We start from the raw sequence: 57,671 nt of genomic DNA on the forward strand, positions 1-57,671 counted from the left end.
CTGCGCGGACGACTGTGCCAGTCCGGCCGTCAGCGAGCCGATGCCGAACACGGCGAGTCCGGCGATCAGCATCTTCTTGCGGCCGTAGCGGTCGGCGGAGCTGCCGGCCGTGAGCAGCAGACCCGACTGGACGAGCGAGTAGGCGGTGATCATCCACTGCACTTCGGCGGTGGACGCGTCCAGCTCCCGGGTGAGGGAGGGGATCGCGACATTGAGCACGGTGTTGTCGAGCAGCACCGTGAGCTGGGCGAGGCAGATGACGCCGAGGATCAGCCAGCGCTGCGGATGACTGGGCGGCGAGAGGTGGTTCTGCTCGGCGGCGGTCGCCGTCATGCGGACTCCAGATGCCTTATACGGTGTACGAGAGGGGGCGACATACACCGTATGGCCGTCCTCGTACGGCGTACAAGTGATTTGCCTGGCGCCGAAGCGGACAGCACGGCAGCCGCGGAGATCAGAGGTCGGCCGGGATCGGGAAATGCCGTCGACGGGCCGCTCACCGATCCGGCAGCCTCCCTGGCATGACGACACCGCCCTTCGTCCCCGGTCTGGAGCTGTCCCGCCGCTTCCACCTCGAAGCCGTACGCCCCCTGCTGGAGGAGGCCGTTCCCGGCATCGCGTACTCGGCCGCCCTTCTCGGCAGCGGCTCGGAGGTCCTGGGATTCGACACCGCCCGCTCCCTCGACCACGAATGGGGACCGCGCCTGCAGATCTTCCTGCGCCCCCGGGACGTCGCCCGCCACGGCGCGGTGCTCGCGAAGCGGCTCTCCGAACGTCTGCCGAAGCGTTTCCACGGCTACCCGACCCACTTCGCCGCCACCCCCGAGGCGGGAATCCGGGTGATGCGGGCGACCGACGGGCCGGTTCAGCACGGGGTCGAGATCACGGACCCGGGCACCTGGTTCACCGAGCGGCTGGGCTTCGACCCCCGCCGAGAGGTCACCCTGACGGACTGGCTGGCCACCCCCACCCAGCGGCTCGCCGAGGTCACTTCCGGGGCCGTCTTCCACGACGGCCTCGGTGAGCTCGCTCCCGCGCGGACGAAGCTCGACTGGTACGACCACGACCTCTGGCTCCACCTGCTCGCCTGTCAGTGGCGGCGCGTCTCCCAGGAGGAAGCCTTCGTCGGCCGTTGCGGCGAGGTGGGCGACGAACTCGGCTCCGCCGTCGTGTGCGCACGCCTGGTACGCGATCTGATGCGGCTGTGCCTGCTGATGGACCGCCGGTACCCGCCCTACGCCAAGTGGCTCGGCAGCGCCTTCGCCCGCACGCCCGAGGCCCCCGCCCTCACACCCGTGCTCACTGCGGCCCTCGCCGCCACCGACCGGGACACCCGCGAACACCACCTGGCCCGCGCCTACGAGACCGTCGCGACCGCCCACAACCGGCTCGGGCTCACCGAACCGGTCGATCCCGCGACACGCCCGTACCACAGCAGACCGTTCCGGGTGCTGCACGCCGAACGCTTCGCCGCCGCGCTGCTCGACCGCATCACCGATCCGGTGGTGCGCGGGCTGCCACCGATCGGCGCCGTGGACCAGTTCGTCGACAGCACCGACGTCCTCGGCCACCCCGAATCGGCACGGGAGGCGACGCGGGCGACGACCGCGCTCCGCCGCGCCTCCGACCGGCCGGGCGGCGGCCCTTCGGCCCCTACTCCCCCGGTTTGATGAGGTATCCCGCCCCGCGCCGGGTGTGGATCATCGGTGTGCGGCCGACGTCGATCTTCTTGCGCAGGTACGAGATGTACAGCTCGACGACGTTCGCCTGCCCGCCGAAGTCGTAGTTCCACACCCGGTCGAGGATCTGAGCCTTGCTCAGCACCCGTCGCGGGTTGCGCATCAGGAAGCGCAGCAGCTCGAACTCGGTGGCCGTGAGATGGATGGACGTGCCGCCCCGGCTCACCTCGCGGCTGTCCTCGTCGAGGACCAAGTCGCCGACGACGAGCGACGAGTCGGCGCGTACGGCCGCCGCCGCACCGGAACGCCGGATCAGCCCGCGCAACCGGGCCACGACCTCCTCCAGGCCGAACGGCTTGATGACGAAGTCGTCGCCACCGGCGGTGAGCCCGGCGATCCGGTCCTCCACCGCGTCGCGCGCGGTCAGGAACAGCACGGGCACCCCGGACAGCTCCCGCCGCAGCCCGCCGAGCACGGCGGATCCGTCCGTGCCCGGCAGCGTCACGTCGAGGATCACCGCATCGGGCCGGAAGTCCCGCGCCATCCGTACGGCCCCGGCCGCGTCACCGGCGCTGCGCACCTCCCAGCCCTCGTAGCGCAGCGCCATGGAGAGCAGCTCGGTGAGAGCGGCCTCGTCGTCCACGACGAGCACGCGGACGGGGGTGCGGCGGTCGGGCCTCAGCGGTTCGTCGCGTTCCCGGGACAGTTCGGTATGACTCAGGGGCGAGGTCGTCGTCGTCATGCCTCAACCCTGTGAGGCTCCTCTGAGAGGCTTCTTTCCCGAATCTGTGAATTCCCTGAGAAACGGGCCTCTTCCCCCTCCTGTCCACACCCCCACTTCCCCGCCCGCGCGTGCGCGATCCTCCCGGCTTACGCGATCCTCCCGGCGTGCACGTCCGTCCCGGCGTACGCGATCCTCCCGGCGTCTCACGCCACGCCGAACAGCGCCCTCGCGTTCTCGTGACAGACCGCCCGCAGCCAGTCGTCGCCCAGCTCCAGCCGTTCCAGCGCATGCAGTTGATGCGCGTACGGATACGGGATGTTGGGGAAGTCCGTACCCAGCAGGATCCGGTCCCCGAACGCGGCGAGCCGCCCCCGTTCGGCCACCGGGAACGGGCTCAGGTCCCGTACGAAGTCCGTGAACACCATCGTCGTGTCCAGCCGCACCTCCGGGTACGTCTCGGCCAGCGCCAGGAACTCCGCGTACTCCGGCATCCCCATGTGCGCCACGACCAGCCGCAGCCGCGGGTGCCGGGCGAGCAGCCCGGCGATCGGCGCGGGCCCGGTGTGCCGGCCGGGCGCCGGTCCGGAGCCGCAGTGCGTCACCACCGGGATGCCCGCATCGGCGAGCAGCCCCCACACCGGGTCCAGCAAGGGGTCGCCGGGGTCGTACGCGCCGACCTGGACATGCGCCTTGAAGACCCTGGCCCCCGCCTCCACCGCCTCGCGCACGTACCGTTCCACGCCCTCCTCCGGAAAGAAGGTCGCGGTGTGCAGACAGTCCGGCACCCGGCTCGCGAAACCGGCCGCCCACTCGTTCAGCCAGGCGGCCATCCCGGCCTTGTGCGGGTAGAGCATCGAGGTGAACCGCCGCACTCCGAACGAGCGCAGCAGCGCGAGTCGTTCGTCCTCCTCGTGGCGGTAGGCGATCGGCCACTCCATGCCGGTCAGCGGACCGGCCGAGTCGAAGTACGCCCAGACCTTGCGCAGCACCCGCTCCGGCATGAAGTGCGTGTGCACATCAATGATCCCGGGCAGCCCCAGTCGTTCCCAGAACCGAACGACATCGTCGGCTTCACCGTTCACAGCGCTCCCCTTCCCTCCGTGCACGGACCACTCGGCCGCGCGGGAACCCGTGGGACCCATGCGGCCCGTGTGGACTCGTACGACCCATGTGGACTCGTATGTGGCCCTGTGCGGACCCACGCGGCTTCCGTCCGGGCAGGCCCGACCCACGTCGGTCCTGCCTGGACCTGCCGGACCTGCTGGCACTGCCGGACCTGCTGGCACTGCCGGACCTGCCTGGCACTGCCGGACCTGCCTGGAGCCGACGATCTCAGAACAGCCCGTCCTGCACTCCACCGCCCCCGATGCCGGCCACCGGCACGCCCACCCCCGCCCGCGCGTCGGCGTCCGTCAGCTCCCACCCGGTCATCAACCGGGTGTCCAGCACCACGACCCCGTCCGCCACCGTCTCCAGGTGCAGGTCCGGACCGGCCGCCGCCACCAGCCGCCCCGCGACCGCGCCCCCGTCCACCAGCTCGGTGACCGCGCACGTCACTTCGACCACGCCGCCCAGCCCGAACAGCCCGGCGTGGTCGACCGCCTCGAACGGCAGCCGCTCCAGCGTCTCCGGCCACCCCGCCCCCTCCAGCGCCACGGCCCGCCCGTACAGCTCCGCCACCTCGGACCGCCGCTCCCCCTCCCCCGGCAGCATCGCGCGCACGGCGCGTTTCGCGGCGTACGGGATCCGGTCCGGCACTCCGAGCGCCGACCGCAGCAGTTCCTCGGTCCGTCGCGCCGCCATCAACGGCCCGCGTCCCAGCCAGCTGAACACCACGGCCCCCTGCTCCCGCAGCCGCGCCGCCCCGCGCTCCTCGGCCGTGATCCCGGCCTTCACCATCCCCGGCCCGAACCAGGCGAGGTACACGCGGTACGTCCGGGGGTCGTCGGCGATCGTGTCGGCGGCCACCGAGTGCGCCCGGTCCAGCCGCGCGCACTCCGGGCACCGTGCCCCCGTGCTCCGCCCCGGCACCACGGCCCCCACCGGGCACGCGTGCCCGCGCGCCCCGGTGCATCGCCGCGGCCCCACGGCCCGGAACCCGAGTTCCGTCCCGTACGCGAGCGCGCTCGCCCGCACCGTCGCGGCCCGCCGCCAGCCGAGCGAGGGCCCGCCGTCGCCCGTCGGCCATCGCAGCCCCGTGCACTGCCAGCCCATGGGTGAACTCCGGACGTTCGCGGACGATGAGAGATCCCGCGATGCTACCGGGCGACGGACGACGAGAGCCGGGTGAAGAAAGCCAGGGAAGGGCCGGGGAAGCCGGGAAAGGCCGGGATCACCATCATGGGGACATGGCCAACCCGCACCTGACCACCAGCAGTATCTGGCGGCTCCACCGCGGCGACCGGGAGATTGCCCGCCTGACCGTGACCGGTACCGACATGCCCTGGATCCACGCCGAAGTCGAGACACTTCCTGACTTCGAAGAGTTCCGTCCCCTCTTCGCCGAGCAGGAGCGGGCTGTCGACGAGGAGGACTGGGAGCAGGCCGACGCCTGCTACGCCCGGATCCGTCGTGCGCTCACCATGACGTTCCCCGACGGCAGCCCGGTCGCCGAGTTCATGCTGCACATCCACGACGACGGCACCGCCGGCTGGCGCTGGCACGACAAGCCCTTCGACGCAGTGGACCAGTGACGCGCCGACTTCGCTGTTTCCGGGATGAGGAAGCCGTCCGGTTCTCCTTTTCTCCTTCGAGCCGGACACCGATGGGTACGTGATCCGGCCAGTCGAACTGCGGGAGCCCTACTCCGTCCTGTCCGTCCCGGCGGCCCTGTCCGTCCCGTCCATCTCTTCCATCCCTGTGGCCCCGCCGAGCTCGCTGGGCGCCGCACCCCTGGCAGTCCTGGCAGACCCGGCGGTTCTGGCAGACCCGGCGGACAGGGGCCTGCGGGCCTCGGCGAGCACAGCAGCCCCGGCTTCAGCCGTCCGCGCCCGGACGCGCTGCCGCCGCAGCAACACGACCGCGAGAGCCGCGGTGGCGAGGCCCACCGACGCCGCGACCGCGGCGACCTCGCCGAGCGTCCGTGTGTACGCGGCCCGGCCCGGGTCCGCGAGCCCGACGAACAGCCCCCCGCACACCGCGACCCCCACCGCCAGGCCCACCTGCCGGGCGGTGTTGGCCACGGCGGACGCCACTCCCGCCCGGGACGGGTCGACGTCCCGCATGGCGGCCGACGCCAGCACCGGGGAGACCATGCCCGCGCCCACCCCGGTCAGCACCAGCGACGGCACCAGTGCCGCCGGCCCGTACACGAGACCGAGCAGCAGGAAACTCAGGCAGCCGACGGCGCAGAGCACGGTACCGACGCCGAGCGGCAACCACAGCGGAGCACGCTGGAGCGCGGCTCCGCACAGCGCCGAGACGGCGAAGAAGACGACGGGCTGCACGGACAGCAGCAGGGCCGTCCGTACCGCGTCGAGCCCGGCGGCGTCCTGGAACCAGGACGACAGCACGGTCAGCGGTCCGAACGCGGCGAAGTAGTAGCCGAACGCCACCGCGACCACGGCGAGGAACCGGGGGTGGCGGAACAGCGCCAGGTCGACCAGCGGGTCGGGGGTGCGGCGTTCGCACACCACGAAGGCGACACCGCACGCGCAGGCGACCAGCGCCGCCACCGACGGTCCCGGGCCCGCCCCGTGCTCGCCGAACAGCAGCGCGGCGACCACCAGGGCCGCGAGCCCGACCCCGAGCAGTACGGCGCCCGCGATGTCCACGCGGCGGGCGTCGCGTTCCGGGTCGCGGGCGAGGAAGCGCACGGCCAGGCCCACGCCGAGCGCGCCCGGCACGACGGCCAGGAGAAAGATCGACCGCCACCCCAGCGCCTCGGCCAGCAGCCCGCCCGACACATTGCCGACGGCCGCCGCCAGCCCGGCCACCGCGCCCCAGACCGCGAAGGCCCGTTGCTGCTCCCGCCCGCTGTAGGAGGCCCGGATGAGCGGGAGCGTGGTCGCGAACATCGCCGCCCCGCCCACGCCCTGCGCACCGCGGAAGACGATCAGAGCGACGACGTCCGGAGCGAGTCCGCAGGCCAGCGAGGAAAGGGTGAAGAGGACGAACCCGCCGACGAAGACCCGGCGCCGCCCCATGACGTCCCCGACCGCGCCGGCCACGACGAGGAGCGCGGCGAGCGCCAGGGTGTACACGTCGACGACCCATTGCAGGGCGGCGAAGTCGGTGTGCAGCCCCTCGGCGACGGCGGGGATGGCCACCGTCACGATCGTGGTGTAGGCGAGCAGCAGGAAGGTGGCGAGACAGGAGATGACGAGAGGCATCTGGTGACGCGGCTTCATGTGTGCTCCTTGCGCGGAATGTCCATGCACGGCGCGTCCTCGGGCAGGAACTCGTCGGACAGGAACCCCTCGGTCGGGGGCTCCTCGATCGAGGACTCCTCGGTCGGGGGCTTCTCGGTCGGGGGCTTCTCGATCAGAGGCCCCTCGATCGGAGGCCCCTCAAGGTCGGGACGGCGTTCGAGGATCGACTCCTTGGAGGGCAGCTGATCGGAGATCTTCGGCAGCTTCTCGATCCGGCCCGCGTAGGCCGAGTAGGAGTTGTCGAGATAGCCGACGCCCACGATCCGGTCCTCCAGACCGAACTCGATCATCAGCTCGGCGAGCGCCTGCCCGATGACCACCCCCCGCCCCGGGCGTTTCTCGACGGTCTGGGTGAGTTTCCCGCCCGCGTCGTCGACGACGTCGAGGGTGACGGTGTAGTGCCCGGATGGCGCCGCCGCGCCGGTGCGCCCGGCGGCGGGTTCCGCCGGTGCCGCACAACCGCTGAGCAACAGGGCCGCACCGACGGCGAGCGCGGTGCGGGCGCGTATCGGGGAGACGTTCACGATGTCCTTTCGAGCCGGGCGTGGCGTCGGCCACGGCCCATGCTGAAACGGACGAAAGCGAAATCCGTACGGAGCGCGGTCCCCCGAAATGTGGAGCGAACACCTGCGACGCCCCTTACACCCACGGCGCCCGCGGCGGGCCCGGGTCGCCCGCGGGCGCGCTACGCCGCGTCCGCTCCCCGGGCACCCGTTCGGCCCCGCCCCACGCGGTACTGCCGCGGGGTCCGCCCGAACCGCTTCTTGAAGGCGTAGCAGAAGTTGCTGGGGCTGGAGTAGCCGACCCGGAGCGCGATCGCGGCCACGCTCAGATCGGTCTCCACGAGCAGCAGCGAGGCCCGGCGCAGGCACTCGTTGCGGTGATGGCTGAAGATCGTGTCGCCGTAGAGCTGCTTGAACCCGTGGCTGAGCCGCTTGGGGTTCATCCGCAGGGCACGGGCGAGGGATTCACCGGTGTGCCGCTCGTGCAGGTTCTCCATCAACAGCGCCGGCACCGTCCGGATGCGCTCGATCTCGTACTCCGCGAGCGGCAGTTGGGCCGGTCCGCGCGGAACGTCGTCACGGGAGACGATCCGGGCGAGGATCTCCATGACCTTCGCCTCGAAGTAGAGCGCCCGGAAACGGACGGGCAGGGTGCACAGGAACAGGTCCCCGAAGGCGGCGGCCAGTTCGGGCGGGGCCTGACGGCCGAGGTAGTGCGCGTCCCGCTCGGCGACCGGCATCCCCTCGACGCTCTCCTGCCAGGCCCCGGCCCCGACGCTCCCGAAGAACGCGGTGGTCGCCGATCGCTCGGCCGTGACCGACACCCCCCGGTAGCGCTGCCCGGCCGGCCGCGTCAGCCGCCCGGCCGAGGCCCGGGAGCGCGAGATGGACAGCTGCCCCGCCCCGAAGACCGACGCCCCCGTACCCGCCTCCTCGATCAGCATCAGACCGTCGACGCAGTACTCCAGCTCGAAGTACTCACCGCCGAGGTCGAAGTCGAGGACAAGTTCGTCGTGGAACATCACGTCGTACAGGGTGAGCGTGACGCCTTCGAGCAACTCGTACACCGTGATGCGCCCCTCCCCCGCCTCGGGCCGCACCTCGTGCACCACCGCCCCGCCCCCGAGCTCCCGCCGCACCGCGATGGCCGCGTAGAACTCGCGGTACTGCCGCTCCAGATCCGCGAACCCCCGCGCGGAAGTAACCGAAAACCGGCCCGCCATGTCTCACCCCGGGTTCACGAGGAAACGATCACTCCTACCCGAGTAAGGGTACCCTTACCAACCAAGGTGGCGCCCACGCAAGAGGCCCCGGATTTCTCCGGGGCCTCTCACCTATGTGCACTCGGCAGGATTCGAACCTGCAACCTTCTGATCCGTAGGATCGGGCAGGCTGTTGGAAGAGGCCTCCGCATTCCTCCCGGCTGATCGCTGATTGTCGTGATCAACAGTCTCTGTGTGCCTTCGTTGCCGTCAGGGTTGCCGTCAGCGCACCGACTGCCGGCCTCTAGCGGCGATGTGGCTGACGCAAGGCTCAATCCTGACCTGCTCACACGAAGAGTCCACCGCCCCTCCCCGCGACAGCCTGATCGATGCAAGGAATGCCGGGCTGGCAGAAGTGGCCGGGGGTCCGCAAGTGCGCAGGACTCCGGCCCACCCGGACGTGGGGCACCTTCTCCACTCGCGCACAGGGCCCCTCTGCCTCTCCTCCTCAACTTGGGAGCAGTACTGGAGTCAGGCCACGCCCGCCAGGTAAACTGCGCTCAGTTTTTCCACTTACTGAGCAGCGGGGACCAGTGGCAAAAGAAGCGTATCTGCGACGCGCAGCCCGCCGCCTCTTTTTTGTCGAAGTACGCAGAGAACTTCCAGACATCATCAACTTCAGCGACATAAGAAAACAGTGGGACCTTTACCAAGGTCGAATGATTCAATACGTTTCGAATCCGAATGTCGCACCCGCCAGAGTGGAAATTGTCGAACACCCGAAGGATCCCATATCGGTACGCCCTTTGGCTCGCTTCGACATCAAAGACCGTTTGGCTTATGAAACGCTCTCCCTTGAGGTGTCCCACACGGTAGACAAACTCATTCCAGCTAATGTGTACAGCTACCGACTTAAAAGAAACCAGATTCACTCGGTGGGTGACTGGCTAGCCATGAGGAAACGCGCTCGCGAATTGCTCACATCTGACGCAACCCTCATGATGGCCCGAACCGACATTTCCGCCTTCTATGAGAATATAGACATAGGAATCCTGAAAGCGGATCTCCTTCAAGCGGGAGTCGAAAATTCGCTCGTCGAACAAGTTAACTCTTTCCTTGAGGGGTTCCAGCATCAATCGGAGGCCTGGGGGTTGCCGCAAGGCTCAAGCGCTTCTGGCGTTTTAGCCAATATTTACCTGCTTCCGTTTGATGAGTACGTGCGCCAATCAGGCATACGACATGTTCGCTATTCTGATGACACTTATCTCTTTGGTAGCAATTGGGAGAGCTTAAGGTCATCCTTGGCTGGAGCGAACCAGGCCCTGCGCGCTCGGCGGCTCACTCCAGCCGCAAGGAAAACCGAGATCCTTAGCCGAGCTAAGGCAATGGACTACCTAGATGACGCCGAACGCGACTTGATCGCATACCTCCATTCGCTAGGCAACCCTCAAGCGAAACAATTGTTGAACAAGCTGTTTCGCAACGCAACTTCCAAAAAGCCTCCGGAAGAAAGGGATGTGAAGTTCTCCCTGACACGCTTTAGATACAGACAGGATGCGACCGCCGTTGAGTGGGCTCTAAATAACGTCAAGGAGCTGCACCACATATCGGATCAAATACTTCGCTACGTCGAATCTTTGCCGGGCTACCGCACACGGCTAGTCAACACCCTAGAAGCTGTGATGTCAGACTATGCTTTGCTCCACTATCCTTTCCTAGAGCGCAACATATTGCACTGCGCCCTACGGCAAGACATCAATTCCAAGGTTCTAAAAGATAGCGCTTGGGCCATTCTGCGCGACAGGAACCGGCCCAACTATCCACGCGAATTCGCTGCACGCTACATAGGGCGCAATTCGGAGGTGGTCGATGGGCCCATGTTGAAAATGCAGTATGAGTCCGAGCATAGTGAAGCGATTCAGCGAGCCCTACTCATCGCCATGCACGAGTGTAGGTACGTGCCCGACGCCCTTCTGCGGGACATCGAGAAGAGAGACTCAGAACTAAGCTGGACAGCACGATATCTACGCAATGTATCCGAAATGCCTTTGCCCGCTTGAGATAATTGGAGTCGCATTGCTGAGAGCCGCGCTTTACCTAACCATCTCTGTCACCCTCCTCGCGTTGGGTTTCAGCTTTCAAAATACGACCCTTGGGGATCTTTCAGTCGGGGCTTTCTTGGCTCTGACAGTACCTACTGCATTGGCAATCAACGCCAGTCGGGTGCACCTTCGGCTCTACTGGTACTCCTTGCGCTACAGGCATCGCACCATTCGAATATCAGCCGCCTACCTGTTCCGCATCAAGTTGGACGACAAGTATCTCCTTGTTAAAGGAACGCGCTTTCCGCATTATCAACCAGCGGGAGGTGTATTCAAGTTCTCGCCCCAAGGGCAAGCCTTCCTGATGTCAATCGATGCCCAGGATGATGAGCTGGTAGCCATTGACGACAGGAGCAGGTCTGATCTTCGAATCCGCATTCCCGCCAGGAACCTGCTGAAATTCTATTCCTGGTTCGACGGCCGCCAAGGACGCGAGGACTCACCCTGGCGAGAATTTCATGAGGAGCTCATCGTGACTTCTGTGCTTCCGGGTGACACTTTCCCTTATATTTTCCACGACTATCACGGAAGGATCGTGGATCCTATCCGATTTAGCCCTCAAGCGGGTTCCCTCGAAATCCTAATGGCAGACATTTATGAGCTTCTTCCTACCAGTGAGCAGGAAGATGCCCTGAGGAGAACGTTCTCGTCGGATAGACAAGACTTCGGTTGGTTTAATCGTCACGCGATCGAACGCCGGGGCGTCATGCCCGGCGTTACCTCAAACACTCCGATCGCCGATCACGCGCAGAAAATCCTTTGACCTCGCTGCCGACGTCAAGCAGTCACGCAGGACCCGAAGAACAGCATGAGTCGGCAGAACGCTCGACCTATGCGGAAATACTCAACTGAAGTCTGCAGCCGGTGGCTCTCAACCCAGTAATTCCAGATCGAGTCGCGAGTACTGATAGTCGTTGTCAGTGACCTCTTTGTTCCATCAGTACTGAGTACCCGCCATCGCGATCCACGAGGTCAGCCGAGATAGGGCCGCTCACGGTCCCCTAGGAAATGATCGATTCGGAGCCGCTGCGTGTGGTGCATCGGCAGTTGATCGATCTCCTCCGGCCTGACGAACCGCAGTTCCGTGGACTCATCCGAGATCGCGAGCTGGCCCCCGACCACACGGGCAGTGAAACAGACGTTGAACTGTCTGCGCACCTCCCCATCCGAGTAGGCGATGATGTGGCGAGGGTCGGTGTACGTGCCCACGAGCCCGGTGATCTCTACGTCTAGACCGGTTTCTTCTTTCACCTCGCGGACGGCCGTTCCTGGTAGGGAATCGGTCATCTCCATGCCGCCGCCAGGTAGCGCCCAAAGATCATTATCCCGCCGGCGCTGGAGAAGCACACGCCCTTCGTCGTCGGTAACCACGGCGGACGCGGCGACCACCAAGCTGTTCGGCTCAGGTGCCGCCGGGTCGTCGTAATACTCGGTCCGTGCCATGATCACCCTTCGCTTACCGGCGTCGCGGTCTCCCAGACCGCATCGAAGCTGCTGGCGTAGGTGTCGAACATGCCGCCCTCTCCACTGCGCCGCAGATGCCACACGGGAGCGCCGTAGGCGTTCACGCCCCAGACATGGGCATTGACCATCGCCTGGTCATCCGCACGGTAGATCGAGTTGTAGAGCGTGGTGGCATGGGTCCGCACCTCGATGCCAGGTACCCCAGCAAGGGGGCGATAGTGCATGAGGGCGAGTCGGCAACGGGACTCGATCCCGTGGCCGAACCTCTCTTCCTTGCCGCGCTGTTGGACATTCGCGCTGTCCGGGTCGCCGATCGCGATACGGACCGCACACCCGTCGGAAGCTCGCTCTCGCAGCAAGTCGTTGAGCCGCGGGTACGCCTCGTGCAGGAAGACGGCCGCGTACACCAACACGTCGATGCGCTCGCGGGCTTGGGTCAGCATGTCTACAAAGGTGGACACGGGGACGTCCGCCCGCTGGTCGTAGAGAGCCACAAGTTCCGGACTGACAGCGCGGGCAGGGCGTGCCTGCCGGAGCGCGGGCCATAGAGCGTGCACGTCTTCTCCTAGTGTTTCCGCTGCCAGCATGGCCGTGGCACGGCGCGGCGTACGCCCCAGGTTGACCCATCTTTCAACGGACTTGGGATCGACTTCGACCTTGTCCGCAAGGGCGGCATACGTCCAGCCGGCGGCCGCCATGGCAGCACGTAATCTCTCGTTCGGCATCTCAATCTCTCCTAACACCCGGGGACGGCACTAGGGACGTTCTACCCGACGCGGGACGTCCCGAAGTGGGGTTTGTCGGAGGTTCCGACGTCCTGATGAGCGGCAGGATCCTCGTCCGCATGGCGAGCAACCAGCAGACCAGACCAGGCATCGGTGAATTGGCGAAGGACACCGCCAGGGGACGTATCGGCGTCGTCATGGGCGAGGTCGGCGGTCGTGTGCAGATACGGCCGATCCGCGGCGGCACGGAATGGGATGCCGTGCCGGACCACGTCGTGGCGCCGAGTGCGCGGGAGGAACTGAGCGCACGTCTGGCCATCCGGAACGCCAACACTCGGGACGGGCTGTGATGCGCGCCATCGGCCGGTATGCGGGAGTCCTGTTCATCGTCATGATCAGCGGGTCGTGCGGCCTGGTGATCGGCATGGCTCTCGCCGTCGGCCAGTAGACCGGCCGCCCCGAACGGGTGCCAGTTCCCCGGCTCCCCGTCCCCGTTCGGGGCCGGCCTTCCAAGCCCGCCTTCTGGTCGCCCTTGAGCCGTGGCTCATCGACCGATGCGGGAGGTAAGTGCCACGCACCGCCACACACAAGGAGTAGTCGCATGACGGCAACGGCGAACGATCAGAGGACCGGTCGCGCGGTGGCTGGTGAGGAGTTGTTCGAAAGCCTCGCCCACTTCGTGGTCGTCCACAACGGGCAGTCGCCCGAGCGTGCCCAGCGGATCGCGGACCAGGCCGTGGCCTTCTTGGTCACCGCTGCCACCGCCACCATTCCCATGGTCCCGTCGGACGACGCGGACCTCGGGCTGCACGCGCTCATCCTGCACACGAAGGAGTACGCGGCCCTGTGCGAGCGGTACGCGGGCCGCTTCCTGCACCACAACCCGGCGCCGGGCGGCGGGGCCCGTGACCCGGAGAAGGTCGCTGCCTCCGCGCGCGCCATGAAGGCGGCCGGGTTCATGGTCTTCGACGACCTGTGGACCGTGGACGGCACCAACCTCGCACAGTGCGACTCGGACTGCGGCCGACCGTACGGTCAGGCGTAGCACACGACAGCAGCGACGCGGCCGACCACGAGTCGTGGCCGGCCGCGTTCGCCGGAAGGAGAAGAGACGTTGTCCGGGTCATCCCCTGAACTGCCGATCGTGGTGCTCGACGCCCTCATGCCTACGGCTCAGCGCCTGGTGGTGGACCGCCGGGGCTCCACGGTCTGGGACGTGGAGAGTCATCGGGGTCACTACGCCGTGAAGCTCGGTCATCCGATCGAGGCCACGGCCGACTGGCCCGCCCAGCCCTGGACCGCGCTCGCCCCCGCACGCGAGGGGGCCGTACTGCATCGCCTCGGCTTGGACGACTTGGCGTACGGCGAGTGGGAGCGCGGAACGTGGAACCTCCAGCCGTGGCACGAGGGGCCGGACCTCTACCAACTGTGGGAACCCAGCCGCGCGAAGGACTCGCCCGTCGAACCGCACACCGGCGTCGCACTGGGCTGTGTCGAGGCGCTGGCCGAACTCCACGCCAAGGGCTGGGCACACGGTGATGTACAGCCCGCCCACTTCATCATCGGGCCGGAGCGGACGCACCTCATCGACCTCGCCCTTGCCCGGGGCGGGCACGTACCCGAGGGGTACGACTTCCCGTTCCGCGGCTGCCTCGTCCACTACGAGGCTCCGGAGATCGCGCGCAGCGTGCTCGCGACCGGAGAGGCCGAACCCACACAGGAAGCCGACATCTACGGGCTCGGCGCGTCTCTCCTCATCTCCGCCACTGGGTGGCGAGCCGTGGAGTATCCGGACGACGCTCCGCGCCCCGTCCAGAGAGAGGCAGTGGCGAACGGCAAGCGCCGGCCCGTGAAGGCTCCCGGTCCGCTGGGCGAGCTGATCGACGCGATGCTCAGCCATGCCCCGGAGGATCGGCCAACCATCTACGAGGTGGGCAAAGCCCTGAGCTGACTCCCAACAGCCAAAGACCGGACCACCCCTCAGCCTGGACAGCATTCCGGGTGGTCCGGTCGCGGAATTCCAGTCAGGAACCCGGTGCCGATGGTACCGGGGTAGTTGGCGTGCTCGAACACGGGTGCTACTGCAACCCCGGCTCTATGTTGCCCAGTTGGAGAGGGGTCCTGACCTGAGCCACCGAAAGTCAGCCACGACGGCGGGTGCGTCGAACGAGCACCCGTCACGTGTGCTTCCAGCAACCACCCGCCGGTCTCAGCCACGCTTCTTCCATTCGTCACGGCCTCGTCCTCGTCCCGGCCTGGGCGATGGAGAGGGAGCGGCCGGACGGCTGAGCTCTGTTTGCGCCTATGCGGTCTGTTCGGCTGCGGAGCGGGGCTGGTCGGGCGGTGGCGTCTCGCTTGGTCGGTGTCGGCCTGGCCCTGGTGATCGGAGTGGTCGCGTTGCTTCCTGGTCCGGCTGTCCGCCTCGGCGTTGCTGCGCGCTGAGCGGGTGGGGGCCGGCGCAGCGGTGGCGGAGACAAGGAGCGGCGGCGGCCCTTGGCCGCCAGCGCGCGCGGACCGCCGTAGGCGGGCCGCCTTGGCAAGTGCTGCAAGAAGTTGCCCTCCGACCGGACCGTGCGCTTCCTGCTGGTGATCCTCCGGGCCGCCCTCCAGCACGCCGTGCGTGAGGACGAGCTGCCCCGCAACGTGGCCCGGAACGTGGAGCTGAGCATGGGAACGAAGCGCGAGATCGAACCGCTCACGGCCAAGGAGGGGCGTCAGCTCCTGGCGGCGGCCCGCGACAACCGGCTGTGGGCTGCTTACGAACTGGCGGTCCGCATCGGCCTCCGGCGCGGTGAGCTGCTGGGCCTGCGCTGGTCGGACGTAGACCTTCACGAAGGAGTCCTCACCGTCCGGCAGGCCCTACAGCGGGTCGGCGGCGAACTGCTGATCGTCGCGCCGAAGACTCAGCGCTCGGCCCGCCGCGTGGCTCTGCCGGCCGAATGCGTCACCGCGCTCCGCGCCCAGCGCGCCCAGCAGATCGCCGACCGGAAGGCCGCCGGCGCGAACTGGAAGGGGACGGGGCACGGCCTCGTCTTCACCACGAAGAACGGCACCCCCATCGAGCCGCGCAACCTGAACCGCTCCTTCGAGGCGCTGAGCGTCCGTGCCGGCGTCCGTAAGGTCCGCTTCCATGACCTGCGCCACACCTGCGCCTCTCTCCTCCACGAACAGGGCGCCGACGCCCGCATGATCATGGAAGTCCTCGGTCACAGCTCGATCCGCGTGACCATGGACATCTACACCTTCGTACGCCTCGACTCGCAGCGCTCCGCCTTCGACCGCGTCGGGGACGCCCTGAGGGGTGACGGCAACGGGCCGGACGAAGACGACGGCACGGCCGGTGTCGCGATAGCCGTCTGATCGGCTCCCCGCCCGCCCTCCAGAGCGGTTGCCGTCAAACACTGCCGTCAAGGCAAAAGCCAGAGGCCCTGTGGATCACTCCACAGGGCCTCTGATCTGCTGTGCACTCGGCAGGATTCGAACCTGCAACCTTCTGATCCGTAGTCAGATGCTCTATCCGTTAAGCTACGAGTGCTTGTGCTTCCCGGTTTTTTTTCTTCCCGGTCGGCGTTGCGGGAACAACATTACATGACCTGCGCCGTAGCGCGAAATCCATTAGCCGCACCGCCTCTGACCTGCGGAAACGCCCTGTTCTGTGGCGTCCGGCGCACACACCGCCCCCGTGCGCGATCACGGCGGATCGTGGATTCACCCGCTCCCGGACGGCTCACCGAACCACTCGCCGGGCCGCACGAGAACGACCGATGCTGTACGAGAACGACCGAGGATGTCCGAGGGCGACCAAGAGCGACCGAAGGCGACTGAGGGCCGAGGGCGGCCGGGAACATCCGAGAACAGCCGGAACGGCCGAGGGGCGATCGAGGCGGCCGTCGAGAGCGTTCGGGGCCCGGAGACCGCCGAGATCCCGGAATACCACCGAAGCCCCGTGCCGGTGGCACGGGGCTTCGGTGAAAGCGGAGGCGGAGGGATTTGAACCCTCGATGGGGTTTAAGCCCCAAACCGCATTAGCAGTGCGGCGCCATAGACCGGACTAGGCGACGCCTCCAGCACACCCCGCGCGAGCGCGAGTGGTGTGTGCAGATGATGACACAGCCAAGCGTCGTGTCACCAATCGCTGCCTACGGTACTAGGCAGTCGGGTGCGAGAGCAAAGCGCCTCGGGTGCGCAACGTCGTGGCGCGAGGAGCGTTAGTCGGGAGGGAGGCACCGGCCTCCTGTTCCCCGTTCTTCCGTTCGTCAGGCCGCCCTTCGGAAAATCGCGAGAAAGTGCGCGTCCCCGGAGGGCCCGAGCACAGGAGCCCGTCATGCTGCGCCGCCTCGCTCTCACCGCCGTCGTGTCCCTCGCCGTGCTGTCCGCCGCCGCGCCGGGTGCCGCGGCGGCGTCCGGCCCCCTTCCGCTTCCGTCGCCCCTGCCGCTGCCGCTGCCTCTGCCGCAGGGCGAGGACGACGCCCGCGCCCGGCTGACGGTAACGGTCTCGGAGGCGGGGGATCCCTCGGCCGAGGGAGTCTTCGAGCTGGAATGCGCTCCCGTGGGCGGCGACCACCCGGCGGCGGAACCGGCCTGCGACCGGCTGGCGGAACTGGCGGACGAGGGCACGGACCCGTTCGCACCGGTGCCCCGGGGCGCGATGTGCACCCAGCAGTTCGGCGGTCCGGCCACCGCCTGGATCACCGGGACCTGGCAGGGGCGGCACATCGACGCCGGGTTCAGCCGGGCCGACGGCTGCGAGATCTCGCGCTGGAACAACCTGCGGCCGGTGCTTCCCGGGGTCCGGTGAAACGACGCCCGGTGAACGGCGTCCGATCCGGTCCGCCACCCGGCCGGCGACGCCCGATCCGGCGGGCGGCCCGCCCGGCCGGCCGACGTCCGCGAAGCGGTGGCGATCGTCCAGGGTGGCGTCCGGTGCGGGGCGGCCGGACCGTTCCCTGCCGGGCGCCCCGCACCGTGTCGACGGGTCGGCGCGGCACACCGTGTCCACCGAACCTTGGTGAGAGCTCCTCCTCATCCGCCGCCCCGCGCTCCTCCCCTGCCCTTAGACTCCTTCCGTGACAGCACGCGGCCCGAGGGGCAAGATGGGGCCCGCTGTCGGCAAGGTGCGGTAACCAGGGAGGAAGCGTCTCGTGAGCAGCAGGCCGTCCCGAGGCACTGCTCGCCTCGCAGCCATACTCGATGCCCTCCCCGACGGGCTGCTGCTCGTCAACTGCAACGGCACGGTCGTCAACGCGAACACGATCGCCCTGGAGATGTTCGAGACCCCGGGCACCGCGCTCGTCGGGCGCGGACTCCTCGACCTGCTGCCGGAGTTCGACTCCCGCCTCATCCCCGGTTCGATGCGTCGGCCCGAGTCCGTCGCCGACGACCGCGGCCGTACGAAGCCGACGCGGATGACCGCGCGCCGGACGGACGGCGCCGAGTATCCCGTCGAGGTCACCAGCGCCGGGCTGGAGGACGGGAACGCCGCGTACAACGACCTGCAGGGCGGTTACGGCGGCGGCTACACCGGTGCCGAGCTGCTGATGATCGTCGTGCGGGACCTGTCCGGGACCGTCGACACCGAGGCCGAACTGGCCCGTTCGCAGCGGCAGACGGAGATGATCCTGCGGGCGGCGGCCGAGGGCGTCGTCGGCACGGACACGGACGGCCGGGTCGTCCTGGTCAACCCCGCCGCCGCGCAGATCCTGGGCTTCCGCGCCAGCGACCTGGGCGGCCGGGAGCTGCACACGCTGGTGCTGCACTCGCGGGCGGACGGGGAGCCGTTCCCGTACGACGAGTCGCCGCTCGCCGACACCCTCCGCTCCGGGCGCAAGCACCGGGTGCGCGGGCAGGTCCTGTGGTCCAAGAGCGGGGCGCGGGTCCCGGTCGACCTGACCACCGCACCGGTCCGGGACGGGGATCAGCTGGTCGGCGCGGTCATGACGTTCACCGACCGCAGGCCCTTCGACGAGCTCACCGAACGGCACAAGGCCGAGGTCGCCGAGCTGACCTCGCACCACACCACCGAGGTCACCGGGCTCACCGAGAACCACACCGCCGAGGTCGCCGAACTGACGGAACGGCACGAAGCGGAACTGGCCGACCGGGCCGAGCGGTACACGACCGAACTGGAACAGCAGGCCGAACGCCTGGCGGCGCTGACCGCCCGGCACTCCCAGCTCACCGCCGTGCTCGGCGGGGCGCTGCGCGGACCGCTGGAGGAACTGCGCGGCGAGCTCTCCACGCTCGCCGCCGACCCGGCGGGCCAGCTGTGGCCGGAGGCCAACCAGATCCTCCATCACCTGGCCGCGGGCTACGCCCGTATGACCACGCTCGTCGACAACGTGCTCGGCTACCAGCGTCTGGACGCCGGTGAGGAGCAGTTGTCCAAGGCGAACGTGCTGCTCGACTCGGTCGTGACCGCCGGTATCGACGCGGCCGTCGAGCTGATCGGCCCCGGGCGCGCCCAGTTCGCGGTGCACGCGCCGCCGATCGAGGCGGAGGTGGACGCGGCCCGGCTGGTGACCGCGCTCGCCCACCTGGTCGCGGACGTCGCCGGGGTCGACTCGACGGGCAAGGCCCGCCTGGTGCAGGGCAGCGGCTACGTCGACTCGACGGTCGTCGTCGCCGCGGCACAGCGCGGTGAGGTCGTACGGATCGAGGTGCGCGGCCCGTACGCCGGAGGCGACCCGGTGCACGAGCCGATCGTGCGCGGGATCGTGGAGGCGCACGGCGGCGTGCTGCAGACGCACGAGGTGCCGGGGATGAGCGGCAGCGCGTACGTGCTCGAAGTGCCGCTGGGCACCGGCTCGGGATCGGTGGTGCAGCGGTCGCCCGAGGCGGAGCCCGCGGCCGGGCCGCCGCCCGCGCCGACGGCGGGGACGGAGCCGGAGTCCGGAACGGACCCGGTACCGGGGGCCGCAGAGGCGGGCCCGGGGACGGGAACCGGTCAGGGAGTGCCTGGCAGCGGGCGGCGTCGGGCGCGCCGGGCGTCCACGGACGCGTTCCTGGAGAGCCCTGTGGGCGGTTCGGGGCCGGACGCCGACACGGGCGCCGGTTCCGTTGCCGCTCCCGGTTCCGCCGACGCGCCGGGGGAAACCGCGGCGCCCGCACCGACCGGGCGGCGCCGGGCGCGCCGTGAGCCGGCGGCCGAGGGCGCGCAGGAGGCGCACGACGGTCAGGGTGGTCACGCCGGTCCGCACGACATGATTCCCGCCCAGCAGGCCGAGGGGTCCGGGCGCAGGCGCGGGCGGCCGAGCCCGGCAGAGTCCGGCCAGTACCCGCTGCCCGCGCAGACGCCCCCCATGCCGCCGCTGCCTCCGCTGCCCCCTCTCCCCCAGCAGGTCCCGGGGGACCGGGGCCCCGAGCAGGGGCCGGAGCAGGGGATCCGGGAGCCCGTCGGCGGTCCGCAGGGGCCGGGACAGGCGTTGGCACTGCCCGCGGCGTCGGCTCCGGCCGAGGGCGCGGAGGCGGCGGGCCGGGGCGCGCATGGCAGTGGCGACCGTCCGCAGCTCGGCCGGACCGTGCCGCCCCAGGGTGTTCCGCCGGAGACCCCGGTGCCGGTGCCCCCCGCAGGTGCGCACCGGACTCGCCCGGGCGGCGAGAACCAGCTGGCCCTGGCCTCGTCGGCGTCCCCGTCCTCCTCCGAGGCCGCTACCGCTCAGGCCGTTGCCGTCCCCGCCCCCGCCGCCGGTGAGGCACCGGGCGCGGACTCACCGGCCGTCGGCGAAGGTGCCGTGCCCGTTCCGAAGCCGACCGGACGGCGGGCCCGGCGGGCCCTGGCCGCCGCGCAGGAGCGGGCCGCGCAGGCCGAGCCGACGGGCCCCCGTACCGCGTTCGCCCTCCCCCCGGCCGACGCGGACCGGAACGCGCCCCAGGCCGCCGGGGCGGACGCTTCGCTGCCCGGACGCCACGACGCCGCGCCCCTCGCACCGGACGACGACCACACACCGCCCCAGGCGCATCCCCTGCCCACCGGCCGCCGCCGGGCGCGCCACGCCGACATCCACCAGCAGCCCGGCCAGGAGGCCGCCCACGGCGTTCCGGACACCGGTGAGGTGCCCGTACGGCAGCCGGCTCAGCCCGGGGACCTGCCGGGGAGCGACGTCCCGGTTCGGAACCCGGCCGGGCCGGTGGCCCCCGGCGAGCCGTCCGCCGGTCAGCCCGGCCTCCGGCCCGGCGAAGCCCCGGACCTGCCCTCGGCCGGTCACACCACGCACGCCACCGGCTCCACGGCCGTGGCCGGCTCCCCCGATGCCACCGGAGCGGTGCCGGTCCGGCCGCACGACAACGCGCCCGGACCGGACGGGCGGAGGCAGCCGCTGCCCGATGAGGCGCAGACGGCCGACGGCGCGCCGGACACGTACGCCTCGGACACGTACGCCTCGGACACGTACGCCTCGGACACGCATGCATCGGACACTCAAGGGCGTGCCTTCAGCGTGCGGACGCTCGGTCAGGGGGTGCCGTTCGCCCAGCACATCGCCCACCAGTCGCATCCGGCGCCCGGTGGCGCCGGACGGCGCCGTAAGCTCGCCGCCCCTCCGGAGGAGGAGCGCACCCCGCCGCCGTCGGCGCCGCAGCCCGCGTCACCCCGGTCCGCGTCCGGCCGGCCCGGCGCCGCGCAGGGCCCGGTCGCCGCGCCGCCCCAGGGTCGGCCTTCCCCGGGGCAGCCGCCGCAGGGCCACGGCGCCCACGGGGGGCACGGTCAGCTGCTCGCGGCCCCCGAGGCCGAGGGGCGCGCGTACGCCATAGGGGCGCCCGACGAGGGCGCCGAAGGACCGGAGCCGCTGGACGGACCCGGTGGCGCGGTGGAGGTCTCCAACCGTCCGGCGCCGCCGCCGGTCGACGACGAGCTGCCCCCGGAGCCGCTGGACAACCCGCGCCGCCTGCTCGTCTGGCCCGCCCCCGACGTCGCCACCCAGCAGGCCCTGAGCGACCGCGGCTACCGGCCGGTGATCGTGCACTCGCGCGAGGAGGTCGACGCCCAGATCGCCGCGTTCCCGGCCGCGCTGTTCGTCGACCCGCTCACCGGGCCGATCACCCGCAAGGCGCTCCAGTCGCTGCGCCAGGCCGCGGTGGCGGCCGAGGTCCCGGTGCTGGTGACGGCGGGCCTGGGCCAGGCGTCGCGGGAAGCGGCGTACGGTGCCGACCCGGCCGTGCTCCTCAAGGCGCTCGCCCCGCGCGACAGCGAGCAGCATCCGCCGCGGGTGCTGTTGATCGAGGAGCACGAGGAGATCGCGCTGGCGTTGACGGAGACGCTGGAGCGGCGCGGCATGCAGGTGGGACGGGCCGCCACGGACAACGAGGCGGTGACGCTCGCCACCCGGATGCGACCCAACCTGGTGGTGATGGACCTGATGCAGGTGCGCCGCCGCCGGGCCGGGATCATCGACTGGCTGCGCGCCAACGGCCAGTTGAACCGCACCCCGTTGGTCGTCTACACCTCCGCCGACATGGCGGGTCCGGACCTGCCGAAGCTCAGCACGGGCGAGACCGTCCTCTTCCTGGCCGAGCGCTCCACGAGCGACGAGGTGCAGGCGCGGATCGTCGACCTGCTCGCCAAGATCGGTACCAACTGACCGACGTCCGGCGTCACTTCGTCACCGACCGACCGGCATCACCACGGTGACGGCCCGCAGCACGAACGGGCGGTACGGAAACTTCCGTACCGCCCCTTCCGCCTCACTCCCCGCCGACCGCCGACCGCCGACCACCGACCAGTCGGCCGCCGAACAGTCGGATCAGAGGTGGGTGATGTCCAGCTCGCCCTCCGCGTACCGCCTGCGGATCACCTTCTTGTCGAACTTCCCGACGCTGGTCTTCGGCACCGCCGGAATGACCGTCCAGCGCTCCGGCAGCTGCCACTTGGCGATGCCCGACTCGGTGAGGAAGGCCCGCAACGCCTCGTAGTCGGCGTCGGCGCCGTCCTTGAGCACGACCGTCGCGAGCGGGCGCTCACCCCACTTGTCGTCCGGGACCGCGACGACCGCCGCCTCGGCCACGTCCGGGTGCGCCATGAGGACGTTCTCCAGCGAGACGCTCGAAATCCACTCGCCGCCGGACTTGATGACGTCCTTGGCCCGGTCGGTGAGGGTGAGGAAGCCGTCCGGGCTGATCACGCCGACGTCGCCGGTCTTCAGCCAGCCGTCCTCGCTGAACTTGTCCTCGGGGCGCAGGTCCTCGCCGTCCGCGCCCCCGTAGTACGCACGGGCGATCCAGGGGCCGCGCACCTCCAGCTCGCCGGCCGACGTGTTGTCCCACGGCAGGTGCTCGCCGTCGGGGCCGACCAGGCGCGCCTCGACACCGGCCGGGAAGCGGCCCTGGGTGACGCGGTAGGGCCACTCCTGCTCCTCGGCCAGGCCGGCGGGCGGGTTGGCCATGGTGCCGAGCGGCGAGGTCTCCGTCATGCCCCAGGCGTGGCAGAGCCGGACGCCGATCTTGTCGTACGCCTCCATGAGGGACGGCGGACAGGCGGCACCGCCGATGGTGACGCTGGCCATGGAGGTGAGGTCGCGGGGGTTGGCGGTGACCTCGGCGAGCAGCCCCTGCCAGATCGTGGGGACGGCGGCGGCGTGCGTCGGCCGCTCGCGCTCGATCATGTCGGCGAGCGGAGCGGGCTGCAGGAACCGGTCCGGCATGAGCATGTTGATGCCGGACATGAACGTCGCGTGCGGCAGCCCCCAGGCCAGTACGTGGAACTGCGGGACCACGACCAGCGTGGTGTCCTTGTCGGTCAGCCCCATCGACTCGGCCATGTTGACCTGCATGGAGTGCAGGTAGATGGAGCGGTGGGAGTAGACGACGCCCTTGGGGTCACCGGTGGTGCCGGAGGTGTAGCACATGGCCGCGGCCTGGCGTTCGTCGATCTCGGGCCAGTCGTAGGTGGTCGGACGGCCGGCGATCAGCTCCTCGTACTCGTGAACCCGGGGCCGCGCGCCGTCGAGGACGGAACGGTCGCCCGGCCCGGAGACGATCACGTGCTCGACCGACGCCAGGCGCGGGAGCACCGGAGCGAGCAGCGGCAGCAGGGAGCCGTTGACGATGACGACCTTGTCGTCGGCGTGCTCGACGATCCAGACGAGCTGCTCGGCGGGGAGCCGGAGGTTGAGCGTGTGGAGGACCGCGCCCATCGAGGGGACCGCGAGATACGCCTCGACATGCTCCGCGTTGTTCCACATGAGGCTTGCTATGCGCTGGTCACCCTCGACACCGAGTTCGTCGCGCAGGGCGTTCGCGAGCTGTGCGGCCCGTCGGCCGATCTCGGCGAAACTGCGCCGCTGCGGCTCGGACTCCCCGGTCCAGGTCGTGATCTGGGACTTCCCATGAATGGTCATCCCGTGTTCGAGGATGCGGGTCACAGTCAGCGGTACGTCCTGCATGGTGCTCAGCACGGCGTCCTCCCGGTGGGCGCTACGCGGCAGTAGGGTTCCGCTGATTCTGCGCGCATACCGGCCGGTATGTCACTAGTCCCGAGGTCACGAGTTTTACGGCCGGAGCTTGGGGGTTCTACGACTGGAGCTTTCGGACTCGCCGCACCGGGGCGGTGGGCCTGCGCCACCACACCGACCGGGGTCGGCGGACGGACCGGACTCATCGGACCGGGGTCGGCGGACCTCAGTCGCCGGACCGGGGCCGGCGGACCGGACTCACCGGACCGGTGTCAGCTCCGGGTCCTCCCTGAGCTTGCCGAGCGCCCGTGACACCGCGCTCTTCACCGTGCCGACGGACACGCCGAGCACCTCGGCCGTCTGGGCCTCGCTCAGGTCCTCGTAGTACCGCAGGACGACCATGGCCCGCTGCCGGTCCGGGAGCTTCAGCACGGCGCGCCACATCGCGTCGTGCAGCGTCTGATGCTCCGCCGGGTCGGGGGCGCCCGGGGCCTCCTGCTCGGGCAGCTCGTCGCAGGCGAACTCCTCGACCTTGCGCTTGCGCCACTGCGAAGTACGAGTGTTGAGAAGGGCCCGACGGACGTAGCCGTCGAGCGCCCGGTGGTCCTCGATCCGCTCCCACGCGACATAGGTCTTGGTGAGCGCGGTCTGCAACAGATCCTCGGCGTCGCTCGGGTTCGCGGTGAGCGAGCGGGCGGCGCGCAGCAGTACGGGCCCCCGCGCCCGTACGAACGAGGAGAACGACGGATACGGCGCGTACTGGGCCCGCGAGGCGTGTGGTGCGTGCGCGGCGCGCGACGTGTACGCCGCGCATGAGCCGTGCGGGACGTGTCCCGTGGCGGCGGTACCCCCGGAGGTGCCCGTGCGGACTGACGTGGTCATGGCTCCACGCTAGAAGCGGGCGCCGTTCCGGGGATCGGCCCCAGGTCCCGAAAGGGCGTCCCCCTCAGGGTGTAGGGGTGGGGTCTGCTCCACCTCCTGTAGGTGGAGCGGAAGTCACGGGGGCTCAGGGTCGCCGACGGCCTCGACAGGGTGCGAATGATCAACCGGACGCATGAGGTCATACGGGCACGAGTCGCCGACCGGGCGTACGCGTTCGTACGGGCACGAGTCGCCGGACGCCCATGCACGGTCGTACGGACACGAGTCGCCGACCGGCCATGCACGGTCGTACGGACACGAGTCGCCGACCGGCCATGCACGGTCGTACGGACACGAGTCGCCGGACGGGCGAACGCGGTCCTGCCGAGCCCGCCCAGTGGTCCGTCTTGTGGTCCGTCGCGTGGGCCGCTCGAAGGTCTGCTCGAAGGTTCGGCCGGTGACCCGCCCGGCGGTCGTGGCTCCTCGGGGCTCATCCGTCGGCGCTCAGGACGAGTCCCGAGGTGGGTACACCGGTGCCTGCCGTGACCAGGGCGGTGGCCGCGCCGGGGACCTGGTTCACCGACGAGCCGCGGACCTGGCGGACCGCCTCGGCGATGCCGTTCATCCCGTGCAGATACGCCTCCCCGAGCTGCCCGCCGTGCGTGTTCAGCGGCAGTGAGTCGGCGGCGACGAAGTCGGCGGCCTCGCCCGGTCCGCAGAACCCGAACTCCTCCAGCTGCATCAGCACGAGCGGCGTGAAGTGGTCGTAGAGGATGCCCACGTCGATGTCGGCCGGGGAGAGCCCGGAGTTCCGCCAGAGCTGCCGGGCGACCACCGCCGTCTCGGGCAGCCCGGTCAGGTCGTCGCGGTAGAAGCTGGTCATCTGCTCCTGTGCCCGGCCCGCCCCCTGGGCCGCGGCGGCGATCAGGGCAGGGGGCCGGGGCAGGTCCCGGGCGCGCTCCGCGCTGGTGACCACGATCGCCTGCCCGCCGTCGGTCTCCTGACAGCAGTCGAGCAGCCGCAGGGGTTCGACGATCCAGCGCGACGCGGCGTGGTCGGCCAGGGTGATCGGCTTTCCGTAGAAGTACGCGGCCGGGTTGCGGGCGGCATGGCGCCGGTCGGTGACCGCGACATGGCCGAAGACGTCCGGCGTCAGCCCGTAGGCGTGCAGATAGCGCTGGGCGGCCATGGCGACCCAGGAGGCGGGCGTGAGCAACCCGAACGGGAGGTTCCAGCCGAGCGCGGCGCCCTCCGCGGTGGGCTCGCGGTGCTGCACCCCGGAACCGAACCTGCGCCCCGAGCGCTCGTTGAACGCCCGGTAGCAGACCACGACCTCGGCCACCCCGCTCGCCACGGCCATCGCCGCCTGCTGGACGGTGGCACAGGCGGCCCCGCCCCCGTAGTGCACGCGGGAGAAGAAGGACAGCTCACCGATCCCGGCCGCCTGGGCGACGGTGATCTCCGGGCTGGTGTCCATGGTGAAGGTGACCAGGCCGTCCACATCGGCGGGCGTCAGTCCGGCGTCGTCGAGCGCGGACCGCACCGCCTCGACGGCCAGCTTGAGTTCGCTGCGCCCGGAGTTCTTGGAGAACTCGGTCGCCCCGATGCCCACGATCGCCGCCCTGCCCCCGAGCGAGTCGGCCCTCCGCAGACTCATGCCGCCCCCTCCGGTGCCGGAGGGAGACCCCCTGTGGCCGGGGTCCGCGCCCCGCCGACGGTCACGGCCACGGTTCCGGTGACGTGTCTGCCGAGGGCGTTGGTCCCGACGATCGACACCTCGGCCGTCCCGTCGTCACCGACCGCGGTGACCGTGCCACCGAGCACCATGGTGTCCCCGGGGTAGTTGGGCGCGCCCAGCCTGATGGCGACCTTGCGCAGCACGGTGGACGGGCCGAGGCGATCGGTGACGTACCTGCCGACCAGGCCGTTGGTCGTCAAGATGTTCATGAAGATGTCCGGGGCCCCCTTCTCCCGGGCGAGCTCCGCGTCGTGGTGCACGTCCTGGTAGTCGCGAGAAGCGATGGCACCCGCCACGATCAGGGTGCGGGTCACCTCGATCTCCAGCGGCTCCAGTACGTCACCGGCCTTCATCCCTCCCCCGGCCTTCACCGCTTCACCGTCCTTGGTCCCTCCGCCCGTCTTCATCCCTTCGCTCGCCTCCGTCTCTCCACCGGCCCTCGGCTCTCCACCGGCCTTCGTCCCCTCACCGGCCTTCGTCCCCTCACCGGCTTTCATCCGTTCGCCGCCTCTCACTCCGCCCCCTCCTCCGTCGCCGCCGCGCGTACCGGTTCCTCCGCCGACGCCAGCAGTTCACCGAGTTCCTGAAGCACCTCGCTGCCGCAGCCCAGATGGGCGTCGAGCTGCCGGCCCCAGAGGAAGTGCCGGTGCACGGGATGGTCGAGATCGGCCCCCGTCCCGCCGTGCAGATGCTGTCCGGCGTGCACCACCCGTTTGCCCGCCTCCGACGCCCACCACGCTGCGGTGAGCGCCTGACGCCGGTACGGCAGGCCCGTATCACGGCGCCACGCGGCCTCGTACGCCGTGACCCGTATCGCCTCGGTGTCCATATGGGCGTCGGCGGCACGCATCAGCACCGCCTGCTTGGTGGAGAGCGGGCGCCCGAACTGCTCGCGGGTGTTCGTGTGGGCGACGGCCAGGGCCAGCGAACCGGCGCACACGCCGGCCTGCAGCCCGGCGAACGCGATCCGGCTCACGGCCAGGACCTTCTCGTACGCCCACGCATCCGCACGCGCCCTCATGTCCTCACGCGCCCGCGCATCCTCACGCGCCCGCGCATCCTCACGCGCCCGCGCACCCTCGTACGGCCGCCGCCCTTCCTCGTACGCCGGGGTCGCTTCCGCCCGTCCTTCCTCGTGCGCCCCCGCGCCACCAAGTCGCTCCCCGGGCGCCCCGTCCAGGACGAGTCGAGCCGGCGACCACGGCGCCGTGGTCTCCACGGGCTCCGTCGCCACACCCGGCCCGTCGGTCCTTACGATCCACAGCCGGCGCTCCGCGTCCGCGACCAGGACCAGGGACGCGTCCCGCAGCCACGGCACGTACGGCACCGAGCCGCTCAGCCGGCCCTCGCCGTCCGCCCGGATCCCGCCGCGCGCGGGGAACGCCCCGGCCGCGACCTCCGTACCGTCCCGCAGTGCGGGCAACAGCCGCTCCCGCTGTTCGTCCGTGCCGCGCTCGGCGACGGCGAGCAGCCCGTACACACAGCTCGACGCGAACGGCACCTGAGCCGTCACCCGGCCCTGTTCCTCCAGCAGGAGCACCAGGCCCAGCAGCCCGATCTCCTCCACCGCCGCGGTCAGTCCGGCCGCGCACAGTTCCTTCCACAGCTCGGTGTCGGTGCCCGTACCGGCCGCGACCAGGCGTTCGTGCGTCGACAGGTCCCGGAAGATCCGCGCCGCCAGCCCCTGCGCCGCCGTCTGCTCCTCCGTGGGGGTGAAGTCCATGTCAGCCCTCACCCCCGCGAAAGACCGGGAGCACCAACTCGGGGTCCGTACGGAGGAATTCGAGCCGAACCGGCATTCCGATCCGTAGCTTGTCGTACGGCACGCCGACCACGTTGCCGACCATCCGCACCCCCTCCGCGAGTTCGATCAGCGCCACCGCGTACGGCCCGCCCTCCCCGGAGGCACTGAAGGCGGGGAAGGGCGGGTGGTGCATCACCACATGGCTGAAGACGGTGCCCTCGCCGGTCGCCTCGATCGTGTCCCATTCCTGGCAGCCGCAGGCGTTGCAGCCGGGCAGCCAGGGGAAGCGCGGCTTCCGGCACCCGGCGCACCGCTGGATCAGCAGCTTGTGCTCGGCGACGCCCTGCCAGAACCCGGCGTTGTCACGGTTGATCACCGGCCTCGGACGCGGACGCCGGCCACCGAGGTCCGCCCCCGCCCCGCCCACTCGCTCCGGCCCCTGATCCCGTGCCTGCTCCCGTTCCTGAACCTGCTCCTGCTCCTGCTCCTGCTCCTGCTTTCGCGGCAGCTCCCGTTCCGCCCGCTTCCGTTCCTTACGCCCCCGCTCCTTACGCCCCCGTTCCCCGGGGTCCCGTTCACCCGTCCGCTGCTCCGCCGTGGGCCGCCCCACCGCCGCCGGTGCGTACTTCAGGATCCGGAACCGGTGCGTCCCGGCCAGCTCCCCCCGTACGCGTACGTCCATCCGCGTCGTCACGAAGTGGCCCGTCCCCAATCGGGTCGTCTTCCGTTCCGAGACCGACTCGATCAGCGCGTCGAAGGTGATCCGCTCGCCGGGCCGGAGCGGTCGCAGATACTCCTGCTCGCAATCGGTCGCGACCACAGAGGTGTACCCCGCGCCGTCGAGCAGGCCGAGCAGTTCCTCGTACGCCGTGGAACGGCTGGTGTGCCCCGACAGGCCGCCCATCGTCCACGCCTGGAGCATGGTCGGCGGGGCGATCGCCTCCGGGCCGGTGTAGGCGGGGTTGGTGTCGCCCATCGCCTCGCACCAGTGCCTGATCATCGGTTCGTTGACCGGATCCTTGCCGATGCCCGCGGTCGCGGCGGGTCGCCCCTCGTACTCCTTGAGCCGCGTGTACAGCGCGTCCTCTTTCTCCGGCCGCTGCTTCTCCTGCCGCGTACGGGTCACCGCTTGCCCCTCTTCATGCCGAGCCGCATGGTCGCGACGATCTCCCGCTGAACCTCGCTCACCCCGCCCCCGAAGGTGTTGATCTGCGCGGCCCTGTTCATCCGCTCCAGTTCCCCGTCCCCGAGGCAGCCGGGCGACCCGCCCCGCAGGGTGCCGGCCTCCCCGACGACCTCCTGGCAGATCCGGTACACCTCGACGGCGCTCTCGGTGCCCGCGAACTTCACGCCGCTCGCCTCACCGGGCGCCAGCGAACCCGCGCCGACATCCCCCACCAGCCGCCAGTTGAGCAGCCGGGTCGCCGCCAGCCGCGCGTACGCCTCGGCCAGGCGGGCCCGCACCCACGGCTCGTCGGCCGGGCGCCGGCCCGTGACCGGATCGGGGGTGCGGGCGAGGGCGAGGGCCGCGTCGTAGAAGTCCTCGGCCTGCATCCCGATCGCGGCGAGGGCCACCCGTTCGTGGTTCAGCTGGTTGGTGATCAGTCCCCAGCCGCCGTTCTCCGCACCGACCAGATGCCCCGCGGGCACCCGTATCCCGTCGTAGTAGGTGGCCGTCGTGGTCAGCCCGCCCACGGTCTCGATCGGCGTCCAGGAGAAGCCCGGGGCGTCCGTCGGCACCAGTATGATCGAGATGCCCCGGTGCTTCGGCGCCTCCGGATCGGTACGGCAGGCCAGCCAGATCCAGTCCGCGTTCTGCGCGTTGCTGGTGAAGATCTTCTGCCCGTCGATCACCCAGGAGTCGCCGTCCCGTACGGCCCTGGTACGCAGGGCCGCGAGATCCGTACCGGCCTCCGGCTCGCTGTAGCCGATGGCGAAGACGAGCTCGCCGCTGAGGATCCGGGGCAGGAAGTACGCCTTCTGCTCCTCGGTGCCGTACTTCATCAGCGTCGGGCCGACGGTGTTGAGGGTGACCATCGAGACGGGCGCCGCCGCCCGGTAGGCCTCGTCGAAGAAGACGAACTGCTCGTCGGGGCCGCGCCCCTGGCCGCCGTACTCGACGGGCCAGCCCAGCCCGAGCATGCCGTCCGCGCCGATCCGCCGCAACAACCGCCGCTGTTCGCCGGGGTCGTCGACGCCGGGCCCCGTCGAGGCGCCCTCGCGCGGCATCAACGTGGCGAAATAGGCACGGAGTTCGGCGCGCAACTGCCGCTGCCGCTCCGTCGGGGCGAGGTGCACGACGGCTGCCTCCCTGGCACGGGCGTACGGATCGGGTTCGGGTACGGGTGCACAGACTCGGGTCCGAGGTCCGAGGTCCGAGGTCCGAGGTCCGAGGTCCGAGGTCCGGGGTCCGCGTTCGGGTTCGGGTTCAGATCCGGGGTCTGGGGTCCGAGTCCACGTCTGTGTTCGCGAGCTCGGTTTCTGACTGTCCGTCAGATGCGTGAGGGCTGTCAAGGCGGACGACGCCCGGATCGCACCCCCCACCGCCGCCGCCTCGGCAGCACGCGCACCGAGATTGGCTGTTTTTGGTCTCTCGCCGCACACGCAAAGCGCGTACCTATGAGTTCCCGCGCGGGCGCGGAGCCGCGTACGAGGACGCGCCCGCCGCGCGCGTACGGGCGCGGTGAGCAACACACCAGAAGCCCCACACGCACAAGAAACTCAGCCACACACGCACTCAGGCACCCACGCACCCACGGAAACCCGGCCCACTCGGAAGACCAGCAGACTCGGGGAGCTCATGGACAACACAGGGACTTCGGGAACCCCACCGCCCACGCCGCCACCACCACCCATGCCACCGGCCCCACCCCCGCCCGCGAGCGGCGTCGACCTGAGGGTGGGCAAACGGCTCCTGTGGGTGGGAGAGGCGGCCTATCCGGTACACAACATCACCCGGGTCCACACCTTCGAACTCCGGCCCAAGCGCATGGAAGCGTTCCTGAGCTTCCTGAAATGGCTCGCGGCCACGTTCGTGGCCTTCGTCCTGCTCCAACTGGCCAACGAGAACGGGTCGTCCGGCTACGAGGAAACGAACGAATCGGCCGACGTGCTGTGGGTCCTCGCCATAGGGATCGCGATCGGCCTGGTCGTGCGCCTGGTGAAGGATCTGGCGGCGCAGTCCGAGTACGTGCTGGCCATCGAGACCGCCAGTGGCTCCAACGCGCTGGTCACCCTCCCCGACCCGAACCGGCTCCGCAGACTGGTCCACCACCTCGTCGACGCCATAGAGAATCCGGAGGCCGAGTTCCAAGTGCGTGTGGAGCGGGTGCTGGTCAATCCGAAGAACTACCACTTCGGTGACAACGTGAACATGTACGGAGGATTGTTCAACACGGGGGTGAGCAAGTGAGCAACGGGAGTTCCTACCACTACGGCGACAACATCCACCACGGCAACAACATCAACGGCGACAACGTCAACATGTACGGCGGTACGGGCAACACGGGCATCGTCAAGCAGCAGGCCCCGGCCCTGCCGGAGGCGATCGGCGAACTGGTTCGGCTCCTGCGGGAGTTGCGCGGTGAGTTGGCGCCCGCGAGCGCGCGGGTCATCGACGACTCGCTGCCCGCGATCACCTCCGCCACGAGCGCCCCGCAGGAACGGCACCGTGCCCTGATCGCCGTGGCCACCATCGCCTCGACCGTCGGAGCGCTCGGCCAGCCGGTCGCCGACGCGGTCGACAAGATCCTGGGGCTGCTGGGAATCCGGTAGGGCGTCGCCACGAGCCGCCCTACCGGCCCTCCGGTCCTCCGACCCCCTCTGACATGACGAAATCCCGTAACCCGGCACCTCTCCATGGTTGCTCTGCGATGCTGGGTGCCGATCGAGAGGGGCCGCAGCGATGCAGTGGAAGATCCACGGGGAACGTCCGATCTACGAGAACGAGTGGGTGAACCTGTGGCTCACCGACATCGAGACACCGGACGGAAGCCGCTGGGAACACCACGTCGTCAAGCTGCGCCACCTGGCCGTCGCCGCGGTGGTCAACGAACGGCGCGAGGTCCTGATGATGTGGCGGCACCGCTTCATCACGGACACCTGGGCGTGGGAACTGCCCATGGGCCTGGTCGAGGAGGACGAGACCCCGGCCGACGCGGCGGCCCGCGAGGTCCTGGAGGAGACCGGCTACCGCCCCGGCCCCGTGAAACCGCTGATCTACGCCGAACCGGCCAACGGCATCACCGACTCCCAGCACCACCTCTTCCGGGCCGACGGAGCGACGTACGTGGGCCCGCCGACCGAGAAGAACGAATCCGACCGGATCGAGTGGATCCCGCTCGCCGACATCCGCAGCATGATCGACCGCCGCGAGATCGTCAGCAGCGGCTCCCTCGTCGGCCTGCTCTACCTGCTCATGGACGAGTCGATCCGCTGACCACCGGCATCCGACGCCGACGCCACGACCATGGGCCGCCGCGCCCCGGGCCGGGCCGGGCCGGAGTCACCTGGCCCGGGACCGCCGCACCGGCGGTGCCCGCGGCCACAGCAGAAAGACGGACCACACGACGAAGGGGCGCCCCGGACCGGGGCACCCCTTCCGATCAGCGGCTACGCCGACCTGCGTGCGGTGGGTGTGGGATTTGAACCCACGGTGACTCGCGCCACGACGGTTTTCAAGACCGTTCCCTTAGGCCGCTCGGGCAACCCACCCCGCGCCACCGGTTCACGGACCGGCGTTGACGCGAGGACAGCCTAGCCGGTCAGCTGTCGCCCTTGCGCTCCCCCAGGGTGACTTCGGTCGTGGCCGTCCTACCGTCGCGCTGATAGGTCAGCGTCACGCGGTCGCCGGGCTCGTGCGTCCAGATCTCGCCGATCAGGCTCGGGCCGCTGTCGATCGCGGTGTCGCCGAACTTCGTGATCACATCGCCCGCCCGGAGACCGGCCTTGTCCGCGGGTCCGCCCTGCACCACGGCGTCCGCGTCGGCGCCCGCGCCCCGGTCGGAGATGACCGCGCCGCCGGACCTCTCGTCCATCCTGACCGTGGCGCCGATCACCGGGTAGACGGGCCGACCCGTCTTGATCAGCTGCTGGGCGACGTTCGTCGCCTGGTTGATCGGGATCGCGAAGCCGAGACCGATGGAACCGGCCTGGGTCTGGCCGAGGCCGCTGCCGGTCGACTGGATGGCCGAGTTGATGCCGATGACCGCGCCGCGCGCGTCGAGCAGCGGGCCGCCGGAGTTGCCCGGGTTGATCGACGCGTCGGTCTGCAGGGCGCTCATGTACGAGTTGTTGCCGCCGGCCCCGTCCCCGGAGGCGACCGGGCGGTTCTTGGCGCTGATGATCCCCGTGGTCACCGTGTTGGACAGCCCGAACGGGGCACCGATCGCGATCGTCGAATCGCCGACCGCGACATGGTCCGAGTTGCCGAGGGGCAGCGGGGCGAGCCCCGACGGCGGGTTCTTCAGCTTCAGCACCGCGACGTCGTAGCCCTGCGCCCGGCCGACCACCTCGGCGTCGTACTTCTTGCCATTGGAGAACGTGGCGGTGAGCTGGCCACTGTCCGCCGCGGAGGCCACCACGTGGTTGTTGGTGAGGATGTGGCCCTGCTTGTCGTACACGAAGCCGGTGCCCGTACCGCCCTCGCCGTCACCGCCCTGCGCGTCGATGGTGACCACGCTGGGCAGTGCTCTGGCGGCCACGCCCGCGACCGTGCCGGGGTCGCGCTTGAAGCCCTGCGCGTCGGCCGAGACCGTGGTCGAACCGCTGGACGCGCTGTTCCGGTCGGCCGCCCAGTAGCCGAAGGCGCCGCCGATGCCGCCCGCGATCAGCGCTGCCGCCGCCACCGCGGCCACCAACCCGCCCATTCCCCGCTTCCGCGGGCCTTTCTGGTCGGGGAACTGGTCCGGGGCGCCCCAGACCGGCGCCCCGCCGTCGGCACCGTGGTGCGCGTACGTGGGCGCGGCGGGAGGGGGCGGCGGGGGCCAGTTCGCCTCGGCGGCCGACTGGAAGCCGGGAGGAGTCGAGGCCGGAACGGGGCCCGTGGAAGTGGTCGCGGCCTCGCCCTCCGGCGCCTGCGGCTGCCCCGGAGCGGGCGTGGAAGCGGAAGGCCCCTGGGGAGCGTCGGCCGGCGGCACGGGAGGTACGGACGGAACCGGCGGAACGGCCTCGCCCGCAGTGCCCTCGCTGCCCTCGTTCTCTGTGCTCACAGCTCTTTACTCCTCGATTCCACACGATTGTCGGCAAGAGATCCGCTGTGTACGTGTCCTGGGACAGCCTTTCCCAAGACCCGTCAGGCCACTGTAAGCAGGACCTGTGCATCCTCGGACCCATCCTTACATCCGACAAAAAGGACGCGCACTTGTGGTCCGCGCGACGCACCACCCGGCGTGCGCGCCGCGCGTCGCGCGGACGCCTCGGACACAAGCTGTACACAGCACCCGCTCTCGGTGACACGATGACGCAGTGACGCAAGCACGGCAGCCCTCCACGCACCCTTCCATCCAGGTCATCGCCCACCGGGGCGCGTCCGACGACGCCCCCGAGCACACCCTGGCCGCGTACCGGAAGGCGATCGAGGACGGCGCCGACGCACTGGAGTGCGATGTACGGCTGACCGCCGACGGGCATCTCGTGTGTGTGCACGACCGTCGGGTGAATCGCACGTCCAACGGACGCGGCGCGGTCTCCGCCCTGGAGCTGTCCGCGCTCGCCGCCCTCGACTTCGGCTCCTGGAAGGACCGCGAGGACTCGGAGTCCCCGGACTGGGACCCGGTGCCGGGAGAACTCACTTCGGTGCTCACCCTGGAACGACTGCTCGAACTGGTCGCCGAGACACGGGCAGCCGGACGCCCGGTGCAGCTCGCCATCGAGACCAAGCACCCCACCCGCTGGGCGGGCCAGGTCGAAGAGCGGCTGCTGCATCTGCTGAAGCGTTTCGCGCTCGACGTCCCACCGGCCGACGGGCCCCCGCCGGTACGGATCATGAGCTTCTCGGCGCGCTCCCTGCACCGCGTCCAGGCCGCCTCGCCCACCCTGCCCACCGTCTACCTGATGCAGTTCTTCTCGCCACGCCTGCGCGACGGACGGCTGCCCGCCGGGGCCCGGATCGCCGGGCCCGGGATGCGGATCGTCCGCAGTCACCCCGGCTACGTCGAGCGCCTGCACCGCGCGGGCCACCGCGTCCACGTCTGGACGGTCGACGAGCCGGAGGACGTCGAACTCTGCGTCAACCTCGGTGTGGACGCAATCATCACGAATCGCCCCAAACAGGTTCTGTCACAACTGGGACGCCTTTAACATCCGTTACAGGGAGTGCAACGGCGCATTCGAACCGTACTCGATCGTCATGAGTGCGTCACCGGTGGGCGAACGGTCGGTTTCCGGTCCAGCCCAGGGGGGCATCCACTTCGTGGCGTGGGGCAAAGGAGGTCTCGGGGGTGGCGTTGGTGGTGGCACAGGAAGTGCCCGCGTCGTCGAGCATGGCCGTACCCCATGGCCCTGCGGGCGTGGGGCAGGCGCGGCACCGGATGCGCGAGCAGTTGCGCAGCCACGGGATGCCGGATTCGGTCGTCGACGATGCCGTGTTGATTCTTTCCGAACTGCTCAGCAACGCCTGCCGGCACGGCAGGCCGCTGGGCCGGCACACGGATGTGGGCGAGGGCGACATCCGCGCCGCCTGGCGCGTGGACAGAAGGGGAGGACTGACCGTCGAGGTGACGGACGGCGGCGGCCCGACCCGACCGGTCCCGGCCACGCCGTCGGTGACGGCGCGCGGCGGTCGCGGTCTCAACATCATCAGCGCGCTCGCCGAGGAGTGGGGCGTACGCGACGACTCCTCGGGCGAGGTCACCGTCTGGGTCCTCGTCCACGAGGGACACCACGATGAGAGACGCCGGGACGACGAGCACCCGAGCGGGAACGCGAAGGCGAACGGGAACGAAGCGCACGGTGCCGAAGGGCGCGGGAGCAAGGGGCACGGGCGGGCATCCGGAGCCCCGGGCACCTCGGGTTCGTCGAGAGTGTCGGGCATCCGCCGCGCAACGGGCATGTCGAGTCCGGCCGCGCTGGACCGGCTGGGGTTCGCGGGGTCCCTCGACGACGTCGGCTGAGGTCCGCGCCAACGTACGGGCTACGGGCGGAGCCGGAGCCCGACAGCGACGAGGCTCACCGGGCGGCGGACCTCGGGCCCGGCCGCGGCATCGCGGGCACGCCCGGACCGCCCCCCTGGTTCGACGTGCGGGCACGGACCGGGTACGTGGGAACAGGTCCGGACCGGGTACGTGGGACGGGGCACGGACGAGGTACACGGGGCTGGTACGCGGGCGCGTGTGTTCCGGACGTGACGCGGGCCGCTAGGCTCGCGGCCCAGACCGCACTGTCGCAACCGGGAGAAAGCCCACCATGGCCAAGAAGCGCCCCCAGACCAAGGCCGGGAAGCAGCAACTCAAGGACGGCGAGATCCCGGTGGTCGGGGCTCGTGAGCCCTGCCCGTGCGGTTCGGGCCGACGCTACAAGGCGTGCCACGGCCGCGCCGCCGCCCAGGCCGTGGCCGAACTGGTCCACCGCCCCTTCGAGGGCCTGGCCGGTGAGTGCGACTGGGTCGCGCTGCGCGAACTGGTGCCGGCCGCCACGGTCGAGCTGACGCTCAATGGCGGGCTCCCCGACGGCGTACCCTCCGTGACCCTCGCGACCGTCCTGCCGATGGCGTGGCCGGCCCTCCGCCGCGACGACGGCTCGGTCCTGCTGGGGCTGCAGAACGACACCCCGTCGGGCGACCTCAGCCGCGACCTCGCGGACACACTCCGACAGGCGCTCGCCGCCGAGCCCGGCTCGCCCGTGACCGCGCGGCGCGCCCCGGCCGACGGACCGCGGCTTCAGGACATGCTCGACCCCGACGCGGCCTTCGAGCCCGCCGTCCACCCGGGTTTCGAGTTCTGGGTTCCGGACGCGGAGAACGCCGCGCCGGAGGTGTCCGCCTCCCTGGAGCGCGCGAACGAGGCGGCGATCCCCACGGCGCGGCTCTCCGGCGTGGACGCCGCGTACTGGTGCGAGACCCCGGAGAAGAACCACCTGCGCTGGGTCATGCCGCACCCCGAGGAGCAGCTTCTCGACGCGCTCGCCCGGCTGCACGCCGCCGGCGCCTCTTCGTTGGGCGAGGGGACCCGGCTGGTCGGTTCCTTCCGGGCGCACGGGCTGATGGTCCCGGTCTGGGATCTGCCGAGCGCGATGGGCGCGGCGGAGTGCGAGAAGCCTGCGGCGGAGTTCGCGGAGCGGCTGGCCGACGCGCTCGTGTCGGACGCGCCGCTCACCGCCGAGGAGCGCCGGGCCCGCGGCGGGCTCACCAACCGCCAAGTGACGCTCAGCTGACAGTGACGACCGCCGAGCGGGCTCGGTGACTCGCGTCACAACCACCCGTACCGGCAGGTAAATCCCTGTCCGAATACGCGAGATCGAATTTGCGAACGGCAGATCTCTTGTTACGGTTCTAGAAGCCCGGTCGCTGGTGCATCCCCCGTCGCCAGCGATCGGGCATCCTCATTTCCTGGTGCGGCGCACAGCGCACGCCCGGCGCATGAGCCCGCGCACGACCCGCCATCAGTACGGCCCCGCAGCGCGCCCGCCGTTCGCCGCCCGCCCGTCGGACTCTCCGCCCACACCCGGTCCGGGCTTCCCACCACCGCACATCGTCGCCAACCCGCCACGACAGAGCCCGTTTTGACCTGCCGCACCCGGGCGACCCCGCTCCTCCACCCCGGGCCCGCCGCGTCCTTGGCCGAGGCGGTCACTCTCGGACAGAGAAGGATCCCGGATCCCTTTACGCGCCCCTTACGAGGCCAATCGAATAAGCCTTCGAATTTCCGCGAAATAGCCACGGAAGACCCGTCAGAAAACCAACTCTCTCCGCACTTTGCAGCGGCAGACTTTGCACGAGCGGGCACGGAACCGGCATGAGACATCACCGGGACACGGAGGTCCGGGGATTCTCGTGCCGATCAACCGGAGATCATCGTCGGGAATCGCACGGGGCGAACACCGGTGGTCGATGAAGACGCCGAGGGAGAACGAAGGCGACGGGCGACACCAGGGACGACGAAGAGGGCAATGACGAACAATGAGGCGATAGGTCGCGGCATGCGAACTTCGGCCGAATTTCACCCGAATTTCGAGAAGTTCGGCGCAGACACCGGAGACGATTCCACGCCGGCATCACGGAATGCGCCCGCCCACTGCCGGTGACCACTTCCCGAGCACCGAGGCCCCGCCTCATCCCGCCCCGGCCCACGCGAGGCAGGCACACGCGGAGCCCGCACACCACGAGGCCGGACCCGGACCCTGGAAGCACCGAGACCCCGGGGCCCTGCCCCACACAGTGAAGGCGCGATGCCCAGGGCCCGAACACGCCGGATCCGGAGGCATGCGAAGCACCGGATGCCGTCGTCCCGCCGGCCCGCCGGCTCGTCAGTACACGAGTCGTCAGCGCGCGAGCCGTCAGTACGCGAGTCGACTGCCTCCGTCGGGGGCACCGTTGCTCGCCTCGACCAGCGCGTCGAGCACCGTCTCCACATCCGGCAGCCACGGCACCGCGGCTCCGGTCGCGTCTCCGCTGCTGCCCCCGGTCCCGGCTTCGCGGCCGGAGCGGCGTCCGTTCGTACCCGGCAGAGGGCCGGGGGCGGGAGGCCGTTCCCAGCGCACCTGTCCCGTCCCCGTCGCCGACGGCGGAAGGACCAGATAGCCGCCCTCGCCGTGGAAGCGCAGCGAACTGGGCACCCGGTCCTGGACGTACAGCAACTCACCGAGCCGTTCGAGGGTGTACGGGGCGACCAGCAGCGACCACCGGGTCGGCGTCGCCACCACGGGGCCGAGCCGGGTGCCCATCCGGTCCAGTTCGACCAGCGCCCGCGCGGCGGCCACGGCGGGCAGGCTCAGCGCGCAGGGGGCACGGCCACCGGTGGCCAGCACGATCGGCGCGGTGGGCCGGTTGGTCCACCACCAACGCACCATGCGCTCGTCGGTGGTCGCCGCCAGAAGACCGGGGTCGAAGGGGTGCGCGCCGGGTACGGCGCACTCGGGATCGGGGCAGGCGCACCCACGGTCACGGCCGTCACGGCCACCGCGTCCGTCGCCCGCCGCCGTTCCCACTCCGGGGAGCACGGGCCACTGCCACGCGGTGGCACAGATCAGGACCGCGTCGAGCTGGGCGGGCCTTGCCCTGCGCCGGAGCCTGCGTCGCCTTCCGAGGATCTCGCGCATGAGCGCTCGTTCCTTTCCGTTGAACGCCGAGGGTCCACATCACACCACGCGTGCCTCACATCGCGTGTGCATCACTTCGCCGTGCGTGCACGCCCGTCCGACGTGTCGTACGGGTGGTTCGTCGTACCGAGCGTGCGCTGAGCCAGGTCGAGCAAGGGGGGTGAGACGAGCCGGACACAAACATGGCGAGGAGAAGCGCATGCACATCGCGCGTGTCGTCCCATGGTGCAAACCCCGCCACTCGGGGGTGGGGGCGTGGCCGTCACAAGAGAGGACGTCCGGGTCGGCTGCCGGGTTCCCGGGGCGATCGGAACTGCCCCTGACCATCAACGATTACGTACCCAGCATGCCCGAAATGACGCTCCCTACGGGACTTCCCCCGGGACTTCACCCCGAGAACACCCCCCGTCGAGCACCCTCAGTCGACCGCAATTAGCCGCCACCAGGTGCATTTTTCAGCCAACTTAACAGTTGGCCGGACACCACAAAACCCGTAGGGACAATGCTGGACATCGCCTTACTTGTGCGTGTACATGTGGATGCTACGTGTACCTGTAGATGCACTGATAGCGGCGCAGAATGACATGGGGGTTTGCGATGCTATTCCAAGAAGCGCACCGGTGGGAAAGCCTTCTGCCATGAGCGCCCCGCACCTGCCGAAAGTGGCTGGAATCGATCCCATGGTTCCTGTTTCAACGCACACTGCCGGTTCTCTCTCCGGAGTACCGGCCGCCCCCGGAGCATTCGTCCAGGACCGGCTGGCCGGCTGGGTCTCCGACCTCACCACGCTGCACGAACTCACCGAACGACTGGCCAGGACCAGCACGCTCGACGACGCCCTGCGCGAACTCCTGGACGCCGGCGCCGCTCTGGTCGGCGCCCGCCGCGGTCTGGTCGTCTTCGAACCGTCCGACCACCGCGGCCCGGTCAGCACCGTCGGTCTGGGCCTCGCCCACGCCGAACTCGGGCACATCGAGACCGTGCCGCGCAGCGCCACCTCCTACGGCCGGATCCTGGAAGGGGCCCCCGACGCCGAAGGAACGCGGACCACCCCCGATCTGCTCGGCGACACCACCCTGGACCCCCGGCGCCGCGAGGTGGCCGCCCGGCTCGGATACGCCGCCAGTTACGCCGTGCCGATCGTCGCCGAGGCGACCGGCAGGCTCGGCGCCGCCGTCTGGCTGTACGACGAACCGGCCGAACCGCTGGAACGCCAGCGCCATCTCGTCACCCTCTACGCCGGATACGCCGGTGAACACCTCGCCAGGCTGCTGGAACTGGAACGCGCCAGGGCCGATGTCGCCACCGTGGCGGAGGAACTGCTGCCCACCCGCCTGCCCAGGGTCACCGGCGTACAACTGGCGGCCCGTCACCGCGCGGCGCCGGAGGGCGGCGGCGACTGGTACGACGCGCTGGCGCTGCCGGAGGGCGCCCTCGGACTCGCCGTGGGCTCGGTGGACGGCTCCGGACCGAGCGCCCTGGCCGCCATGGGGCGGCTGCGCGCCGGACTGCGGGCGTACGCCGTCATGGAGGGCGAGGATCCGGTCGCCGTGCTCTCCGACCTGGAACTGCTGCTGCGGCTCACCGAACCCGCCCGCTCCGCGACCGCCCTCTTCGCCTACTGCGAACCCTCCTGCCGCAAGATCCTGCTGGCCGGTGCGGGCCACACCCCGCCGCTCCTGATCGGCGACGGGCACACCGAGTTCGTCGAGACCTCGGTCTCCGCACCGCTGGGCATGCTCGCCTGCTGGGAGGCGCCCAGCGTGGAGATCGCCCCGGCGCCGGGCGAGACCGTGCTCCTCTACACCGACGGACTGCTGCGCCGCACCGGCGACTCGACGGACCGGGCGTTCGCCCGGCTGCACTCGGCGGCGGCGCGCGTGCCGAAGGCGCTGCGCGACGACGCCTCGGCCGTCGCCGACCACGTCCTGCGCACCATGCTGCCGGACGGACTCGACCAGGGCGGCGGCTCGGAGGACGTCGTGGTCCTCGCCGCACGCTTCGACTAAGCCGGACGGACCCCGGCGTTCCGGCCGAGCCGTACCGTTCCGGACGCGTCCGGAACGCATACGCCGCGACGGGGGCATGCAGGACGTACACGGCTCGGGACACGTATGCGGCTGGGCGGACGCGCACGGGACGTATACGGTCCGGTCAGGCTGTGTAACAGGCCCTCCGGCCCTGCGCCCCGTATCCGTACGCCCGTACGATGGACGGGGTCCAATGTCGTATCAAGGAGAGACAAGTCGTGGCTGAGGAGCTCACCCAGGAGAACCCGGAGACCCCGGAGAACCCGGAGACCGAAGCAGAGGAAACGATCGAGCAGCGGAAGAACGGTCTGTACCCGGGCGTCTCCGACGAGCTCGCCGCGAACATGAAGTCCGGCTGGGCCGACACCGAGCTGCACGGCCTCGAACCGATCCCCCAGGCCGCGCACACCGCCGCCCGCCGCGCCGCGCTCTCCGCGCGCTTCCCGGGTGAGCGGCTGGTCATCCCCGCAGGCAACCTGAAGACCCGCTCCAACGACACCGAGTACTCCTTCCGCGCCTCCACCGAGTACGCGTACCTCACCGGTGACCAGACGCAGGACGGTGTCCTCGTCCTGGAGCCGACCGAGGACGGCCACGAGGCGACCATCCACCTGCTGCCGCGCTCCAACCGCGAGAACGGCGAGTTCTGGCTCGACGGCCAGGGCGAGCTGTGGGTCGGCCGCCGCCACTCCCTCGCCGAGGCCGAGCAGCTGCTGGGCATCCCGGCGAAGGACGTCCGCGAACTCACGGCCGCGCTCGCCGAGGCCACCGGACCGGTCCGTGCCGTACGCGGCCACGACGCCGGCATCGAGGCCGCCCTGACCGACAAGGTCACCGCGGAGCGCGACGAGGAACTGCGCGTCTACCTCTCCGAGGCCCGGCTGATCAAGGACACCTTCGAGATCGCCGAGCTGCAGAGGGCCTGCGACGCCACCGCGCGCGGCTTCGAGGACGTCGTGAAGGTCCTCGACAAGGCCGAGGCGACCAGCGAGCGGTACATCGAGGGAACGTTCTTCCTGCGCGCCCGCGTCGAGGGCAACGACATCGGCTACGGCTCGATCTGCGCGGCCGGTCCCCACGCGACCACCCTGCACTGGGTGCGCAACGACGGTCCGGTGCGCTCCGGTGAGCTGCTGCTCCTCGACGCCGGGGTGGAGACCAACGACCTCTACACCGCCGATGTGACCCGCACCCTCCCGATCAACGGCACGTTCACGCCGCTCCAGCGGAAGATCTACGACGCGGTGTACGAGGCCCAGGAGGCGGGCATCGCGGCCGTCAAGCCGGGGGCCGCGTACCGCGACTTCCACGACGCCGCGCAGCGCGTGCTCACCGAGAAGCTCGTCGAGTGGGGCCTGCTGGGCGACCTGACCGCTGACAAGGTGCTGGAGCTGGGCCTCCAGCGCCGCTGGACCCTGCACGGCACCGGTCACATGCTCGGCATGGACGTCCACGACTGCGCCGCCGCGCGCACCGAGACGTACGTGAACGGGACGCTGGAGGCGGGCATGTGCCTCACGGTCGAGCCCGGCCTGTACTTCCAGGCCGACGACCTGACCGTCCCCGAGGAGTACCGGGGCATCGGCGTCCGCATCGAGGACGACATCCTCGTCACCGAGGACGGCAACCGGAACCTCTCCGACAAGCTGCCGCGCCGGTCCGACGAGGTCGAGACGTGGATGGCCCGCCTCAAGGGCTGACGCCCCGCCTCAGGGGCCGAGGGCCGATGTCCCGCTTCGAGGACTGACGTCCGCGTGCTGGAGGGCCGCCCCGCTCAGGACACCATGAGCAGGGCGCCCTCCCGCCATTTGAGGACCTTGTCGAAGCTCACCACGGCCCCGCGGCCGGGGCGGTTGCCGAAGTGGACGTGGTCGGCAAGCTGCTCGATCAGACAGAGCCCCCGGCCGTCCTCGGCGCTGAGCGAGGGGTACGGCCGGCCCCCGTACTGCTGCCCCGACGACCGCAGCGTGCGGCGGGAGGGGAAGCCGGGTCCCGAGTCGGTGACCTCGATACGGCACTTCTCGCCGTCCAGATACGCGGTGACCCGGTACTGACCGGGAGCCTCCCCGGGCCGCTCGTCCCTCGGGTCCCACGGGCCCCGGCGCGCGTCCCGCCCCTCGCGCTGTTCCTCCCGCCGTTCTCCGCGCTCTGCGCGTTCGTCCTCTTCTCCCCCCGGAGCGTGCTGTTCCCGTTCCCACCGCTCGTACGGGGGCCGGCCTTCCCGGGGACGGTGGTCGCCACCGTGCTCGACGGCGTTCGCACACGCCTCGGTGAGCGCGACCGACAGGTCGAAGGAGATCTCCGGATCCACGCCCGCCGTCTCCATCGTGCCCAGCAGGAAGCGGCGGGCGAGCGGAACGCTCGCAGCCTCGCGCCGCAGATGGAGGGACCACCAGATGCTCATGCTCCAGCCTCCTGGCTGCGGCTCGACATACCACCGGTACGTATTGCCCTGCCGAACCGTTCGTAAGCGCATCCCGGATGTGAGACCGCTCATTCGGCGGATACCAGCACTCCACCCACCCGTGTATGCCGAACCGGCCCCGGAGGACCGGCCGTTGGTACCGCCGCCACGCGCCGACGCCGCGGCCACGCGTTCCCCTGCCGGGTCCGCCGCCGGACCCGGGACGTTGGGCCGCTCCATGGCCCGGCCCGCTTCCGGCCGGTCGCTCGAAGCCGGGCGCGGCGGGGTCCGTCGCACGTATCGGACGGCCGGTGCTGTTCCGGACCTGCCGTTCCCGGACGCGGGGCGCGGTGCGATGATGGGCCCCGCCATGTCCATTCCTGTCGCACGCGCCGGGGCCGGTGTACGGCTCCTCAGGGCCACGGTGTTCACCGCGGTCTGCGTCGCGCTGTCCGCGGCAGGACATGCCCTGGCATCCTGCGCCACCGTCCCCTGGTGGACGCTGCTCGCCGGTTTCCTGGGAATCTTCGCGGTGGTCGCGCCGCTCGCCGGGCGCGAGCGCTCGCTGCCGACCATCGCCGCCGCGCTGGCCGGCGGGCAGATCGCCCTGCATTCCCTCTTCAGCGTGGGCGCGCCCGCCGCGCATCCGGTCGCCTCGGCCGGGGACGACTCGCTGATCCGGTTCGCGGCGAACATCGTGTGCGGCGCGGGGCCGGCCCGGCTGAACGCCGCCGAAGCCCGCCGCATCGTCACCACCGCGGGCATCGACCCGGCGTCGGTGACCGTCGGGCACCAGCACCTTGCCCCCGAGCTCGGCTCGCACCAGGACGGGCTCGTCGGGCTGCTGCCCGGTCTGCCCATGCTGCTCGGCCATCTGCTGGCTGCCGTGGCGACCGGCTGGCTGCTGCGGCGCGGCGAGATCGCGCTGTCCGGGCTGGCCCGGCTCTCCGCACACGGCGCGCAGCAGGTCGCGGCCGGGGCCCGGCTGCGCGCCCTGCGCGCGGCGCTCGCGCTCGTGGCCGCCCTGCGCGCCGGACTGCCCGGCTCCCCGACGTCCGGGCCGCGCGCCCCCCGTACCGAGGACGACACTCCGCTCCCCGCCGTCGGGGACACGTTGCAGCACATGGTGATCAGGCGCGGGCCGCCACCCGCGTACGCACTCGCAGCCTGACGCGACACCCCCGGCCGGCCACCCAGCCACGCGGCCCCGCTCGCCCCCTGGGTCACCGGGCCGTCCCGGCCACTCGACGCACGCACGCCCGGCATACGGACCCCCGGTTCCTTATCGCCGATGTATGCGCGCCGCGAATGGGAAGAGGTGTCGCGACACCGGTGCGCGACCGCGCACCGGGCCACCTTTCCTCTGTGCTTCCGTGGAGTGATTCCCGTCATGAACGTTTCCCGCATCGCCCTGGCAGGCGGCATCGCCGCGTCCACCGTCCTGCTTCTCGCGGGCACCGCCTCCGCGCACGTGTCCGTGCAGCCGCTGGGCGAGGCCGCCAAGGGCGGCTACGCTTCGGTCAACATCAAGGTCCCCAACGAGCGCGACAACGCCTCGACGGTCAAGCTCGAAGTCAGCTTCCCCACCGACCACCCGCTGGCCTCGGTCACGCCGCAGGCCGTGCCGGGCTGGGACATCGAGGTCACCAAGAGCAAGCTGGCCAAGCCGCTCGACATGCACGGCAAGAAGATCGACGAGGCCGTCTCCAAGGTCACCTGGACCGCCAAGGGCGACAAGGACGAGGCCGGTATCCGCCCGGGCTACTTCCAGCAGTTCCCACTGTCCATCGGCCAGCTCCCCGAGGACGCCGATCAGCTCGTGTTCAAGGCCGTCCAGACGTACGACAACAAGGAAGTCGTCCGCTGGATCGAGGAGCAGAAGGACGGCGCCGCCGAGCCGGAGAGTCCGGCACCGGTCCTCAAGCTGACCGCGCCGGCCGACGGCGGCCACGGCGCGGGCACCGACGACAAGAACGGTACCGGGTCCGCGCACGAGTCGGACGAGCGCACGACGGCCTCCGCCGAGGCGTCCGACGCGTCGAACAGCGACACCACGGCCCGCGTCCTCGGCATCGTCGGGATCGTCATCGGTGCTGCGGGGGTGGCCTTCGGTGTCCTCGCGGGCCGTCGCCGCAACGCCTGACCGGGCAAACCGTCCGGTGCCGGTTCCCACGGTTCCCGGGTGCAGCGGCGCCCGGGGCCTCCGGTCCACGGTGCCGCGGCGCCCGCCCGGGTCCCGCGGTGACGCGGCGTCCGAGCCGAGGCTCCGTGGCGCCCTCTCCGCCCACCAGTCCTCCGATCCACCAGTCCCCTCGCCCCACCAACCCCATCGACCCACCAGGATTCAGTGCTCCATGCGTAAGAAGACAGTGCTGGCCGCGGCGTTCGCCGCCGCGGCGGCGCTCACCCTGTCCGCCTGCGGCGACGACGGCACCGCCGCCAAGCAGCCCGTGGCCGACGTCTCCGTCCCGGCCAAGACCAAGGCCGCGACGGTGCTCGACCAGCCGTTCACCAAGCCCGACCTCGTCCTCACCGACACCCACGGGAAGAAGTACGACCTCCGGGAGCAGACGAAGGGCAAGCCGACGCTGATCTACTTCGGCTACACCAACTGCCCCGACGTCTGCCCGCTCATCATGAGCAACATCTCCATCGCCAAGAAGTCCCTCCCCAAGGCCGACCAGGACAACCTCCGGGTCGTCTTCGTGACCACCGACCCGGAGCGGGACACCCCCTCCTCTCTGGGCACCTGGCTCAAGTCCCAGGACCCCTCCTTCATCGGCCTCACCGGCGACTTCCCGGCCATCCAGGCGGGTGCACGCCAGATCGGCATCGGCATCGACGCGCCGAAGAAGGAGAAGGACGGCACGGTCGTCTCGATGCACGGCTCCCAGGTCGTCGCGTTCTCCCCGAAGACCGACAAGGGCTACCTGATCTACAGCGAGGACACCTCGCCCGGGGACTACACCAAGGACTTGCCCGAGATCGTCAAGGGGGAGAACCCGTGAACCGCCGTACCGCCCTCGCCGGAGCCGCCGCACTCGCCACCGGGCTGGCACTGACACTGACGGGATGCTCGTCCGGTAACGACGAGCCCGAACTGAAGGTGACCGGCGCGTTCATGCCGCAGCCGGTCGACGACATGGCGGCGGGCTTCCTCGTCGTGAAGAACAGCGGCGGCACCTCCGACCGGCTCACCTCGGTCACCAGCCCGCTCTCGGACGACGTCTCGATGCACGAGACGAAGAACGGGGCGATGCGCATGGTGAAGTCCTTCGAGGTGCCCGCGGGCGGCCGGCTGGATCTGGAACGCGGCGGAAACCACCTCATGTTCATGAAGCTCAAGGAACAGCCCAAGCAGGGCGACAAGGTTTCTGTCGAGCTGCACTTCGAGAAGGCCGACACGATCAAGGTCGACCTTCCCGTGAAGGAGACCACCTACAACCCGAAGAAGCAGTGAGGGACTGACACGTCATGACAGCCACCGCCCCGCACTTCGGACCGTCCCCGGCCGCCTCCGCGACACGCCGCCCCCTGGCCGCGGCCGCGCTCCTCACCGCCCTCGTCGGCATGGTGTTCGGCCTGCTGCTGGGCGGCGCGGGCCCTGCGGCCGCGCACGCCGCGCTCACCGGGAGCGATCCGCAGGACGGGGCGGTGGTCGACACCGCTCCCCAGGACATCAAGCTCACCTTCTCCGAATCCGTCGCGCTCGACAAGGACTCCATCAGGGTCCTGGACCCCGGCGGCAAACGTGCCGACACCGGCACCCCACCACGTAATCTCCGGTGCGGCTCCGCCATGGAGTACAGCGTCCCGCTGCGCTCCGGGCTGCCCGACGGCACGTACACCGTCGCCTGGCAGGCCGTGTCGGCGGACAGCCACCCCATCTCGGGCGCCTTCACGTTCTCCGTCGGAGCCCCCTCGAAGACCAACGTCGCCCTCCCTTCGAAGGAGGCGGGCGGCGGCCTCGTCGGCGCCCTCTACGACATCACGCGCTACGTCGCGTACGCCGGTTTCATCCTGCTGGTCGGCGGCTCCGCCTTCGTGCTGGCCTGCTGGCCGCGCGGTGCGGGCGCGCGGCCCCTGCAGCGCCTGGTCGTACGGGGCTGGATGACGCTCACCGTCGCCACGCTGGTCATGCTGATGCTGCGCAGCCCCTACACCGGCTCGGGGAAGCTCGCGGACGTCTTCGACCTCGACGGACTGAAGGCCGTGCTCGACACGAAGCCCGGGGCTGCGCTCGTCTCCCGGCTGCTGCTGCTCGGCGCGTCCGCCCTCTTCATCGCCGTGTTGTTCGGGGCGTACGCACGGACACAGGCGAGGCGCGCGGACGAGCACGAGCGGAAGGACCTCACGTTCGGACTGGCCGCGGGCGGGGTGGTGATCGCCGCGGGGATCGCCGCTACCTGGTCGCTCGCCGAGCACGCCTCGGCGGGCCTCCAGCCCGGCATCGCCATGCCGGTCGACCTGCTCCATCTGCTGGCCGTCGCCGCCTGGCTGGGCGGACTGACGGCACTGCTCGTCGCGCTCTACCGGACTCCGGACATCGATGCGGCGGCGGTGGGGCGCTTCTCCCGTATCGCCTTCGGCAGCGTGCTGGTGCTCACCGCCACCGGGATCTACCAGTCCTGGCGCCAGGTCGGCAGCTGGTCCGCGCTCACCGGCACGGACTACGGACAGCTGCTGCTCGTGAAGGTGGGGCTCGTCGCCGTCATGGTCGCGATCGCCTGGAGCTCGCGCCGCTGGACCGCGCGGCTGGTCCTGGGCGGTGCCGGTGCTCATGCCGGTGCGGAGCGGCGCGACGGCGAGAGCGCCGAGGCCGGTACGAGGGGGCAGCGGGACGACGACGCCACCGGGGCCGCCGTCACGGACAGCGGTGCCGCCGTGACGGACAGCGGTGCGGGAACCGATACCGGTGCAGGCACCGGCACCGGCACCACAGACGCGGACTCCTCGGCGCCCACATCGATGTTGGCACCGGCGACCGAGGACCCTGCGCGGACCGCACAGCTCGCCCGGCAGCGGGCCGCCGTGGCCACCGCCGCGAAGAAGCGGCTCCGCGACGCCGACCCCGACCGTTCGGGGCTGCGCCGTTCGGTCCTGACAGAGGTCGGTGTCGCCGTCGCGCTCCTGGCCGTGACGACCGTGCTGACCTCGACCGAGCCGGGGCGCACCGAGGAGGAGGCCCGTGGCTCCACGACGGCGGCCGTCTCGGCGGCCGAGGGCCCGGTCACCGTGAAGCTGCCGTTCGACACGGGCGGCGAGAACGGCAAGGGGACGGTGCGCATGGACATCGACCCCGGTCGTACCGGCAACGACGAACTCCACATCTGGGTCGAGGGCCCCGGGGGCAAGGCCATGGACGTCCCCGAGTTGAAGGTCGCCTTCACCTTGGAGTCCAAGGGCATCGGCCCGCTTCCCACCGTCCCCACCCGGTTCGCCGAGGGCCATTGGACCGCGAGCGGCGTCCAGATCCCGATGGCGGGCGACTGGAAGGTCGCGGTGACCGTGCGTACCTCGGACATCGACCAGACGACCGTCGACAAGAACGTGAAGATCGGCTGAGCGGAATCGTGAGCGTGTACAAGAAGACCGACAACGGCAGTACGGCCGGTAAGAACGACAGCAACAACGGCGGAATCAACGGCAAGAGCAAGAGCAGCAGCGACGACGGAAGCATCGCCACCGGCGGGAACGGCGAGAGCAGCGGCCATGGCGGCCTCTCCCGGCGGCGGCTGCTGGGCGGCGTGGGCGCGACCGGTGCCGCCGGCCTGGTACTGGGGGCGGCCGGTGGTGCGACCGGCTATGCCGCCACCCGGCCCGACGCGCCGACCGCCCTGACCGCGGTCGGATCCACACAGGTGATGTTTCACGGGAAACACCAACCAGGGATCACCACTCCGCTTCAGGCATGCGGCCATCTCCTCGCCTTCGACCTGGCGCCCGGTGCGGGCCGCAAGGAAGCAGCCGCCCTGATGCACCGCTGGTCGGACGTGGCTCGACGCCTCATGGCCGGTGAACCAGCGGACGGTGGTGCGGCGGACGGCACGACCCACGACACCGGTATCTCCCTGGACGCCGGACCGTCGTCGCTGACCATCACCTTCGGTTTCGGGCGCACCTTCTTCGACCGCACCGGCCTGGTCGACCGCCGCCCGCCGGGGCTCGACCCGCTGCCGCCGTTCTCCAACGACCGCATCGACCTCAAGCAGTCCGACGGCGACCTCTGGGTGCAGATCGGGGCCGACGACGCGCTCGTCGCCTTCCACGCACTGCGCGCCGTGCAGAAGGAGGCCGCCGGATCCACCCGGCTCCGCTGGCAGATGAACGGCTTCAACCGCACTCCGGGTGCCACCGCACGGCCGATGACCGCCCGCAACCTGATGGGCCAGATCGACGGCACCGGCAATCCCAAGCCCGCCGACGACGACTTCGACCAGCGCGTCTTCGTCCCGGCGACGGGGACGGACGCCCGGCACGACTGGCTGGCAGGCGGTTCGTACGCGGTCGTGCGCCGGATCAGGATGCTGCTCGACGACTGGGAGAAGCTCTCGGTGGAACGGCAGGAACGGGTCATAGGGCGGCGCAAGACGGACGGCTCCCCGCTCAGCGGCGGCTCCGAGACCACGCCCATGAACCTCGACAAGGCCGGTCCGGACGGCAGGCTCCTGATTCCGGACAACGCGCACTCCCGGATTTCCTCCCCGCAGAAGAACAGTGGCGCGGCCATGCTGAGGCGCCCGTTCTCCTACCACGACGGCATCGCGTCGGACGGGACTCCGGACGCCGGACTGCTGTTCATCTGCTGGCAGGCGGATCCGCTGCGCGGGTTCGTGCCGGTGCAGCGCAAGCTGGACCGGGGAGACGCCCTGTCGCCCTTCATCCGGCACGAGGCCAGCGGCCTGTTCGCGGTACCGGGCGGGGCGGCGGAGGGCGAGTACGTGGGGCAGCGGCTTCTGGATTCCTGAAACCCCGGCTGGATTCCTGAAACCCCGGCTGGATTCCTGAAACCCCGGCTGGATTCCCGAAACCCCGGCTGGATTCCCGAAACCCCGGCTGGATTCCCGAAACCCCGGCTGGATTCCCGAAACCTCGGCGCGAAGCCGCCGGAAGCCCTCGGACCGACCTCACGAGGGCTTGTGGCCGCCCCCGCGGGAGCTCGTGGCCGACGCCGCGTCGAGCGTGCGGGTCCGGGGCGGTGCGACGGGGCGGACGTCGCCGGGAGGGGCACTAGGGTGACGGTATGTCCGCCACGCGCTACGCCTATCTCGGCCCCGAAGGCACCTTCACCGAGGTCGCCCTCCGTACGCTCCCGGAAGCCGCCACCCGCGAACTCGTACCGATGGTCTCCGTCCCGGCGGCCCTGGACGCGGTGCGCAGCGGATCCGCCGCCGCGGCGCTCGTGCCGATCGAGAACTCGGTCGAGGGCGGCATCACCACGACGCTCGACGAGCTGGCCACCGGCGAGCCACTGATGATCTACCGCGAGGTGCTGCTCTCCATCAGCTTCGCGCTGCTGGTGCGGCCCGGGACCCAGCTGTCCGACATCAAGTCGGTCACCGCGCATCCGGCCGCGCAGCCGCAGGTGCGCAACTGGATGGCCGCCCATCTCCCGGACGCCGTGTGGGAATCCGCTGCGTCCAACGCGGACGGCGCCCGGCTGGTGCAGGAGGGGCGGTACGACGCCGCCTTCGCCGGTGAGTTCGCGGCGGCGACGTACGGCTTGGAGCCGCTGGTCACCGAGATCCACGACGCGGAGAACGCGCAGACCCGCTTCGTCCTGGTGGGCCGCCCGGCCCGGCCCGCCGCGCCGACGGGTGCGGACAAGACGTCGGTGGTCATCTGGCTGGGCGAGGACCAGCCCGGTGCGTTGCTCGAACTGCTCCAGGAGTTCGCGGTACGCGGAGTGAACCTGATGCTGATCCAGTCGCGGCCGACGGGCGCGGGCATCGGCAACTACTGCTTCGCGGTGGATGCCGAGGGTCACATCGCGGACCGGCGGGTCGGCGAGGCGTTGATGGGCCTGAAGCGGATCTGTCCGAACGTACGGTTTCTCGGGTCGTATCCGCGGGCCGGGGTGGAGCCGAAGGACGTACGGCCGCTGCGGCCCGGCACATCGGACGCGGAGTTCACCGAAGCCGCCGACTGGCTGGCCCGGAACCTGGACGGCCGGGTCTGACACCGCTCCACGACAGCCCCGGAACGGGGCGGGACCCGGACCACAAGAGTGGGGCCGGGGCCGAGAGCGAAGCCAGGAGCAGGGCCAGGCCGGAAAACAGGGCCAGGCCGGGAGCCGGTGCCAGGCCGATATCACCAGCCGATTTTCGACTCCCCCGCCACCCAGGAGTTATCCACAGGGACGGTTCTCGACCTGGGGACAAGTCGACATCGAAATGCGACACGATCGACATATCGCCCCGATCGACTCGGATGCATCCACAGCCACCCGACCCGGCCAGGTCGCCCACCACCGCCCCGATTCCGGTGATCAGCCCTGCAAAACAAGGAATCCCCACCCGAACGGGCGCCCTCGGCAGGTTTGAGAGAAGATTCTGCGCGCCACGGCATCACTTTCGGAGCACACCCCTCCGCCATCCACAGACTTTCCCCACAGCCTGTGGATAACTCGCACAGAGGTCGACACCTGTGGACAAGGAGACCTCAACTCCCGCCCTTCACGGGGCAGATGCGTCAACGAGGCCACCACTCTCCGCCCCCTTTGGGGGAGTAAACTCATTTCGTTGACCGGCCGGATCCGACACCGAACACAATCGGGCCCGACGCCGAATGCACAATACCCCCGCCATTTATCAATTCTCACAATTCGGGCAAAATGACACGCTCGGCAATATCGGTTCGAGCTGTGGAAGCGCGCACCGGTAGCCTGGAGGGGTGATTGACCTTCGCCTGCTCCGTGAGGACCCCGACCGTGTTCGCGCCTCCCAGCGCGCCCGTGGAGAGGACGTCGACCTCGTCGACGCCCTTCTCTCCGCCGACGAGCGGCGCAGGTCGTCCGGCGTCCGCTTCGACGAACTCCGTTCCGAGCAGAAGTCGCTCGGCAAGCTCATCCCCAAGGCGAAGCCCGAGGAGCGCGCCGAGCTGCTCAAGCGTGCCGAACAGCTGAAGGCCGACGTCAAGGCGGCCGACGCGGCACAGGACGAGGCGGACGCCGAGGCCAGGAGCCTGATGCTCAAGCTCGGCAACATCGTTCACGAGGACGTGCCGGTCGGCGGCGAGGAGGACTTCGTCGTCCTGGAGACCCACGGCACGATCCGTGACTTCGGGGCCGAGGGCTTCGAGCCCAGGGACCACCTGGAACTCGGCGAGATGCTGGGCGCCATCGACATGGAGCGCGGCGCCAAGGTCTCGGGATCGCGCTTCTACTACCTGACGGGCATCGGCGCGCTGCTGGAGCTCGCCCTCGTCAACGCGGCGATCGCGCAGGCCACCGAGGCCGGCTTCGTCCCGATGCTGACGCCCGCGCTGGTCCGCCCGCGCGCCATGGAGGGCACCGGCTTCCTCGGCCAGGCCGCGGAGAACGTGTACCACCTGGAGAAGGACGACTTCTACCTGGTCGGCACCTCCGAGGTCCCGCTCGCCGCCTACCACATGGACGAGATCATCGAGGCCGACAAGCTGCCGCTGCGGTACGCGGGCTTCTCGCCGTGCTACCGCCGCGAGGCCGGCACGTACGGCAAGGACACCCGGGGCATCTTCCGCGTCCACCAGTTCGACAAGGTGGAGATGTTCTCGTACGTCGACCCCGCGGACGCCGAGGCCGAGCACCGCAGGCTCCTCGACTGGGAGAAGCAGTGGCTCACCGCCCTTGAGCTGCCGTTCCAGGTGATCGATGTCGCCACCGGCGATCTGGGCGCCTCGGCCGCCCGCAAGTTCGACTGCGAGGCGTGGATCCCGACCCAGGGCAAGTACCGCGAGCTGACGTCCGCGTCGAACTGCAACAGCTTCCAGGCGCGCCGTCTGTCCGTCCGGATGCGCGACACCCGCGACGGCAAGAAGGTCCTCCAGCCGCTGGCCACGCTGAACGGCACGCTCTGCGCCGTGCCGCGCACGATCGTGGCGCTCCTGGAGAACCACCAGCTGGCCGACGGTTCGGTACGGGTCCCCGAGGTCCTCCGGCCGTACCTGGGTGGGCGCGAGGTGCTGGATCCGGTCGCCAAGTGACCTTTCCGTACAAACTCGTCGCGACCGACCTCGACGGCACGCTGCTGCGCAATGACGAGACGGTCTCCGAACGCACCCGTGCGGCGCTGACCGGGGCCGCCGCGGCCGGTGCCGCACACATCATCGTCACCGGCCGCGGTGTGCCGTGGACCCGGCACATCCTGGACGACCTCGGCTACGAGGGCCTCGCGGTCTGTGGCCAGGGAGCGCAGGTCTACCACGCGGGCGAGCACAGGCTGCTGACCTCGCTGACACTGGACCGGCAGCTCGCCGGGCTCGCGCTGTCCAAGGTCGAGGCCGAGGTCGGCCCGCTGGCGCTGGCGGCGAGCCGCGACGGACTCGACGGCGAGGTGGTGATCGGCCCCGGCTACCGCGTCCAGGACGGGCCGCTGCCGTCCATCGTGGCGCAGGACCCGGCCGAGCTGTGGGCCGCCCCGCTGAACAAGGTCTACATCCAGCACCCGGAGCTGGACGACAACGCTCTGACGAAGGCCGCGCGAGCGGCCGTCGGCAATCTGGTGGACGTGGTCATGGCCGGTCCGGGCACGGTGGAGATCCTCCCGCTGGGGCTGAGCAAGGCGACCGGGCTCTCGCTCGCCGCACGCCGCCTGGGCGTGAAGGCCGCGGAGACGCTGGCCTTCGGCGACATGCCGAACGACATCCCGCTGTTCGCCTGGGCACGGCACGGTGTGGCCATGGCCAACGCGCACGAGGACCTGAAGGCCGTGGCCCAGGAGATCACGGCGTCCAACGAGGACGACGGCATCGCCGTGGTTCTGGAGCGCCTGCTCTAGGCCGAGTCCTCGAACAGGCGGTGTTCGGCCCCGGGCGCCGGCCCGGGGCCGCTCGCCGTACGGGGCCGGGCACGGGTGAGCCGGTCGTACGTGTATCGCCCGCGTCCGGTCGTACACCGCCGCTCCCGTGCGAGGACGGTACGCGTACAGAAGCCGGACACGAACCGGCACGGCCCCGGGCCCGGGCCCCGGGCCCCGGGCCCCGGGCAGCGGGCAGCGGGCAGCGGGCAGCGGGCAGCGGGCAGCATCTGCCGCAGCCGTATCGGTGTCCACACCGCGGGCAAGCTCGGCGGAGGATGCGCGGATCGAACGCGCGCGGGGTTTCACGGCCCCGACGACGGCTTAGCAAGCCGCTGCCTTACCACTCGGCCAATCCTCCGGGAGGGCGGCCGCGCGCGAAGGCGCGAAGAAGCCGCCCCGGGCGTCCTGCCCCGATCGGCGCGGCGGAGTCGTCGGTGACTACTCCGGCGCCGTCTCGGGGCCGCCCTGATGGGAACTCGACGGACTCGGACTGTCGGTCATCGTCGCGCTCCTCTCCCGGTCTGTGGCGTACACGCGGGCGTACGGCTGTCGTTGGGCGCGTGCACTGTGCCGGGGCTCGGGCCCGCAGGGCCCGGTCCAGCACGTGTCGCACCAACTACTTTGCCCAGGAAGGCCCTTGGGCGCCACTCGATTTCGGGCAACGCCGAAGGGCCGTGAACGGCCCGCAGGTCAGCGCTGCCTGCCCCTGCGATTCAACTCCTGCAGACGGCGGGCGAGATCGTCCATCCTGCCGTCGATCCGCACGACATCCTCGGACAGATGCCCCAGCCGCACGCTCATGGCGCCGACGACCCGATGGGTGAGGTCCAGTCTCCGGTCGAGGCTGTCGAGCCGATGCGACATCCGGTCGAGGACGGGCCCGAGTTCCTGGAGCGCGCTGCCCACTCCGGCGAGGCAGCTCTCGACCCGGGTGACGCGGCGTTCGAGCGAGGCGTAGCCCGCCTGGAGGTCCTGCTCGGCGTCGAGCAGATACGTACGAACGCATCGGGCGATGTCGCTGTCGCGAAGAAGCATCGCCACGTTGAGCACGGTCCTTCGGGTGTAGAGGGTGAGCCGAGCAGGAGCCTGTGGATAACTTCCACTTCGCTCACCGTCCCATAGGGACAACATGTCCCTATGGAATTCCCGCAGCTCAGAGCCACGAAGCAGTCTGAGCCCGTTTTCTTCGACCTCGGCCCGATGCCGCTGGGTGACCTTCTTGACGGCCTCTGTGGATACTTCGAAGTAGCGAGCCACGTCCTCTGTGCGAAGGTGAATTCCGTCCGGGAGCATGACAAGGGCCTTGACCTTGTCGAGGACATCGACGCGTCCCACCTGTTCGACGCGCAGCGCACGCGATTCGAGCAGGGCGACTTCTGCGGGCATGGGCATGCCTTCCGATCGTGGAACCAGTGATGGACAGCCCTGTCCCGGGCCTGAGGGCGGAGGACGCTCACAGTTGCCACTCACTCGACGACCGACCCGGCGAGCACTCCCCCACCGGCATCGGCAATACCCGATTCACGAACGCTACGACGCCACGGATCCCAGTTGCCTCCACGCGCCCCGCATAACGAACCGATAACCGTACAGTTACGGGCACTTGTGTCCGAAACGCGTCAACCCCCGCCCGACGGGCGAGGGTCGACAAGGGCGGCAGGGGGTCGGGGCACCGGGAGAGGGAAGCCGGGCGGAAAGGCGCCCGGCTCAGGCCGCGTTCACGGGCTCCCGGGCACTCACCAGAGTCGGGCGCACCGGACACCCTCTCCTCACGCCCTCAACGGCCTCACACCCTCACGGCGCAGCCTGCGTGCCGTGACCCGACCGACATGCATCGGGCGGCTCCACGCACCACCGCCCTGACTGACCGGGCGGCTCCACCCGCCGCGGCCCCCCGCTCACCGGGCAGCCTCGACCCTTCGTGGGCCCACGCGCTCCTCCCCGACCGGGCTCACTCCTCCCCGGCCAGCTTCAGTGTGCGCAGCTTCTGACCGGCGTACCAGGTCGCCGCCACCGTGACCGCGACCAGCAGGGCGGTCGCGACCGGCAGCCCGACGTCGGAAGTGATCGCACCGTCGCCGCCGACCTTCTCGGCCACCGCGAGGGACCACTGCTGCACACTGAGCGTGCGCGCCCCCGGCACCAACGAGCCGAACAGGGCCTCCCAAACCAGCGCGTAGACGAGGCCGAAGACCACCGCGTGCCGGCTGACCGTGCCCAGCAGCAGGAACAGCGAGCTGTACGCGATCGAGGCGACCAGCGCCGCGATGGTGTACGCCACCGCGATCTGCTGGCCGTTGCCATTGAGGATCAGGCCGGCGATCAGTGTGGGCAGCGCGGAGAAGACCATGGTGACGGCGATGGACACGATCAGCTTGGTGGAGATGATCGTCGGTCGCTTCACCGGCTTGGCCAGCAGGTAGACGATCGATCCGTCGTCGATCTCGGGACCGATGGCCCCGGTTCCGGCGATCACGCCGATCAGCGGCAC

At 70.2% G+C, this 57,671-nt stretch carries 48 protein-coding genes and 4 tRNA genes (2 of these 52 cut by a window edge); 27 read left to right on the forward strand and 25 right to left on the reverse strand.

Annotated features, from left to right (window positions below):
* Positions 1 to 333, reverse strand: partial view of an MFS transporter gene (locus tag AB0E67_RS18835; RefSeq protein WP_362027811.1) — the start only. 1,203 nt of this gene lie to the left of the window's left edge; 333 of the gene's 1,536 nt are visible here — the first part of the coding sequence; it begins with the start codon at positions 331 to 333; its stop codon lies off the left edge, out of view.
* 188 nt (positions 334 to 521) lie between these two features.
* Here AB0E67_RS18835 and AB0E67_RS18840 point away from each other — a divergent pair, with 188 nt between their 5' ends.
* Positions 522 to 1,670, forward strand: coding sequence for a DUF4037 domain-containing protein (locus tag AB0E67_RS18840; RefSeq protein WP_362027814.1), 1,149 nt, complete (start codon positions 522 to 524; stop codon positions 1,668 to 1,670).
* Here AB0E67_RS18840 and AB0E67_RS18845 read toward each other — a convergent pair.
* From AB0E67_RS18845 to AB0E67_RS18855, 3 genes are all read right to left on the reverse strand, one after another.
* A complete protein-coding gene (locus AB0E67_RS18845; protein ID WP_362027816.1) occupies positions 1,654 to 2,421 on the reverse strand; it encodes a response regulator transcription factor in 768 nt (255 codons plus the stop codon). The two genes, AB0E67_RS18840 and AB0E67_RS18845, sit on opposite strands and share 17 nt — an antisense overlap.
* Positions 2,422 to 2,606: 185 nt before the next feature.
* The gene (locus AB0E67_RS18850; RefSeq protein ID WP_362027819.1) at positions 2,607 to 3,485 is read right to left on the reverse strand and encodes an amidohydrolase family protein; all 879 of its coding nucleotides are present in this window, start codon (positions 3,483 to 3,485) and stop codon (positions 2,607 to 2,609) included.
* Between the two features lie 250 nt (positions 3,486 to 3,735).
* Complete coding sequence (locus tag AB0E67_RS18855) at positions 3,736 to 4,617, reverse strand: DUF2797 domain-containing protein (RefSeq protein WP_362027821.1); 882 nt, start codon at positions 4,615 to 4,617, stop codon at positions 3,736 to 3,738.
* A gap of 134 nt (positions 4,618 to 4,751) precedes the next feature.
* Here AB0E67_RS18855 and AB0E67_RS18860 point away from each other — a divergent pair, with 134 nt between their 5' ends.
* A complete protein-coding gene (locus AB0E67_RS18860) occupies positions 4,752 to 5,096 on the forward strand; it encodes a hypothetical protein (protein WP_362027824.1) in 345 nt (114 codons plus the stop codon).
* A gap of 108 nt (positions 5,097 to 5,204) precedes the next feature.
* On the opposite strand, the gene AB0E67_RS18865 is transcribed toward AB0E67_RS18860, so the two are convergent.
* The 3 genes from AB0E67_RS18865 to AB0E67_RS18875 all read right to left on the reverse strand — a co-directional run bounded on the left by AB0E67_RS18865 (position 5,205) and on the right by AB0E67_RS18875 (position 8,499).
* On the reverse strand, positions 5,205 to 6,752 hold the full coding sequence (locus AB0E67_RS18865) for an MFS transporter (protein ID WP_362027827.1): 1,548 nt from the start codon (positions 6,750 to 6,752) through the stop codon (positions 5,205 to 5,207).
* Positions 6,749 to 7,297, reverse strand: a complete 549-nt coding sequence (locus AB0E67_RS18870; RefSeq protein ID WP_362027830.1) for a hypothetical protein — start codon at positions 7,295 to 7,297, stop codon at positions 6,749 to 6,751. Before AB0E67_RS18870 ends, AB0E67_RS18865 begins: the two co-directional genes overlap by 4 nt.
* 161 nt (positions 7,298 to 7,458) lie before the next feature.
* Positions 7,459 to 8,499 carry an AraC family transcriptional regulator gene (locus AB0E67_RS18875; protein WP_362027833.1) on the reverse strand — a complete coding sequence of 347 codons (1,041 nt, stop codon included), beginning with the start codon at positions 8,497 to 8,499 and terminating at the stop codon, positions 7,459 to 7,461.
* A 572-nt stretch (positions 8,500 to 9,071) separates the two neighbouring features.
* Between AB0E67_RS18875 and AB0E67_RS18880 the strand changes: the two genes are divergently transcribed.
* Both AB0E67_RS18880 and AB0E67_RS18885 read left to right on the forward strand, forming a co-directional pair.
* A complete protein-coding gene (locus AB0E67_RS18880; RefSeq protein WP_362027836.1) occupies positions 9,072 to 10,538 on the forward strand; it encodes an RNA-directed DNA polymerase in 1,467 nt (488 codons plus the stop codon).
* A 64-nt stretch (positions 10,539 to 10,602) separates the two neighbouring features.
* Positions 10,603 to 11,343: a hypothetical protein gene (locus tag AB0E67_RS18885; protein ID WP_362027839.1), complete on the forward strand. Its 741-nt coding sequence runs from the start codon at positions 10,603 to 10,605 to the stop codon at positions 11,341 to 11,343.
* A gap of 209 nt (positions 11,344 to 11,552) precedes the next feature.
* On the opposite strand, the gene AB0E67_RS18890 is transcribed toward AB0E67_RS18885, so the two are convergent.
* Positions 11,553 to 12,023, reverse strand: coding sequence for an NUDIX domain-containing protein (locus AB0E67_RS18890; RefSeq protein ID WP_362027841.1), 471 nt, complete (start codon positions 12,021 to 12,023; stop codon positions 11,553 to 11,555).
* A 2-nt stretch (positions 12,024 to 12,025) separates the two neighbouring features.
* The gene (locus AB0E67_RS18895) at positions 12,026 to 12,769 is read right to left on the reverse strand and encodes an XRE family transcriptional regulator (RefSeq protein ID WP_362027842.1); all 744 of its coding nucleotides are present in this window, start codon (positions 12,767 to 12,769) and stop codon (positions 12,026 to 12,028) included.
* A gap of 95 nt (positions 12,770 to 12,864) precedes the next feature.
* On the opposite strand from AB0E67_RS18895, the gene AB0E67_RS18900 reads away from it, so the two are divergent.
* The 4 genes from AB0E67_RS18900 (at position 12,865) to AB0E67_RS18915 (ending at position 16,129) form a co-directional block, all read left to right on the forward strand.
* The gene (locus AB0E67_RS18900) at positions 12,865 to 13,119 is read left to right on the forward strand and encodes a hypothetical protein (RefSeq protein WP_362027845.1); all 255 of its coding nucleotides are present in this window, start codon (positions 12,865 to 12,867) and stop codon (positions 13,117 to 13,119) included.
* A 251-nt stretch (positions 13,120 to 13,370) separates the two neighbouring features.
* Positions 13,371 to 13,814 (forward strand): hypothetical protein, encoded by a 444-nt coding sequence (locus AB0E67_RS18905; protein ID WP_362027848.1) that lies wholly within the window; start codon positions 13,371 to 13,373, stop codon positions 13,812 to 13,814.
* Between the two features lie 69 nt (positions 13,815 to 13,883).
* Positions 13,884 to 14,720, forward strand: a complete 837-nt coding sequence (locus tag AB0E67_RS18910; protein ID WP_362027850.1) for a protein kinase — start codon at positions 13,884 to 13,886, stop codon at positions 14,718 to 14,720.
* A 602-nt stretch (positions 14,721 to 15,322) separates the two neighbouring features.
* The gene (locus tag AB0E67_RS18915) at positions 15,323 to 16,129 is read left to right on the forward strand and encodes a site-specific integrase (protein ID WP_362027852.1); all 807 of its coding nucleotides are present in this window, start codon (positions 15,323 to 15,325) and stop codon (positions 16,127 to 16,129) included.
* Between the two features lie 102 nt (positions 16,130 to 16,231).
* Here the strand turns inward: AB0E67_RS18915 and AB0E67_RS18920 are convergent.
* Together AB0E67_RS18920 and AB0E67_RS18925 are read right to left on the reverse strand one after the other, a co-directional pair.
* Positions 16,232 to 16,304, reverse strand: a tRNA-Arg gene (locus AB0E67_RS18920).
* Positions 16,305 to 16,744: 440 nt separating this feature from the next.
* Positions 16,745 to 16,835: transfer RNA gene (locus AB0E67_RS18925), tRNA-Ser, on the reverse strand.
* Between the two features lie 258 nt (positions 16,836 to 17,093).
* Here AB0E67_RS18925 and AB0E67_RS18930 point away from each other — a divergent pair.
* Positions 17,094 to 17,567 (forward strand): SSI family serine proteinase inhibitor, encoded by a 474-nt coding sequence (locus tag AB0E67_RS18930; protein ID WP_362027855.1) that lies wholly within the window; start codon positions 17,094 to 17,096, stop codon positions 17,565 to 17,567.
* 343 nt (positions 17,568 to 17,910) lie between these two features.
* Complete coding sequence (locus AB0E67_RS18935) at positions 17,911 to 22,344, forward strand: PAS domain-containing protein (RefSeq protein WP_362027858.1); 4,434 nt, start codon at positions 17,911 to 17,913, stop codon at positions 22,342 to 22,344.
* A gap of 162 nt (positions 22,345 to 22,506) precedes the next feature.
* On the opposite strand, the gene AB0E67_RS18940 is transcribed toward AB0E67_RS18935, so the two are convergent.
* The 7 genes from AB0E67_RS18940 to AB0E67_RS18970 form a co-directional block, all read right to left on the reverse strand.
* Entirely contained in the window at positions 22,507 to 24,156 is a 1,650-nt protein-coding gene (locus AB0E67_RS18940) for a long-chain fatty acid--CoA ligase (RefSeq protein ID WP_362027861.1), read from the reverse strand.
* A 255-nt stretch (positions 24,157 to 24,411) separates the two neighbouring features.
* Positions 24,412 to 25,035 carry a SigE family RNA polymerase sigma factor gene (locus tag AB0E67_RS18945; RefSeq protein WP_362027864.1) on the reverse strand — a complete coding sequence of 208 codons (624 nt, stop codon included), beginning with the start codon at positions 25,033 to 25,035 and terminating at the stop codon, positions 24,412 to 24,414.
* Positions 25,036 to 25,504: 469 nt separating this feature from the next.
* Positions 25,505 to 26,671 (reverse strand): lipid-transfer protein, encoded by a 1,167-nt coding sequence (locus tag AB0E67_RS18950; protein WP_362027867.1) that lies wholly within the window; start codon positions 26,669 to 26,671, stop codon positions 25,505 to 25,507.
* Entirely contained in the window at positions 26,668 to 27,105 is a 438-nt protein-coding gene (locus AB0E67_RS18955; RefSeq protein ID WP_362027969.1) for a MaoC family dehydratase, read from the reverse strand. The genes AB0E67_RS18950 and AB0E67_RS18955 overlap by 4 nt, the downstream gene beginning before the upstream one ends.
* A gap of 158 nt (positions 27,106 to 27,263) precedes the next feature.
* The gene (locus AB0E67_RS18960; protein WP_362027870.1) at positions 27,264 to 28,475 is read right to left on the reverse strand and encodes an acyl-CoA dehydrogenase family protein; all 1,212 of its coding nucleotides are present in this window, start codon (positions 28,473 to 28,475) and stop codon (positions 27,264 to 27,266) included.
* 1 nt (position 28,476) lies between these two features.
* On the reverse strand, positions 28,477 to 29,622 hold the full coding sequence (locus AB0E67_RS18965) for an OB-fold domain-containing protein (RefSeq protein WP_362027873.1): 1,146 nt from the start codon (positions 29,620 to 29,622) through the stop codon (positions 28,477 to 28,479).
* Positions 29,619 to 30,794, reverse strand: coding sequence for an acyl-CoA dehydrogenase family protein (locus tag AB0E67_RS18970; RefSeq protein WP_362027876.1), 1,176 nt, complete (start codon positions 30,792 to 30,794; stop codon positions 29,619 to 29,621). The genes AB0E67_RS18965 and AB0E67_RS18970 overlap by 4 nt, the downstream gene beginning before the upstream one ends.
* A gap of 556 nt (positions 30,795 to 31,350) precedes the next feature.
* Between AB0E67_RS18970 and AB0E67_RS18975 the strand changes: the two genes are divergently transcribed.
* From AB0E67_RS18975 to AB0E67_RS18985, 3 genes are all read left to right on the forward strand, one after another.
* Positions 31,351 to 31,908 carry a DUF6232 family protein gene (locus tag AB0E67_RS18975; protein WP_362027878.1) on the forward strand — a complete coding sequence of 186 codons (558 nt, stop codon included), beginning with the start codon at positions 31,351 to 31,353 and terminating at the stop codon, positions 31,906 to 31,908.
* Positions 31,905 to 32,270, forward strand: a complete 366-nt coding sequence (locus tag AB0E67_RS18980; protein ID WP_362027881.1) for a hypothetical protein — start codon at positions 31,905 to 31,907, stop codon at positions 32,268 to 32,270. The genes AB0E67_RS18975 and AB0E67_RS18980 overlap by 4 nt, the downstream gene beginning before the upstream one ends.
* A 130-nt stretch (positions 32,271 to 32,400) precedes the next feature.
* Positions 32,401 to 32,934, forward strand: coding sequence for an NUDIX hydrolase (locus AB0E67_RS18985; protein ID WP_362027884.1), 534 nt, complete (start codon positions 32,401 to 32,403; stop codon positions 32,932 to 32,934).
* Positions 32,935 to 33,124: 190 nt separating this feature from the next.
* Here the strand turns inward: AB0E67_RS18985 and AB0E67_RS18990 are convergent.
* Both AB0E67_RS18990 and AB0E67_RS18995 read right to left on the reverse strand, forming a co-directional pair.
* A tRNA-Ser gene (locus tag AB0E67_RS18990) sits at positions 33,125 to 33,209 on the reverse strand.
* A gap of 50 nt (positions 33,210 to 33,259) precedes the next feature.
* Positions 33,260 to 34,705, reverse strand: coding sequence for a trypsin-like peptidase domain-containing protein (locus AB0E67_RS18995; RefSeq protein ID WP_362027887.1), 1,446 nt, complete (start codon positions 34,703 to 34,705; stop codon positions 33,260 to 33,262).
* A gap of 256 nt (positions 34,706 to 34,961) precedes the next feature.
* Between AB0E67_RS18995 and AB0E67_RS19000 the strand changes: the two genes are divergently transcribed.
* The 3 genes from AB0E67_RS19000 to AB0E67_RS19010 all read left to right on the forward strand — a co-directional run bounded on the left by AB0E67_RS19000 (position 34,962) and on the right by AB0E67_RS19010 (position 37,865).
* Complete coding sequence (locus AB0E67_RS19000; RefSeq protein WP_362027890.1) at positions 34,962 to 35,795, forward strand: glycerophosphodiester phosphodiesterase; 834 nt, start codon at positions 34,962 to 34,964, stop codon at positions 35,793 to 35,795.
* Positions 35,796 to 35,848: 53 nt separating this feature from the next.
* Entirely contained in the window at positions 35,849 to 36,607 is a 759-nt protein-coding gene (locus tag AB0E67_RS19005) for an ATP-binding protein (protein ID WP_362027893.1), read from the forward strand.
* A gap of 292 nt (positions 36,608 to 36,899) precedes the next feature.
* The gene (locus tag AB0E67_RS19010) at positions 36,900 to 37,865 is read left to right on the forward strand and encodes a DUF5926 family protein (protein WP_362027896.1); all 966 of its coding nucleotides are present in this window, start codon (positions 36,900 to 36,902) and stop codon (positions 37,863 to 37,865) included.
* A gap of 1,122 nt (positions 37,866 to 38,987) precedes the next feature.
* On the opposite strand, the gene AB0E67_RS19015 is transcribed toward AB0E67_RS19010, so the two are convergent.
* Positions 38,988 to 39,749: a bifunctional DNA primase/polymerase gene (locus tag AB0E67_RS19015; RefSeq protein ID WP_362027899.1), complete on the reverse strand. Its 762-nt coding sequence runs from the start codon at positions 39,747 to 39,749 to the stop codon at positions 38,988 to 38,990.
* A gap of 638 nt (positions 39,750 to 40,387) precedes the next feature.
* Between AB0E67_RS19015 and AB0E67_RS19020 the strand changes: the two genes are divergently transcribed.
* On the forward strand, positions 40,388 to 41,758 hold the full coding sequence (locus AB0E67_RS19020) for a PP2C family protein-serine/threonine phosphatase (protein ID WP_362027902.1): 1,371 nt from the start codon (positions 40,388 to 40,390) through the stop codon (positions 41,756 to 41,758).
* A gap of 239 nt (positions 41,759 to 41,997) precedes the next feature.
* Positions 41,998 to 43,479: an aminopeptidase P family protein gene (locus tag AB0E67_RS19025; protein ID WP_362027905.1), complete on the forward strand. Its 1,482-nt coding sequence runs from the start codon at positions 41,998 to 42,000 to the stop codon at positions 43,477 to 43,479.
* A gap of 74 nt (positions 43,480 to 43,553) precedes the next feature.
* Here the strand turns inward: AB0E67_RS19025 and AB0E67_RS19030 are convergent, their stop codons facing one another.
* Positions 43,554 to 44,183, reverse strand: a complete 630-nt coding sequence (locus tag AB0E67_RS19030) for an ATP-binding protein (RefSeq protein ID WP_362027908.1) — start codon at positions 44,181 to 44,183, stop codon at positions 43,554 to 43,556.
* A gap of 370 nt (positions 44,184 to 44,553) precedes the next feature.
* On the opposite strand from AB0E67_RS19030, the gene AB0E67_RS19035 reads away from it, so the two are divergent.
* From AB0E67_RS19035 to AB0E67_RS19075, 9 genes are all read left to right on the forward strand, one after another.
* Complete coding sequence (locus AB0E67_RS19035) at positions 44,554 to 45,354, forward strand: hypothetical protein (RefSeq protein ID WP_362027911.1); 801 nt, start codon at positions 44,554 to 44,556, stop codon at positions 45,352 to 45,354.
* Positions 45,355 to 45,573: 219 nt separating this feature from the next.
* Positions 45,574 to 46,326 (forward strand): YcnI family protein, encoded by a 753-nt coding sequence (locus AB0E67_RS19040; RefSeq protein ID WP_362027914.1) that lies wholly within the window; start codon positions 45,574 to 45,576, stop codon positions 46,324 to 46,326.
* Between the two features lie 211 nt (positions 46,327 to 46,537).
* Positions 46,538 to 47,191 (forward strand): SCO family protein, encoded by a 654-nt coding sequence (locus AB0E67_RS19045; protein ID WP_362027917.1) that lies wholly within the window; start codon positions 46,538 to 46,540, stop codon positions 47,189 to 47,191.
* Positions 47,188 to 47,643, forward strand: a complete 456-nt coding sequence (locus tag AB0E67_RS19050) for a copper chaperone PCu(A)C (protein ID WP_362027920.1) — start codon at positions 47,188 to 47,190, stop codon at positions 47,641 to 47,643. Before AB0E67_RS19045 ends, AB0E67_RS19050 begins: the two co-directional genes overlap by 4 nt.
* Before the next feature lie 14 nt (positions 47,644 to 47,657).
* Complete coding sequence (locus AB0E67_RS19055; protein WP_362027923.1) at positions 47,658 to 49,748, forward strand: copper resistance protein CopC; 2,091 nt, start codon at positions 47,658 to 47,660, stop codon at positions 49,746 to 49,748.
* 113 nt (positions 49,749 to 49,861) lie between these two features.
* On the forward strand, positions 49,862 to 51,151 hold the full coding sequence (gene efeB, locus AB0E67_RS19060; RefSeq protein WP_362027971.1) for an iron uptake transporter deferrochelatase/peroxidase subunit: 1,290 nt from the start codon (positions 49,862 to 49,864) through the stop codon (positions 51,149 to 51,151).
* 275 nt (positions 51,152 to 51,426) lie between these two features.
* On the forward strand, positions 51,427 to 52,362 hold the full coding sequence (pheA, locus tag AB0E67_RS19065) for a prephenate dehydratase (protein ID WP_351517145.1): 936 nt from the start codon (positions 51,427 to 51,429) through the stop codon (positions 52,360 to 52,362).
* Between the two features lie 713 nt (positions 52,363 to 53,075).
* Complete coding sequence (gene serS, locus AB0E67_RS19070; RefSeq protein ID WP_362027925.1) at positions 53,076 to 54,365, forward strand: serine--tRNA ligase; 1,290 nt, start codon at positions 53,076 to 53,078, stop codon at positions 54,363 to 54,365.
* Positions 54,362 to 55,159: an HAD family hydrolase gene (locus AB0E67_RS19075; protein WP_362027928.1), complete on the forward strand. Its 798-nt coding sequence runs from the start codon at positions 54,362 to 54,364 to the stop codon at positions 55,157 to 55,159. Before serS ends, AB0E67_RS19075 begins: the two co-directional genes overlap by 4 nt.
* A gap of 290 nt (positions 55,160 to 55,449) precedes the next feature.
* Here AB0E67_RS19075 and AB0E67_RS19080 read toward each other — a convergent pair.
* From AB0E67_RS19080 to AB0E67_RS19090, 3 genes are all read right to left on the reverse strand, one after another.
* Positions 55,450 to 55,538: transfer RNA gene (locus tag AB0E67_RS19080), tRNA-Ser, on the reverse strand.
* Between the two features lie 332 nt (positions 55,539 to 55,870).
* Complete coding sequence (locus AB0E67_RS19085) at positions 55,871 to 56,566, reverse strand: hypothetical protein (RefSeq protein ID WP_362027974.1); 696 nt, start codon at positions 56,564 to 56,566, stop codon at positions 55,871 to 55,873.
* Between the two features lie 565 nt (positions 56,567 to 57,131).
* A protein-coding gene (locus tag AB0E67_RS19090) for an ABC transporter permease subunit (RefSeq protein ID WP_362027931.1) crosses the window boundary here: on the reverse strand, positions 57,132 to 57,671 show its 3' portion. It continues 180 nt past the right edge of the window; 540 of the gene's 720 nt are visible here — the last part of the coding sequence; the start codon falls outside the window, past its right edge — the gene reads right to left on this strand; the stop codon is at positions 57,132 to 57,134.

The sequence above is a fragment of the Streptomyces sp. NPDC032161 genome (assembly GCF_040636995.1).
Lineage (GTDB): Bacteria > Actinomycetota > Actinomycetes > Streptomycetales > Streptomycetaceae > Streptomyces.

Coding starts and splice junctions, on each gene's coding strand:
- AB0E67_RS18840 (WP_362027814.1), top strand. CDS start 522: ATGACGACACCGCCCTTCGTCCCCGGTCTGGAGCTGTCCCGCCGCTTC.
- AB0E67_RS18845 (WP_362027816.1), bottom strand. CDS start 2,421: ATGACGACGACGACCTCGCCCCTGAGTCATACCGAACTGTCCCGGGAA.
- AB0E67_RS18855 (WP_362027821.1), bottom strand. CDS start 4,617: ATGGGCTGGCAGTGCACGGGGCTGCGATGGCCGACGGGCGACGGCGGG.
- AB0E67_RS18860 (WP_362027824.1), top strand. CDS start 4,752: ATGGCCAACCCGCACCTGACCACCAGCAGTATCTGGCGGCTCCACCGC.
- AB0E67_RS18865 (WP_362027827.1), bottom strand. CDS start 6,752: ATGAAGCCGCGTCACCAGATGCCTCTCGTCATCTCCTGTCTCGCCACC.
- AB0E67_RS18875 (WP_362027833.1), bottom strand. CDS start 8,499: ATGGCGGGCCGGTTTTCGGTTACTTCCGCGCGGGGGTTCGCGGATCTG.
- AB0E67_RS18890 (WP_362027841.1), bottom strand. CDS start 12,023: ATGGCACGGACCGAGTATTACGACGACCCGGCGGCACCTGAGCCGAAC.
- AB0E67_RS18895 (WP_362027842.1), bottom strand. CDS start 12,769: ATGCCGAACGAGAGATTACGTGCTGCCATGGCGGCCGCCGGCTGGACG.
- AB0E67_RS18900 (WP_362027845.1), top strand. CDS start 12,865: ATGAGCGGCAGGATCCTCGTCCGCATGGCGAGCAACCAGCAGACCAGA.
- AB0E67_RS18905 (WP_362027848.1), top strand. CDS start 13,371: ATGACGGCAACGGCGAACGATCAGAGGACCGGTCGCGCGGTGGCTGGT.
- AB0E67_RS18930 (WP_362027855.1), top strand. CDS start 17,094: ATGCTGCGCCGCCTCGCTCTCACCGCCGTCGTGTCCCTCGCCGTGCTG.
- AB0E67_RS18945 (WP_362027864.1), bottom strand. CDS start 25,035: ATGACCACGTCAGTCCGCACGGGCACCTCCGGGGGTACCGCCGCCACG.
- AB0E67_RS18950 (WP_362027867.1), bottom strand. CDS start 26,671: ATGAGTCTGCGGAGGGCCGACTCGCTCGGGGGCAGGGCGGCGATCGTG.
- AB0E67_RS18955 (WP_362027969.1), bottom strand. CDS start 27,105: ATGAAGGCCGGTGACGTACTGGAGCCGCTGGAGATCGAGGTGACCCGC.
- AB0E67_RS18960 (WP_362027870.1), bottom strand. CDS start 28,475: ATGGACTTCACCCCCACGGAGGAGCAGACGGCGGCGCAGGGGCTGGCG.
- AB0E67_RS18975 (WP_362027878.1), top strand. CDS start 31,351: ATGCCACCGGCCCCACCCCCGCCCGCGAGCGGCGTCGACCTGAGGGTG.
- AB0E67_RS18985 (WP_362027884.1), top strand. CDS start 32,401: ATGCAGTGGAAGATCCACGGGGAACGTCCGATCTACGAGAACGAGTGG.
- AB0E67_RS19010 (WP_362027896.1), top strand. CDS start 36,900: ATGGCCAAGAAGCGCCCCCAGACCAAGGCCGGGAAGCAGCAACTCAAG.
- AB0E67_RS19015 (WP_362027899.1), bottom strand. CDS start 39,749: ATGCGCGAGATCCTCGGAAGGCGACGCAGGCTCCGGCGCAGGGCAAGG.
- AB0E67_RS19020 (WP_362027902.1), top strand. CDS start 40,388: ATGAGCGCCCCGCACCTGCCGAAAGTGGCTGGAATCGATCCCATGGTT.
- AB0E67_RS19030 (WP_362027908.1), bottom strand. CDS start 44,183: ATGAGCATCTGGTGGTCCCTCCATCTGCGGCGCGAGGCTGCGAGCGTT.
- AB0E67_RS19035 (WP_362027911.1), top strand. CDS start 44,554: ATGTCCATTCCTGTCGCACGCGCCGGGGCCGGTGTACGGCTCCTCAGG.
- AB0E67_RS19040 (WP_362027914.1), top strand. CDS start 45,574: ATGAACGTTTCCCGCATCGCCCTGGCAGGCGGCATCGCCGCGTCCACC.
- AB0E67_RS19045 (WP_362027917.1), top strand. CDS start 46,538: ATGCGTAAGAAGACAGTGCTGGCCGCGGCGTTCGCCGCCGCGGCGGCG.
- AB0E67_RS19055 (WP_362027923.1), top strand. CDS start 47,658: ATGACAGCCACCGCCCCGCACTTCGGACCGTCCCCGGCCGCCTCCGCG.
- pheA (WP_351517145.1), top strand. CDS start 51,427: ATGTCCGCCACGCGCTACGCCTATCTCGGCCCCGAAGGCACCTTCACC.
- AB0E67_RS19085 (WP_362027974.1), bottom strand. CDS start 56,566: ATGCCCGCAGAAGTCGCCCTGCTCGAATCGCGTGCGCTGCGCGTCGAA.